The sequence below is a fragment of the Kribbella deserti genome (genome assembly GCF_042434725.1).
Taxonomy (GTDB): domain Bacteria; phylum Actinomycetota; class Actinomycetes; order Propionibacteriales; family Kribbellaceae; genus Kribbella; species Kribbella deserti.
The window spans coordinates 170,880-227,871 of sequence record NZ_JBHLTC010000002.1 but is presented as its reverse complement, the minus strand read 5'-3'; the positions used below and the strand labels follow the sequence as shown (position 1 = coordinate 227,871).

Genomic DNA, 56,992 nt, shown 5'->3' with positions numbered 1-56,992 from the left:
GACACCGCGGTACGTCGCGGTAGCGCCATCGACTTCCGGAACGGGAAGCGTGCCGGGCCAGGTCAAGGTGATCCGGCTACCGCTCTTGCCGTAACGCACCATCGGGCCGGTCCCGCCGCCGGAGAAGGCCAGGTCCTGGGCGATCGCCTTGGGTGTCACCAGGCCGTCGGCCGCGCGGGTGAGCGCCGGATCGAGCCCGACCCAGCGGTTGTTCCGCAGCACGCGGACCGGCCCCGGGGACAACTCCACCATCGAGGTGCCGTCCGGCTCCGCGTAGACCGTGCGGTCTGCCGCGCGAAGGCCGGTGACCTCGACCTTGCTCCCCTGCTTGCGCGCAGTGCGGATCGCCCCGGCCAGGTCGGCCACCTCGGCGACCGGCGGCGACGAACCGGCCACGGCGGTCGACGTACTGGCCGCGGCGGTCGACGTACTGGCCGCGGCAGCGGTCGGGATCGCGGTGATCAGTGGCGTGACGAGAGCCAGCGCCAGGATGGTTCCGAGACGACGCAAGGCGCTCCCGGACGACGAACGTGAAGACAGCACAGAAGAAACCCCCAGGTCGCGGAATCATGCGCGACCTGGGGTGACGCCTGTCCGAGGTGATCCCAGCTCGCTCGCGAACAGGATCGCGGCCGGTACCTTGACCGGTTCTGAACCGGCGGCGGCACCGTGACAGACGCCGTACAGAGGCCTGTCAGGGATTGATGGTCCACGGGCCGCCGTACACGGTGTAGGTCTCGCCGTCGATGGAGAACTCTTGCTGCGCGAAGACCTGGGTGTCCGGCTTGGCGGCAGCGTCCATCGCGTTGTCGCAGTCACCCAGGGTTATGGCGCCGGAGTACGTCGCCGATTGGCCCGGTGCCAGTCCGACGTAATGCGCCGAGCTGAACTGGCCGCCTGCGGCGAAGGCGAACTTAAGGTCCTTTGTCGCGGCGACGGTGTGTGGGCCCCTGCCCGTCGTACCGACCAGGGTTTTGTCGGACTGGTTGGTGACTTTCACCTGGACGACGATGCGCCAAGGGCCGTTGCTGGTCTCGACCCGGGCGCTCACCAGCGTCATGCTCAACGGGATGCGCTGGTCGGTTTCGGTGACGGTGACGGGCTTGCCGCATCCGCCTGACGTTCCGACGGTCGCCGACGGTGTGGTTTGCCGGGGCGTGTCCACCGCAACTGGCAGGTCGGCGCGGCGGTTGTGGAGGCCGGCGGTGGTGGCGACGATGACGGCTGCTGCGACCGCGCCCGTAGTGGCGACGATTGCTGCCGTACGACGATGGCGGTGACGGTGGATGCGCGCAATGGTCGCCGTGGTGTCGACGGGCGGCGGGGGGCCGGCGGCAGCATCGGTCAGATCGAGCAGAGCCTTGAGATCGGTCATGGCCGCGCTCCTTCCTGGGTCAGGTCGAGCCGAGTGGACAATCGCGCGAGTCCGTCGCTGAGATGGCGTTTAACCGTGCCCTCACTGCAGCCGAGAGCGTCGGCGATGCCGGCGACTGGGAGGTCTTCGTAGTACCGCAGGACGACGCACGCGCGCTGGCGTGGCGAGAGATCGGCCAGGGCCTTCCGGACGAGCTCGGCAGTGTCGGAGGCATCCGCCGTACTGGCGGTGATGTCGGCTGTTGCCAGTAGGTGGCGCTTGGACCGCCAGAGACGCTCGCGGCGATGCTCGTCGAGGTAGCGGTTGAGAATGGCTCGACGTACGTAGGCTTCTAGCTTCTCCAGGTCGCCGGTGACGCGCAGACGGCGGAAGACTTGGAGTAGGCCGTCCTGGACGAGGTCGGCCGCGCGAGCGTCGTCTCCACACAGCAGACGGGCATAGCGGACTAACGCTGGGCCCCTGCCGTCGACCAGTTCCGTAAACGCATGCCGCCAATCGGCCATTTTCTCACCTCACCTCTTACAACGAGCGTGTGCGGCCGAACGTTGGGGCGGTGGTAAAGGTTTCCTGGTGTGTTCGTGGGCGCTGATGGCACGCGCCCCGGCTCTTGCGAATCGTCAGGCCGGACTGGGCCGAGCCTTCAGCCCGCCCCCAGGCCATGCCGCGGGCGCCGTGGCTAGCGCGTGATCGGCAGGGTGAGGGTGAAAGTGGTGGCGGTGGGACTTGAGGTGGCGGTAGCGGTGCCGTGGTGGGCTTCGGCTAGGGAGCGGACTATGGCCAGGCCCAAGCCGGATCCGCCGGTGTGGCGATTTCGGGACTGTTCGGCTCGCCAGAAGCGGTCGAACACCTTGGGGAGATCTTCCGGCGAGATGCCGGACCCCGTGTCGGTCACGTCGATCGTGACGGTGTCGGACGATGACAGGTGGCCGGTAATCGTGACCGAACCGCCCGCAGGTGTGAAACGGATCGCGTTCGTGACGAGATTGCCGATGGCCTGACGGAGGCGTACCGGGTCGGCGTCGAACTCCAGGTCGGCCGGGGCCGCCGCGGTGAGCGAGACCGCGGAGCCATCTGCCAAGGCCCGATGTGCGGTAGTCACCTGTTCGAAAAGCGTGGCGAGATGGATGCGCTCCGGGTGGATCCGGAGAGTCCCGGCATCAGCCGTCGCCAAATCCCGCAGATCGTCGATGATGTGCTGCAGCAACGCGGCTTCCTCGCTGAGAGAGGTGATGACGCTCGCATCAGGCTCAGCAACGCCGTCTTCCACGGCCTCCAGCCAGCCGCGGATGTTGCTCAACGGCGTCCGCAGTTCATGTGCGATATCGCTGACCATGTTCCGCCGCAACTGTTCCGTCCGCGCCCGGCTGTCGGCCAGTTCGTTGAACGCCCGCGACAACTGGCCGATCTCGTCCGAACCACGCACGCGCACCCGTACGGTGTCGTCCCCATCCGTCATCTGCCGTGATGCTCGGGTGAGCGCCCGCAACGGCTGCACCAAGCGGATGCCGCCGGCAACGGTGATCAGGACGGTCACAGCGAGTACGGCGGCGGCAGCCCACGCGATCCGTTTCTGGTTGGCCGGCGAAAGGTCGAAGACTGCCGAGGCGCTGCTTTCCGTGGTGACGTACAGCAGAGCGGCCGGTGCGACGTACGTCGAAAGTTGAGTCCGGCGGGCAGCGGCGATGCACGCCTTGGCCGCTTCCCCGATCTGGTTGTCGATCACGGCAGGTGCCGGGCCGGTTCCGGCTACTTGCAGCGTCCACCCGAAGTCGAGATCGAGCTTGATCGGCGGGATCTTCCGTGCCTGCAGGCAACTGTTCGCGAATGCCTGCAGTGCCACCAGCGCGCGGGCCTCGGTCCTCGTCGGCGCTTCGAGTTCGTCGACCACCCGGGAGCAACGCGGCGGCAGCACGTCGCTGTTCCAGACGATGAATGGCCGGCCGTTCGGCTGCCGGTCGATCACGCCGACACCGGTCATACCGCGGACACATGTCAGCGCCTTACCCGCGAGGATGTCCAGCCTCGCGCGGTCCTGTGTCGTCAGTTTGAACGGGCCGACCGCGTTCGGGTCGATTCCGCTGTCACCACCGAGATCCGGGTCCACCGCCAGCGAGTTGACCGAGACGGCCTCGTCCGTCGCTGCCGGCATGCGCGGTCCGGCGATCAGCAGATGGTCGGTGGTGGTGAGGATGATCTGACGTGAGGTCTCCTTGCTGAGCCGGTCCACGGTCGGCCGGACATCACCCCAGTCACGGTGGGTCGAGGCGTAATCGAGCAGCGCGTCGTAGATCTTGTTGCCATCAGCAAGCGCTTGACCTTGCTGTTGCTGGATCGCCACCGTCGTACTGCGGGCAGCGAGCCAAGCCGTCGCGGCCGTCGAGCACAACGCGACCAGGATCGCTCCGGCCAGCAATCGGACCAGCAGACTACGGCGCGTGCCGGGCATCAGCCCTGGCCGTCGCTGAGCTTGTACCCGACCCCGTAAACAGTCAGCAGCCGCGTGGGTTTCCGCGGATCCGGCTCGATCTTCTTCCGCAGGTTCAGTACGTGGGTATCGATCGTGCGGGTGGTGATGTACTGGTCGATGCCATGGAGGTGCTCAAGTAGTTGCGCTCGGGTGAAGACCCGGTGCGGCCGCGCCGCCATCGTCGCGATCAACCTGAATTCCCCTGGCGTACAAGAGATTCGTGTGCCGTCGCTGAACAACTCATGCCGCTCGATATCGACCGAGACGCCACCGACTCGCAGCAACCGGTCGGGCGCCGCCGCGGCCTTGGGCGTCGATCGCCGCAGCAGCGTCCGAACTCGGGCGGCCAACTCCCGCGGGCTGAACGGCTTTGTCATGTAGTCGTCCGCGCCAAGGTCCAGCCCGAGCAGCATGTCGTCCTCTTCGGTCCGCGCGGTCAGCATCAGCACCGGGATATCCGACTCGCGCCGCAGGATCCGGCACACGTCCAGACCGTCCACGCCGGGCAGCATCACGTCCAGCACCAGCAAGTCGGGCCGCAGCCGCCGTACCTCTTCCAGCGCGGACCGCCCATCGTGAACCACCACGACCGAGTGGTTCTCCCGCTCGAGATACCGCCGGACGAGCTCGGCCTGCTTCTCGTCATCCTCGGCGAGCACCACCTGCGCACACATAGTTCCGATCATAAGCAGCTAATCCGTCGCCAAAGCCTCAGTCGGCGTCAGCAGCGAGGCGCGGACCGCTGGATAGACGCCCGCGAGCACGCCGACGGAGACCGACGCGCCGAGGCCGGCGAACAGTGCCACAGCCGGTACGACGACCGGCCAGCCCTGCGAATTCGCGTACCCGATCGTGCCCGCCACGCCGAGCGCCGTACCGACCAGTCCGCCGATCGTGCAGAGCACCACCGACTCGGTCAGGAACTGGCCCCGGATCTGGCCGCGGTTCGCGCCGAGGGCCCGGCGGAGCCCGATCTCCTTGCGACGTTCCAGCACCGAGATGACCATCGTATTGGCGACCCCGATGCCGCCCACGAGCAGCGCCACGCCGGCCAGGCCGAGGAACAAGGTCGAGAAGGCGTTCTCAGTGATCCGTTTGGCCGCGAGCACTTCCGACGGGCGGCTGACCTGGACGAGGCCGGGCTGTTCCGGGTTGAGCGTCCGGGCCAGTACGGCGCGAACGTCCTCGATCGCCGTCTCCGTGGCACGGACGTAGACCACGGTCGGCCTGCCGTCGAAGGCCAACTGGTTCTTCGCGGCCTGCCAGCCGACGATGACCGACTGCTCCACGTCCGTGGCGAGTGGGCTCGGCCCGAGGATGCCGATTACCGTGAACCATTTGTCGTTCAGCTTGATCCGCGGTTTGGGTGCGTTCGGCGGGAGTTCGGTGATGCCGAGCCAGCCGGCCGCCTTGTTGCCGAGGACAACGGTCGGGAAGGCCTGGTTCGCCTCGGTGAGGAAGGTGCCCGAGGCAACCTTGGCGCCGAGGAGGTCCAGCAGGTTCGGCGTACCGGCGAGGACCGCAATGCCGGTGTTGCCCTCGGACGGGTCGACGCGGTCGGAGCGCCGTACCGTCGAGTGCGTATTCGCGACCACGCTCACCTCCTGCACCGGGCCGATCCGCTTGGCCATCGCGGCAGCAGCGGGCGGCATGCCCGGCGGTTTGTCCGTGCCTTGTTCGGCGACGGCCGCGGCGCGAAGCATGTCCGGTCCGAGCGCGGTGAGGTCGTCGAGCACCGCCTGCTGGCTGGACGCGGGAATACCCGTCACGACGACCATCGTGGCGATGCCGATCGAGATGCCGAGGGCGGACAGCGCGGCCCGCATCGGTCGCGTCCGCAGGCGGGTCAACCCGAGGACCAACATATCGGAGAACGCCAGCCGCACCGGCGAGGTCAGCCTCATGCGAGTGCGTCCGCGACTACGCGACCATCGCGCATCTCGACCTGGCGCGGTAATCCGGCCGCGATCTCCCGGTCGTGCGTGATCACCGCGATCGTCGTACCGGCCGAGTGCAGGTTGTGCAGCAACTCGAGTACGGCATGACCGTTCTTCGTATCGAGCGCGCCCGTCGGCTCGTCCGCGAGGACCAGCGCCGGGCTGTTCACCAAGGCGCGCGCGATCGCGACGCGTTGCCGCTCGCCGCCGGACAACTCGTGCGGCCGATGCCCGCGGCGGTGGGACAGCCCGACCTTAACCAATGCCTCCAGCGCGAGCGTACGGCGTTGACGCCGCGGGACGCCGGCGTATAGCAGGCCGGTGGCAACGTTCTCCGTGGCGGTATGGCCGTCGGTGAGATGGAACTGCTGGAAGACAAAGCCGATCGAGCGTCCGCGCAGAGCCGACAGCTCGCGATCGGACAACGTGGCAACGTCTTGACCGCGGAGCGAGATCGTGCCGCGGGTGGGTCGATCGAGTGTTCCGAGCAGGTTGAGCAAGGTGGATTTGCCCGAGCCGGAAGGTCCGACGATGGCGAGTAGTTCACCGGTGTCGACCTTCAGCGACACGTTGTCCAAGGCAACAACACCACCTGGGTATTCCTTACTGGCCGAGCGAACTTCGACTACGGACGGGTTGACTGTCACGACGTGGTCACCACTTTCTGCCCGGCCTTGAGCCCTTTGCCGGTGATCTCGACCAGATCGTCCGCGAACATGCCGGTCTTGACGGCGACCAACTTGATCTGCGTCCCCTCCACCACCTGTACGGCGTACCCGCCTTCGCGCAGTGCGAGCAGCGCCCCGACAGGCACCGCCAGTACGCCGTTCCGTCCGGCGCCGGGCAACGTCACGGTCACCGGGCCGGAGTCGATCCCGGACGCCGCCGATTGGTTGTCGAGGGCAATGGTCGCGATGACCTGCGGCTTCTTCCCGGCATCGGAAACGCCGTCGCCGGGTGGGAGGGCCGCGTCAGTGCTCACGGACAGGACCTCGCCGGTGGTGCGCTTGCCGTTCGGCAGCTCGAGCTTGACCTTCAGCCCGGCCCTCACGCCGTACGTCGCGGCAGCGTCGATCGGCATCGTCACCACTTTCGCGGACGACGTGGCGCCGAGGATCTCGCCCTGCCCCGGATCACCGAGCGATACCTTCAACTGGCCGACACGTATTTGACCGGGCAGGACGACCACGGTCGCGGGATCCAGCGTGCCGGTGGCGGGCAGATCGAGCGACTGCTGCCACTCCTTGATCGCCTTGCCAGTGGCGCTGGTGAACTTGTCCGACTTGGCGGCGGACAGGAATCCGAGTTCGGCCAGGTTCCGCTTCAGCACCTTCACGTCCGGACCGCTGACGGGAGGCGTGTTGGCAGGCGTCGCGGGAGGTGTTGCGGGCGGCGTTCCGGGCGGCGTCTTGGACGGCGTCTTGGGCGGCGGCACCGCGCCAAGGGTGCGGAACAGCGGCGTACCGCCGTACAACAGGATCACCGGTTTGTTGTCCACCCGGAACAGCACCTCGCCGCGCCGGATCGTCGTACCGGGCTTCGGGAGCCAGGTGATCGTCCCCGGCAGCCTGCTCTTCACGGTCCGGGCCGATCCGAAGCCGAGTTCGCCGGGCACCTCGACGTCCTGCGACAGGTTGGTCTTCTTGATCATGACAGTTTCGCCCGGAGGCGGAGTGTCCGAGGCGGCGGCGACCTCGGGCTGCTCGGTGAGGCGGAAGCCGGCCACTCCCGCGGCTGCCAGGACAGCGGCTGCCGTCACGCCAAGGACAAGACGCTTCACTTGCCGGCCACCTCGCGCTGGCATTCGGGCATCAGGTCCAAGCCCTTGGTGATCGACGGCTGGTGGTTGTTCTTACCGCCGAGGGACGGCCCGACGATGCCCGAACCGGTGTCGGGTGCGACCTCGACGTACTTCACGCCCTTCGCCTTCAGGCAGGCCACCACCTTGCGCGCGAACTCGAGCGCGTCCGGGTTGTTGCTGTCGATCTCCCACGCGGGCAGCGGCAGCTTCGACTCGCAGGCCTTACCGGCGGCTTCCTTCTTCTTCCGGTCGATCGCCGGGTTGTCGCCGAGGATGCCGGGTTTCGTCTGCTTGCCGCGGAGCTGGGTCACGCCGTGGTCGTTGAGGCAGTTCAGGTACGGCTCGTACATCCGGGTGCGCTCGGCGTTGGTCATGTCGATGCGCTCGCGCGGCCGCTCGCTCTCGCCCTTCTTCGCCGGGGTCGTCTTGCCGCCGGTGGACTTGCCCGGTGTGGGGGTGTCGAGGGTCGCGATACCGGGCTGGTCGTCCGCGGCGGGCTTGTCGTTGCCGCCGCAGGCCGTTACGAAGACGGCGACTGCGAGCACGGGTACAGCGAGTTTGATCAGTCGGATGGTGGTCATACGCCCCAAGATGGCGGGCGATTGTCAGGAACCTGTCCGCTCCTGATGCCGAAGCTGTCCCGGCAACGGCGGGCCAGCTCGTGCCGAGCCGTCGGGCTAGGTCTTGCTGGGAGAGCGGTTGGCAGGTCGCCGGTCCCGCCGAGTCCCTGTTGGGTCGGCTTACCTATCGGCGGAGTTGACCTCACCAACAGTCAAGTCGATGAATTGCCGTCGCTCCGCTGGGGTGGCCCGACTACGATCTAGACCGTGGGCAGCCGGCTGCCCACGGTCTTCGAGTACAACCGCCGGAGCAGTCCGTGCCGGCGTCGCCACCGACCCGGGCGTCGATCGCACCGGCCACCACCCCATCGACTGCGCCGTCTAGCCGCCACCGGCTTCACGGCCTTGCTCGCAGCGGTGATGATCCCGGCCCTGGCACGGAGTCTGGACACCCGAGCGGGTTGACGATCCCAACCGACATCCCCATCGCCGCCCGAGCTGAGGAACTCACCGATGAATGCTGACAGAGCCATCACCGTCACCCCGATCCTCGTTGCCGACCTGCACGTAGAGGGAGAGGTGATGCCCGTATGCGTGCACGTGATCGACCATCCCGATGGCCGGGTTCTGGTCGACACCGGCATGACAAAGATGCACCCGGCGGTGGTGGCCGCCTTCGATCCCCACCTCTATCCCTTGAGCGAGTCCGACTTCGATGTCGCCGGCATCGACTTCGTCGTCAACACGCACCTTCACGCCGATCATTGCGGCGGCAATCACCTCTTCGCCGGACGGCCGATCTACGTTCAGCGCCGCGAGCTCGACGACGCCCACAGCGAGGAGGACTACACGATTCGCGAGTGGGTCGACGCGCCCGGCCTGCAGTACGTGCCGGTCGACGGAGAACTCGAGTTGCTTCCCGGCATCCGGCTCGTCCCAGCGCCGGGTCATACGCCCGGTTCGCAGATCGTTGTGGTCGAAACCGGGGGACGCCCAGTCGTCATTTGTGGCGACACCGCCGTGTGGTTCGGTGAGTTGGACGAACCGCGCACCGAAGGACAGCGGCAGATCCGTGCGCTCGATCCCGAAAAGGTCTGGCTCGCGCACGTGCACGAGCCGTGGCGACCAGGCGCCACCCGCACCGAGAGCCAAGGCCGAGACGATGCGCGAGATGGTGCTACAGCCGGCTGATCACCAGACCGAGTACGGCGAGCGCCGCCATTCCGCCGAGCCCACCCAAGGGTGCCCACAGCCACGACAGTGCGTGTCGCCGTCGGTGGTCCGACGCCAGCAGACCGAATAGCACCCCCGGCACTCCCCAGACCAGCCACGCCGCGGCGAAGTTGAACCAGCCAGTCGCCGACATGTTGCTGATTCCCTTGTTCAAAGGCTCGATCAGATCGAGCAGGATGGCGGCCTTGACCAGCGTTTCGGCCAGGGGATACGCCAGTTGGCCGATAGCCATTGCCCACAACGCCATCGACAGGATCCGTGCGGGGACCCTGCGTTCCCACCTGGACACGGCCACCAAGGCGACCACGATCGTCATCACACGCAGGCCAGTCGCTCCAAGAGCCACCACCGCATCGCCGTTGGCAGGCTTGCCCTGGACCAGCTGCTCGAACGCCGCTACCGAAACAACCACCAGGCAGAAGAGTCCTACGCCACCAGCAATGGCGTAGGCCGGCCAGCGCCGCACGGTCAGATTCCCAGTTGGTGCCATCGATGTCATCGTCTACTTCCTCTTCGTCCTACTTCCAGTCGACACCAAATGAGTCCTGACAGCATCGGTCTCGGGAGGGACCACTCCCCCAATCGAGTGAGGCCGCCATTCGACCCCGGCCGCCGCATGGACATGCATCGCATTGTGAGCGAGTGCGCATTCTCTTGCTGTCGGCAACGTTGCGCCTCGGCTGGCCAAGCGAAATGCCTGGCCGTGGGCGGTTCCGGCTCAGCGTGCCGACGTCGTCTGTCATGAAGCTGTCCTGGACGACGGCCGCGGCAGGGCGCCGACAGAGCTCGCAGTTACCCTCACCGCGTGACGCAGAATCCACCTCATACAAGACGGGCAAGGTGCTCACCATCGACAGTGGCGCAGGCACACGCTCCACGGGAACCGTGTCTTGACCATCTGCGGACGGTCCTCAGGCAGAAGGCGGACCGTGCCGATCGAGAGTGAGCATCGCGGGTCGGACTCGCCTTACGTGGCACGGGTCTGGCGCGGCCGCAGCTGCGGGGTGGAACGGATGACCTCGATCGCCACGTCGACCTGGGAACTGGTCTTCTGGGAGCAGCAAGGCGTCATGCACGCCGCCGTGCGCGGGCCGGAGACGACGGCGTCGAGTGTCGAGACGGTGGGCGACTCGGAGTCATTCGGGATCACCTTCGCTCATGGCACTTCGATGCCTCATCTTCCGATCGGCCCACTCGTCGACGGCGGCCATGGCAGTCCGCACGTGACCGAACGTACATTCCTCCTTCGCGACGAGGAGTGGCAGACTCCCGAATTCGACGATGCGGAGTTGCTCGTCCAGAAGCTCGTGCGCGCCGGCGTCCTAGTCCGTGACCCGATCGTGGACGAGGTGGTGTGGGGCGGGGCCGCACGGGTCGGATCGCGCACGGTCCAACGCCGCGTGGCCGCGGCGACCGGACTCACTCAGAGCGCGATCCGTCAGATCGAACGGGCGCGGGAGGCCGCGGTGCTGCTCGAAGCAGGGGCCTGCGCGCTGGACGTCGTGCACCGGCTCGGTTACTACGACCAGCCGCACCTAGCCCGTTCCCTGCAGCGCTTTATCGGGCGAACCGCCACGCAACTGCAGCAGCCAGATCCCGCTGCCGATCCACTGTCGCTTCTGTACAAGCCCGAGAGCCCGACCGGCTCATAGTGTCGTGCGCAAGCGGTGACCGTCGCCGCGCACACAACGAAAGGCCACTCCAATGGCAGAAGGCACCGTAATCTCTACCGATGGCACCAGCATCGCCTATACAGCGTGGGGCGCCGGCGACCCGATCGTCATCATCGACGGTGCGACCGCCTATCGCGCAACGAATCCGTTGAACCAGGAGACGGCGGAACTGCTCGCCGACGAGTTCCTGGTCATCAGCTACGACCGGCGCGGTCGCGGCGAGAGCAGTGACACGCCGCCCTACGTCGTCGAGCGCGAGTTCGAGGACCTTGAGGCGATTATCGAGCAGGTCGGCCAGGGGCGCCCGGCGACCGTGCTCGGCTGGTCCTCCGGCGCCAATCTTGCGCTCAACGCCGCCCAAGACGGCGTGCCGATTGCGCGTCTCGCGCTGTTCGAGCCGAACGCGGCCGTCAACGAGGCCCGCCCCCCGCTGCCCGGCGACTACGTCGAGCGCCTCGACGCGGCCATCGCCGACGGACGACCGGGCGATGCGGTCGCCCTGTTCATGACCGCCGCAGCCATGATGCCCGCAGAGGCAGTCGCCGAGATGCGCGAGCTCGACTTCTGGGCTGGACTCGAGGCCGTCGCCCCCACGATCGCCTACGACGCCCGTCAGGTCGGCGACACCCTCTCCGGCAAGCCACTGCGCTCCGAACTGTGGAAGCGCATCGACATCCCGGTCCTGGTGATGCACGGGATCGACACCTGGCCGGCCCTGGCAGCCGGCTCCCGCGCCATCGCCGCGCACCTGCCCACCTCCACCCTCGCGCCTGTGCCTGGTGCGGAGCACTCCACCACCGCGGACGTGCTGGCCGCCGCGCTGCGCACATTCATCAAGGAGAACTGACATGGGGAAAATCGTGCTCACCGAGTTCACCTCCATCGACGGCGTCGTTGAAGCACCCGGCGGAGAGGACTTCAAGTACGAGAACTGGACCTTCGAGTTCGACCGCGGCGACGGCGAGCGGTACAAAGAGGCCGAAGCGCTGCAAGCCTCGGCGCTGCTCCTCGGACGCAAGACCTACGAGGGCTTCGCCGCGAACTGGCCACAATACGAGGGCGAGCTTGCTGACAAGTACAACACCATGCCCAAGTACGTCGTTTCCCGCACTCTCACCGATCCCAAGTGGGCAGGTACGACCGTGCTGAGCGGCGACCTGGAACACGACGTGACCCGGCTCAAGGAAGAGGTCGACGGTGAGATCTCCGTTGCCGGGAGCATTCAGCTCGCCCAGAGTCTCCTCGCCCTCGATCTCATCGATGAGATCCACCTGATGGCTTCACCGCTCATCCTCGGCCACGGCCGCCGGCTCTGGGCCCAAACGCCGGACAAGACCGCATGGACCCTCAGCGAAGCGACGATCTACGGCGATAGCACGCTGCTCACCGTCTACCACCGCCGGACCGCGTCAACCTGAGGCGACCTCTGTCGCCACCGTCCTCGAACCGGCACGACCTGCGGCTCACCCGCCGACTCCAGCCCTGAGTCAGTTGTTCACCAACTGCCCAGGCTCTGAATTCGCTCTCGGCGGGTGAGCCGCAGTGTGCGTTACATGACCGGTTTGCAAGACCGCTGATCCGGTGTCACCTCCAGCTGTCCTGCCGTGGCTGGTCGGCCGGCGTGGACCACCAGTGGTGCCGTGGACTACTTCCAGCCGATGCGAAGGCGTGCAGCTCCGCGTCGAAGCGGAATCCATCCGGATCACCGGTCGGAGTGACCTGCGTGCCCGGCGTGACGGCCGTCAGATCGCTGACCACGGGCCCGCTCTGCGGTATGCGGATCCGGATCAGATGCCGATCGGTGGCCCGGCGCACGAAGATGACCGGATGACCGGCAGCGTCCGGGTAGCCCGCGGCTCCCCCGGTTGCGACCACTCCGGTAGCCGTGGTCAGGTCGGTGCTGGTGGGCCGGTCGCCGTCCAGGTCGAACATCCAGTGCACCACGCGGCCCTCGGGATTGACCACGACAACGTGTTGCCGGGCGGTGAGCAGGTTGCGGCCCTGGAGGTCTTGGCGGGTCCCTGACGTGGTCCAGCCAGCGAGCTTGGCCCCGGCCGCGACCGGGATGCCGAGATCTGCTCGCTGTACGACGCGGGGGTCGCCCGCCTGCCACCACCAGCGGTGCAGGTTGCCGTTGCCGCCGCGGGCGTACACCATCTGAACGCGGCCCCAGACCAAGGCGACGGGCGTACCGGTGATCGTTCCGGGCCAATGGTCACCGTGCACCTTGGCGTCACCCGGAGACCACCAAAGGTGGCCCAACCTGCCGTCGGCAGCCGCGCCGAAGACGTGGCGCTCGGAGCCGAAGCTGAAGCCCGCCGGATCGCCTGCGAACCGGATGGTGCCGAAGCCGTTGGCGGCCGCAGCGGCGGACCAGTCGCTGGTACGCCATCCCGTACCGGGCTTGTACGCCGTCTCCCGAACCGTGCCATTCGTGCCACGGGTGAACACGCTCAGCACGTCACCAGCACTGTTGAAGGCGACGGGCCTCCCGGCAACGGTCCCAGCCGGGAGCAGGTCCTCGGCGACTTGTCCCTGAGTCGCGCTCCAGAACGAGTGATGCAAAGCGCCTGTGGCCGTGGTGGTGAATAGCTGCTGGGAGTTCCCGTACCGCATGGCCGGACCAGCCGGCGCGGCGCCGAGTCCGACATCGCCGAACATCGGAGTCTCGATAACGCCCGGTGCTCGGCCGATCGCGGTAATGGTCGGCAGCGCACCGGCGTAGGTGTTCGAGACCGGAGTGGTGCCCCACCCTTTCTGGGCCACGGGCCGCATCCGGCTGGAGAGATCCCGCTCCAGCCGCCCCGCGTCGTACACCCCGCCCACTGTCCAGACGCAGAACTGGATCCCGGCCAACGCAGGGTCCGCCGATCCACCCGGCAGCCGCAGGCCGCCGCGGAACGTGCCGGGATCGAATTCGTTCCAGATCCGCTCGGCCGGGTTCTGCGCGCTGTTGATGTTGAAATACAGGTAGCTGTCGCTGGAGTTGATCAGCGTGTGGCCCTGCGCCGCGAGTTGGGCCGGGGTGAGTCCGTAGTTGTACCAGTGCATGAGTTCCAGGTTGCTGTCCAGCGTGACCTTGGTGGCGGGCGTGATGTCGTCCGACCACATCCGCGCCGTCTTGCCCTGATCTCGAACCACGGCGTTGGCCTGGTTCATGTAGGCGCGGAAGGCATCCTGCACCGCACCGGCTTCGTTGTACTTCGCCATCGCCTGCCGGTAGAGGTCCGGGTAATTCGTGGTGTTCACCCGATCCGTGCGGACGTCCCACCGCGGGTACTCGTCACCCCCGATGTTGAAGGTGTCCGAAGAGAACCGCCGGGCCTGCTCATCCAGCCGCGAGACCGCCCAGGACGTCGCCTCCGGGTTCATCACATCCAGGTTGATCGGGTCCCGAACCGTCTTGCCGTCGGACAACTGGGTCAGCCGGTACTGCTCGGGGATGTAGCCGGTCCGGAACTTCGGGGCGTTCGACCAGCCGATCAGTTTGACGTGGCGCTGCTTCGCGATTGCTTCCACCGCAGTGATGTCGGCGTCGGTCATGTTGAAGGTGTTGAGGGTCAGCTCGTTCAGCTTCAGGTAGCTCATATCGCGCAGGAAGTTGTCCAGCCACGACACCGGCATCCGCGCGATACTGAGCAGGAACCCGCGAACCCGGAACTGCGGCGAGTCGTCGATCACCCCAGCCGGAAGGACCGGTTGGCGCTTGATCAGCTGCAGCATGGTCCGGGTTCCCCAGTAGACCCCCACCGCGGTTCTCGAAGTGATCGTCGTGACCGGGCCGATCCGTACCTGGTAGGCCTCGTCTGCGGGAATTGTGGGATCCAGCCGGAGTACGACGTCGCCAGGAACGGCGGTGTTCGACGGTCCGACGATCACCTGCGGCGCACTGCCATTGAGGTACGACAGATCCTCGGCGAATGTGTCCGCGTCGGGGCGCAATCCGGCTGCCCCACTATCGACGACCAGCCGTGACGCAGAGGACCAGCTGAAGTCGCCGGACACCGCGGGCTGCCACGATCTGACGGCCGGCAGCACCGAGGGCAACGGACCGGCTGCCCGCGCGACCGTCCCGCCGAACACGAGTGTCGACCCCAGAACCCCCAGCACGATGATCGTGCGCAGTACCGCTGACACTTTCAGGGCACCTGCTGTGCGCATCAGGATCATGCCGTCGTCACCTGGTAGGCGCGGGATACCAGTTCGATCAGTAGGACTCTCGCCGCTGCGAGTGTGCGTTTCAGTTGACGCATTTCCTCATCTCCTTCATTGGACGGGTGTTTCGTGAGGAGCCATCGCGCACTGTTCGAAGCCGTAGCCAAGGAGGAACTGATTCCAGCGCCACCACTAGAGCGCCGATTGCCGGACAGGGGATGGTGGTGCGGCCGTCGCCGAACGCGCGGTTCAGCCAAGCGTCATCGCCTGTCGCGCCCCTGCCACCACGCTTCCGTGACGGTGTGCCGCTGATGAGTTCGTCGTACCGGCCGCCTGGTGCTGCTCGGCGACAACCGATGCCAGCGACAGGCGCGCGACAGCTCCTCGTTCTACTGTCATCCCGCTTCCTCGAATGCCGGGCGCAGAGGCCCTGAGGACCCGCGGCGCCGATCTTCCCCGCTGTGCGGAATGGCCTAGGCGAACGGCAACTGTTTCGACCCGGCCTGCTGACCGCGCTATCCGGAGCGTCCAGGCCGCAGCAGTTGTGTGACAGGTGAACGGCAGTACTTGCCCGCTAAGTTGTCCGGCGTTCACGCTGTCCGACTTCCTCAGGAGGATCACCACCATGAAACGCACTCTCGCTGCCGCAGTCGTCGGCTCTGCAAGTCTGTTGCTTGGGGCCCCTATCGCAGCTGCGACGTCGACTGTCTCGCATTCCCAGACGTCTACTGCGGTGGCTGCGGCACAATGGCGGCTCTACGCCTGCGGCTGGAACTATGACAGTTGCCGCGCCGACCGATCGCTCATGTCGCGCTACGGCATCCCTGTCAAGCCGATCGAGTATCGACGGGCGGATGCGACGTGCCCGGGGGGATGTCCTGTGTACGGTTACTACTTCTACTACTGGGGATAACCGGCGACGTACTTCCAAGGTGCGTTGGGATAAGGCTTCGGCCTAGCGCATGACACCCGCTCGTCCGCGCAGCATCGAGCGAACTGCCGGCTGCTGGCGCTGTAGTTCGCTAGTGCGAAGAAGGTCGGCGCCGGCATCAGTGACGGAGTGCAGCGCCAGCCCGCCCGTGCGGTGTGTTGCCAGCAGACCCGCGGCTCGCAACACCCGAGCGTGCTCGCTGGCCGACGCCATGGAGAGTCCGGTACGCGCGGCAAGTTGTGTGGTGCTCGCGGTCACCACCAGGGACCGCAGCACTGCCGCCCTGGACCGGCCGAGCAAGTCCTCGAGATTGTCGTCCGCGGGTGCGGTCAGATCTGCTTCGAAAGGCGCAGCCGGGTAGATCAGCATCGGCTTTCTGCCCGGTGGATCGAAGATCAGGAACTCGGCCGTGAGAGCCGATGGATAGAGTCGTAGGCCACGACCCTCGAGATGTACGTCGACGGGGTCGCTGACCATCGGGCCGAGCACACTGAGCACACCGGCTTCGGGCAGCCAGCGCGCATCCGGGTGCAGGTCAGCCAGCAGGCCGTCCAGTCCCTGGCTCGTCAGGGTCCGCACCCGAGCGGCGGTGTCCGCGGCCGCGCGACGACGTAACCAGGCCCCCGACGGCGTGATGACGTCGCGATGGAAGCTCCGCACCGCCTGTCCGAGCGCCTCACGAGCGACCCGTCTGCCGGCCAGCAGGTCGGTCAGCCAGGGCTCGGCATCCCCCGTTATCCACGGCTCGAGATCGGCCCGGAGCTGATCGTGGGGAGCGTCGATCACCTGCTCGATCGCCGCGTCGGCGCTGAGGTCGCCGCCGTCAGGGGTGAGGAAGTCGGGGAACGATCCGTTGGCCGAGATGAGCTTGAACAACGGCTGCATCGCCGGATGAAGGCGTGCGCGCGCCTCGTGGCTCCATCGCCGGGCAGCCAACGGCGCGGGGCAGCCACGCAAGACGCAGGCGCTCAGCGCGACCTCCCAGAGGGGGTCCGGTGCGGTGGCGAGGCTCACCCGGCCGAGATCGCCGGCAGCGAAGTGAATGCGGATCAACTGAGCCTCCTTGTGTCTTGTCGGCCGAATGGAGTTCGGACTTACCCAACTCCACCGGATGAGGTTTCGGAAATACCCGAACTCGCTCGCCGTCGGTCCGCGGGGGTCGCGAATCTGAGGTCATGCAAACACTTCGCCTACTCGGTGACAACTGGCAAGGGCAACGGCACCCACTGCCAGACGGCGGGGGCCGTCGGCGATGGCGTACGTCGGCCAGCGCCGCACAGTCGGATTCGCGGTGGGTGCCATGACGGTCGCCGCTCGCTTACCCGGCGCCTCGGCGAGCAGTCCACTTTCGGCAGATTGGCACTTGGCCGATGACCGAGGCCCGTCATGCTGACAGCATGCCCGAACTCGATGTATTGCGAGTCTTCTGCGACGAGCAGGGCCGGTACGGCAACCCGCTCGGAGTTGTGCTCGATGGCCCCGCTGTCCCCGCCACGCGTCGTCAGGAGCTGGCGGCCGAACTCGGCTTCTCCGAGACGGTGTTCGTCGATGACCCGGCCACGGGACACCTGCGCATCTTCACGCCGGCTTGCGAACTTCCGCTGGCGGGTCATCCCCTGGTCGGAACGGCCTGGTTACTCGCCCGGGCCGGGCAGGACCTGTCCGAGCTGAACCCGCCGGCCGGACCGGTCGCCACCTGGGTTCGCGGCGACCAGACCTGGATCCGTGGCCCGCTGTGGGCGGCTCCACCGTGGCGACTGCACGAGATGCCCGATGCGGCGGTCGTGGAAAGCATGCGGAAACCGCCGAAGGCCGGTCAGGACGCCGACCAGTACTGGGCCTGGGTGGACCGGTCCCGCGGCATCGTCAGGGCAAGGGTTTTCGCGGCCCGGTACGACGTACCGGAGGACGAGGCGTGTGGCTCGGCCTCCATGCTGCTCGCCGACCGACTGCAGACCTCTCTCACCGTCTTTCACGGCGAGGGATCAGTTGTCTACGCCAGCCCCGGCCCTGACGGCACCGGTGAGGTCGGCGGCCACGTGGTTCTCGACCATTCACGCGTGGTGCGTTGAGCTGAGCCGCCGCCGGGTGCCTGCTGGTCAACGGCGGAGCCTTGCCAGCAACGACAGGATTTGATCGCGCTGGGTCAGGCTGCCCGCGGTCCCGGTGCGCGGATCGTCGCACGCTCGGAGCGCGGCCCGTAAGGTCTCCCTGGCTTCGTCGACTTGTCCCTTGTCCAGCTGCACTTCGCCGAGATGAGTAAGACTGGTCTCCAAGCCGTGCTGGTTTTCGATCTGCTTGTTGAGCGCTACCGCCTCGGCCAGGTGATGTATTGCGCTGTCCAGGTTCCCCAGCTTGCGGTAGATCTCGCCAAGCGTGTCATGGGCGTAGGCAGCACCGCGGTCGTCACCGCACTGTTCGTGCAGCTTCAACGCCCGGTTCCCCATCTCGGCGGCGTCGTCATACCGCTCCATCGCCAGGTACGTCAACGCCAGGTTGTTCCGAAGCGTCGCCTCGTCCGCCGGCTCCATCCGGGTGTCAACGCTCAGGGCCAGCCGCGACTGCTCGACCGATTCCTCGTGACGCCCGAGCAGACGCAACGCGAGGATGAGGTTGCCGCGGACCAGGCGCTGGCCGTACTGGTTGCCAGCTGCAACGAAGAGGTCGAGCGCCTCCTGGAGCTCCCGCGCGGCGCCGGCGATGTCGCCGGCGAAGCCCAGCGTCGCGCCGAGCTGGTTGAGGGCCAGCGCGAGCAGGACGGGATTGCCTGCGGCGCGGGCGGAGTCGACCGCTATGCGCTGAACCAGCTTGGCATCCTCAACCGCGCTGACGCGTTCGAGGTCTTCCCAGAGGGTGAAGGCGAGCCGGGCAGCCAGTTCGTGCTCTCCCCGGCCCGCGGTGTCGAGCACCAGCGTGATCAGCGCGCGGCGCTCTTGATCGAACCAGGACCGGGCTTCCAAAGTACTGGCGAAGGACATCGGCTCGAGCGTCGCCTCCGTGTCCGGGACCGGGTCCAACAGTGTGCCGACGGGGACGGTGGCCCGAGCCGCCTCGGCCGAGCGGAGATACCAGACGGCGAGCCGGTCTGCCGCCGTTCGCCGCACCGCCGCATCGTCCTCGTCCGACCTGTCGACGGCGTAGGCCCGCAGCACACTGTGCATCCGGACACGGGTTGGTGAAACCTCCTCGACGAGATGCAGGTCGGCCAGCACCCGAAGGGAACGTCGCGCCACCGGCACCGTCACTCCCGCCAGCGCGGCGGCGGCCTGCAACGGCAGCACCTCGGTCGGCGCCTGACCGATCATCCGGAACATGAACGCTGTAGCGGGATCGAGCGCCTGGTAGGACCACGACATGACCGCGCGCAGATCAGTCGTCGCGCTGTCGCCGCCGCTGAGCGCGTCAATCCGGTCGGCCACGTTGCGCAAGGGCTCGAGCAGTTCGGCAGCGTCGACTTCGGGGTAGCGATTCAGCTGTTCGGCCGCGATCGCCAGGGCAAGCGGCAAACGGCTACACAGCTCGATCAGTTCGTCCACCAGGCTGTCCGCCACGATTCGGGCGCGCAACATCCTCCGCAGCAGCTGGCGCGCTTCGCCGGAAGGCATCGGCTCGACACCGATCTGATGGACGTCATCGCGAATCGCGAGACTGCTGAGCCGATGGCGACTGGTGATCAGGACGAAAGCAGACGAGCCTGGCAAGAGTGGGCGAACCTGGTCAGCGTTCCTGGCGTCGTCCAGCACGATCAGCAATCGACGCGACGCCAGCGTGGTCCGGAACAGGGCGCTGCGCGACTCCACCCCTGGCGGTATCCGCTCCGCCGGCACGCCAAGGCTGCGGAGCATCGCGTCGAGTGCCGCGCCGGGTTCCAGCGGTTCGGCCGGCCCGAATCCATGCAGGTCAAGAAAAATCTGCCCGGCCGGAAAGCGATCCTTCAGCCGATGTGCGCCATGAACCGCGAGCGAGGTCTTCCCGACGCCCGCCTCACCATGCAGGACGACGACCCCCGGCTGAGACGCGACCTCCCGCTGGGAATCGAGCACAGCGCGCAACTCCTCGAGCAACTCCGTCCGTCCCGTGAACCGCTGGACATCGGCCGGCAACTGGTGTGGAGTCGTCGGCTGGATCTCCTGAACCGGCGCTTCCTGACCGAGAAGCCGCAGGTGTAACGCTTGTAGCTCGGGCGCCGGGTCCACCCCCAGGTCCTCGACCAGCCGCACTCGAAGGTGCTCGTACTCTTCGAGCGCCTCGGCTCGGCGACCGGCCGCGCTCAACGCCATCATCAGGCGCATTCGAAGCGACTCACGCAAGGGATGCGACGCGGCGATCGTCCTCAGCTCTTCGCAAAGCTCCTGCTGCCGCCCTGCCGCCAGGTCCAAATCGACCCGGCGCTCCAACCCGCGCAGGTAACGCTCGACCAGACGTGGCTGTTCGGTTTCCTGCAGGACCTCGATGAACTCTCCGCTGAACGGCTCCTGCCACCAGGCAAGTGCCTGCCCGAGCAGTTCGCGTTCGCGGACAGGATCCGCTGCCCGATCCGCCTCGTCGAGTTCCTCCACCATCGCGACCGCGTCCACGTCGCTGCCGTCCACCTGCAGTGAGTAGGTGTTTCCACTCCGGATGATCATTGTCGGTCCGAGCAGCCGCCGGAGCCTGGCGATGGCCGAGTACAGCGTCGCGCGGTGGTTGGCGGGTGATCTGTCCGCCCAGATGCGCTCGATCAGGACATCGGCGGCGACGAAGCGGCCGGGCTGAAGCGCGAGCAGGCCGACCAGTGAGCGCGCCACCATCCCGTCGATACGCAACGGCTCGTCGCGCACACGGACCTCGAATCGGCCGAGCAAGCGGATGTCGATGGTGCTCACCGAATCACCGTAACAACGGGCAAGGTCGAGCCGGAGTCAAAGTCCGGCCCTCGGCGAGACGGCGGTCGGGTGGCACCACACCACCCGACCGTCGCGTACCGAACCGTTACCCGCTCAGGCGACCGGTTCTGGTTGCGGTGCTCCGGCCGTCGCGCGTTCATGCCTACGCAGAACGGTCGCCGCACCAGCTGAACAAAGAGCTCCCGGTCCGCTTCGTCGGCCCCATGCAGGTCCTCGCCCGGCCTGCGTCCCAGCCGCTGGCACAGCCGCCGCAGCATGGTGGTGAAGGCCGCGTGAGGCCGATGCCGGCCTCGCCCGAGATCAGGACGGTGGTCGGGTGCCCTGCCCGAGTTTGCTCATACGCGGATCGCAGCGCGGCGAGCTCGTCACCACGACCCACCAACCGCGGGCTGGCGATTGAGCGCGTCACCGTTGTTGCACCCGCCTAGCCGACCGCCCGGAATGCGTTGACCAGACCAGCACCGTAGAAGCCTGCGCCGGTCGAACCGCCCTCGCAAACCGCCCGGAACTGGCCGGTGCCGTCAGGATCGTGTACGCCACCGGCCGGACAGGGCAGCACGTCCGTGGCACGCCGGTAGGCCGCGATGACCAACTGCTGACCGGCGACCGTCGGATAGCGACTCTTGAGAAGAGCCAGTACGCCACTGACGTGCGGCGCGGCCATCGATGTCCCTTGCAGGTAGCCATAGCTGCCACCGATCCAGGTGGACAGGACCTGGCCGTTGGCATCCGGTGTGCCGGGAATCTGGAAGCGCCGGTCTCCGCCAGGGGCGGTCAGGTCGACCACGCCGGTGCCGTAGTTGGAGTTGTAGTAGCGGTCCTTGAAGGCACCGACCGACGAGACGCCGGTGACGCCACTGGCTTCTACCGGCAGCTGCTTGCACGAGCTGTCCGTCGTCCGCGTCACCGGCGTGCCATTGTTCGGGCTGAGGGTGTCCACGACGTCGTGAGCAAGGTCGGCGTTGTTGTTACCCAGTGAGGCGACCAACGCCACCGACTTCGACGTGGCATAGGAGATCGCGCGGTGAATGGCGGTGGAGACCGCCCTCTGGTCGGGATCGGAGTCGCACCAGAAGTACCACGGGTCGATCGAGAAGGACGCGTTCGCGATGTCGACCTGGTGCTCTGCCGCCCAGATATAGCCGCAGATTGCCGATTCCGGATAGATATAGCCATCCGGGTTGCCGACCTTGATCGCAGCGATCCGGACGCCGGGCGCGACCCCAGCGACACCGATGCCGTTCTTCGCCGCCGCCACGATTCCGGCGACGTGGGTGCCGTGCCCGAACGGGTCCTGCCAAGCCGCCTCGGTGGTGTCGGGTACGCCGTCGGTGCCACAGTCCACCGACGCGGACTTGTCCAGGTTGGGAGCCAGGTCCGGATGGCTGGAATCGATGCCGCTGTCCAGGATCCCTACCAGTACGGCGCGATTGCCCAGGCTGATCTCGTTGGCCCGGTCGGCGCCGATCAGGCGCATGTTCCACTGGTTGGCCGCGAGTGGTTCTCCGGCTGTGGTCGCCTTTGCGGCCGGAGTCACCCGTGCGACCGGAGTCGTTGCCTGGTTGAGCTTGCTGAACTGAGGCGGCTTCGAAACGCCATGCTGGGATACGCCGAGCTCAGCCAGGTTGCGGGTCGCACCGGCCGACTCGATCCCAGGCTGCCGACGGACGCTCGCGGCGAAGTCCGCCCGCTGGGAGCGGGCGATCACAACGCCGATCTGAGGCCACCGCTGGACTACTTGGCCCGCATTGGCGGCGACAGCGCGCTCGGCCGCGCCGAGAGCAGCACCCGGCGGTACCAGGACGGCGAAGTGCGCCCCACCGGCCGTGCCGGACAGAGCAGTTGCCGAGTCGACCGGAAAGGTCACGGCATGCGCGGCCGGCGGGACGGCAAGGGAGACCAAGGCGGCTGCCGCTGCCAAACCCAAGCGCCACTTCACATGAAGTAACGACATCTACAAACCCTTCGATCAGGAGTTGATGGTCCGTGCCGCCGGACGCGTTGCGTGAAAGCAGAACCGGCATGAAGGCATCGTCGGCGGCCGAGACCACCCCGTGAGCTTCTTCGTGTTGCACCTCGCGCGACGGGCACCCATGAACCCAAGCAGTCGGCACTGTCGCGCGCCTGTCATGCCCGCGGCTGCGTTCCTCCCGCGACTCCCCACCGAAGCGCCCGCTACGGCGGTCACCGCGCCCGTCGCCGCGACAGCGCGATGACATCGCCACGGCAGGCGCCACCGCCATGATGGAGTGACCGGAGGCAATAGAAGGCGTGCATGTCGTTGCCTTGCACTGCCTGTGGCGGTACCCGATCGCAGGTTCGAGCTGCACGTGGTGACCCCGGCAGCATTCTGAAGAGACGAGTTCATGCGTAAAGTCGTGTTGTATTCATTGCTGTCGTTCGACGGCGTCGCCGAGTCACCCGACAACTTCGTCCACGTGTTCGATGACGCGATGCGCGAAAACCTCGAGCAGGTGGTCGCCAGTCAGGACTGCGTACTGCTCGGCCGGCACACCTACGAAGACTGGGCCGGTTACTGGCCGAAATCGACCGAGGCCCCCTTCGCGCCGTTCATCAACGGCGTCGACAAGTACGTGCTCTGCTCGGAGCCGCCCGAGACCGAGTGGCGGCACTCCACCGCGGTAGACCTTCCGGTCACTGAACTGGTAGCCGAACTCAAATCGCGACCCGGCGGCGATATCGGTGTTCACGGCAGCATCAAACTGGCAGGGTCAATGGTCGCGGCCGGGCTGGTCGACGAAATGCGTCTGGTTGTGACCCCTGCGCTGGCCGGCAGCGGACGTCGGCTGTTCGCTGGTAGTGCCGATCGGCGCCTCGAACTGATCGAGGCAGAGCCCACCCCCTCGGGCGCGCTGCTACTCGGCTACCGGCTCGCCTCGTGACGCTGAGCCAAAGGCCGCTGACCGCAGCCAACATCTCAGCAGTCCGTTCCCGGCGATGAACGAGCGCGACCAGCGAACCGACGTGCTGACCGGCGCCGAGCGAATCGGAATAGCCTGCGCCGGGATGATGGCAGCCCTGCTTTTCGGGGCGTGCGTCGCCGGCTCGATCGCCTTCCTCGGGACCTTGGGCGCGATGGTCATCGGCGTGGCCGTCGGCGGGGTCGCCGCTGGTGCGGGGCTGCACTGGTTCTCGGGCGCGACCGGCCTCGGGCAGCTCTTCGGCATCACCACCGGAATCCTCCTGGCCGCTACCGGCCTCTTCGGCATATTCCCCTCCCTCGACCACACCAACGGCCTGGCCATCCTCGTGGGCGCCCTGCTGCTGGCCGCCGCGGCCATGGCCATGCTCACCGACGTCACACCCGGCAAGGCCCGTCGCGCGGTCGGCGTACTCATGGGCCTGATCGCCCTGGCTCTGCTGCAGCGGATCTTCAGCGTCGAGCACACCTGGTTCGACTCCTGAACCCGACGAAAACGGAGACACCGTTCCGGACCCGTCGGCCGGCATCGCCCACTCTGGCTGCGAAAGTCACGGTCGTCATGGGTGCCCTGGCCGTGGTGCTCTCTGGTGGGCGCTGCCGCTGCGCGATGGCCTCGACAGCATCGAGGCAGGGCGCGGCTAGAGCTTGGTGCGGGACGTGGGGGTTGGGGCGAAGGCCGGGCTGGGCCTGAGCACTTCGGCGAGCTCGGCGGTCTTCTCCAGTGGCAGGAGGTCGCCGCTGACGCCCGAGCCGATGATGACGCCGCCCTCATCGAGCGTGACCACCTGCAGGTCCAGGCCACTCGGCAAGGCCTGTGCCCTGCCCTCGGAGAGGTAGTTCAGATACCCGATGTCCGGCCCCGGCCTCCCCGCAGGTTGCAGCCCGGCCAGAGCATCCCTGAGGGACCTCGAGGTCACATTGCCCCAGTCGGGATCCCAAGCCGCGGCGACCCGGCGAAGGATCGGGTCCGCGAGCGCCTCGGCACCGGCCCACCGCACCACGAACGAGTTGTGCGCGTTCGGGGATTCGGAGTATCGCCCCACGCCCATGCTGATCCGGAACTTGCGGACCCGCTGCCCACTCCCGTCGTACGCCTGATTGATCCCGAGATGGGGAGCATCGGTGTTCGCCCGGAACGCGTCGGCGATCATCCGCCGAGCGTCGTCCGGCCCGGCCAGCGACCGCCCTGACGCCCCGGAAGCCTCGGAAGCCTCGGAAGCCGACCACCGAACACGCTCCCCGACCACCTCGTCCAGCCCTGCGAGAAACGCAAGCAACCTGTCGGCGACCCGATCCGGCGTCTCCTGCCGCGGTCCCCAGAATCCCCGCGCGATGAGCGGCTCGTCCACGGGATCAACCTAACGCGCCCAGGCCGACATCGGCTTCGTCCGCCCACAACCGGACGCCCCAGACCAGGACGCCGGCCCTGATGCACAAAGACCTCACCCCACGAACGCCTGGACGCCCGCGGACAGGCGAGAGTCGGGCCGAAGCTGCTCTCTAGGCTGGCGGCATGTTCGGTGACTTGTTGCGGCGGCATCGGCGGTCGGCGGGGTTGACCCAGGCCGAGCTGTCGGCGCTGTCAGGTGTCGCCACCGACGCCATCTCGTCGCTGGAGGGCGGCCGCCGCTATCCGCGGCCTGAGACGATCACCCGGCTCGCCGCGGCGCTCCGGCTTTCGCCCGAGCAGCGCGACGAGTTGGTGACGGCAGCGGATCGGCGGCAGCGGCGGTCCCACGGCGGAGCCACAGCGGCTCCGGTACGCGAGACATTCGAACTACCCGCAGCGACAGCGGGCTTCAGTGGGCGTACCCAGGAGCTGGATCGGCTGGCTGAGTCGGCGACGGCCGAGCGTGCCGTGGTCGTGATCGACGGGATGCCGGGCGTCGGAAAGACCGCTCTCGCCGTACAGGCCATGCATTTGCAGCGGCGGCACGCGGAGGTTGTGGTCTATCTGGACCTGCGCGGGTACTCGACCGAGCAGGAACCGTTGACGCCCTCGGCGGCATTGGCTGAGCTGTTGCGGATGATCGGCTTCGGGGACTCGGCGATTCCGGCCGGCCTGGCGGAGCGTACTGCGGCGTGGCGGTCCGCACTGGCCGGCCGGCGGTCCCTGGTGGTGCTCGACAACGCTTCCTCGGCCCGTCAGGTGCAGCCGCTGCTACCAGGTGCCGGGTCGTACCTGGTACTTGTCACGAGCCGGCAGCGGTTGCCGGAGCTGGCCGGAGTCGAGGCGCTGACGTTGTGCGTGCCGCCACCCGCGGACGCCGCGACCATGCTGATGTCGTCGGCGGAGTTGGCGGGGCCGGTCGACCACGCCGCTGTCCAGGAGATCGTCGACCTGTGCGGTCGCTTGCCGCTGGCTTTGCGGATCGTGGCTGCCAGGCTGCGGCACCGATCGGCGTGGCAGGTCGCCGACCTGGTCGGCCTGCTCCGGGACGAGACTCGACGGCTGACTGCGCTGACCGCCCAGGAACGTAGCGTCGCGGCGGTCTTCTCGCTGTCGTACCGGCAGTTGGCGCCTGCTCACCGCCGCCTCTTTCGGCTGCTCAGCGCGATACCGGGGCCTGACTTCGACGCCGGCGCGGTTGCGGCGATCACCGAGCTGCCCGTTCGCGACGCTTGGCGGATACTCGAGGATCTGCTGGATGGGAATCTGGTCCAGCAGGCGGTTGCGGATCGGTATCACCTGCACGACCTGGTCCGCGCCTTCGCGGTGGCCGTACGGGCCGACGATCCGGCGGCCGAGATCAGCGAAGCACAGGTCAGGCTGCTCGGCTATTACCGCGCACGAGTGGTGCAGATGATGGACGGCGTCGCGCCGGCACAGCGGTTCAAGTCGCCGGATGCGGCTCCTCGGGAAGAGACAGACCTCGACGCCGGACCGGTGGAGGATACGTCGTACGACCGGACGCAGGCGGCTTCGGCGTTGGCATGGCTGGACGCGGAGCGGGCGAATCTGCTGGCCGCCGTCCGGTTCGCCGTACAGTCCGGGCGGCACGAACTGGCGACCGACCTGGCGATTCTGCTCTGGCCGTATCTGGATCTGCGCGGCCACTACGACGACGCGTTGTCCATGCACGCGCTCGCGATCTCTGCCGCGCAGTCGCTGGGCGATGAGATCCAGCGCGGATACGCCCTCTTTGCGGAAGGTCTCGCGTTCTGGCGGATCGGCCAGTACGTCGATGCCCTGAGCAACCTTCAGGTCGCGCTGGAGTTGTCCCGCCGCCAGCACTGCGAGGATCTCGAAGGACAGGTGCGACACGGTCTTGGCATGGTTTGCTGGCAGATCGGCAGGTCCGGCGAAGCGGCCACGCACTATCGAGAAACCGTCGCCATCGGCCGCCGCCTCGCGAACGAGAACCTGGTCGGGCGTGGTCACTACGGCCTCGGCATGTGCCACTGGCGGGCCGACCGTCTGCACGAGGCGCTGGCCAGTCTGCGGAAAGCCGCCGTGCTACTGGCCGAACCCGCTGACCCTACTATCCAGGGGTACGCCGCCCACGGCCTCGGACTCGTGCTCTGGCGGCTGGACCGAGACGCCGAAGCCCGTGCGCAGCTTGAGCGGTGCCGGAGTCTGGCCAAGACGGCCGGCAACCGCGACCTGGAGGGATACGCCTTACATGCGCTGGCGGCTGTCGAACTCAGGGCCGGCGAGATCACATCGGCGCAGGCCCGGCTGGAAGAAGCCCTGGCAATCTCGGAGATCACCGGTGAGCGGACTTTGGAGGGCAACGCCGTCCACGGTCTCGGTCAGGCCGCCCTCCGGCGCGGAGATGTGGCGGCGGCACGACGCTATGGCGATCGGGCCCTCGCGGTGGCGCGGTCCAACCACAATCGCGATCTCGAATGTGAAGTGCTGAACACCCTCGGTGAAGCTGCCGGCGAACCAGACGAGGCCCGCGCCTACCATCGGCAGGCACGGGCTCTTGCGGTGGAGGTCGGCAACGGCGCGGAACTCGCCCGCGCGGACGCCGCGTTAGCGCTGCTCAGTTAGTACCGACTCGACGTCCCCCTTGGCATAACCCTGCGGCGACCGTACATTCGGGCGATGACTAGCGGTGGTTACGACCCAGAGCACTTCGGGAAGCTTTTCGCGCTGGAGGCGGCAAGTTTCTGGTTCCGGGGCCGTAGCGACCTGATCAACTGGGCCCTCGATCGCAACTTCCCGGCCGCGAAGTCGTTTCTCGAACTCGGCTGCGGGACGGGATACGTCATCAGCCGGATCCGGGAGGTGCACCCGGACTGGCGGCTGGTCGGCACCGAGCTGTTCGAGGAGGGTCTGGCCAAAGCCCGGATCCGGATGCCGTCCGGGGTCGAGCTCCGCCAGCAGGACGCCACCCAGAGCCCGTACGACAGCGAGTTCGACGTGGTCGGTGCGTTCGACGTGATCGAGCACGTCGAGAACGCCCCGGCCGTACTGGCTGGAATGTACAAGGCGGTGAAGCCCGGCGGCGGTCTGCTGATCACCGTGCCGCAGCACAAGTGGTTGTGGAGCGAGGCCGATGTCGCGGCGCACCACGTCAAGCGGTACACCAAGCGCGAGCTGACCGACGAGCTTCGGGCAGCCGGTTTCGAAGTCAGCCGGGTCGCGTCGTTCGTCTCCCTGCTGCTGCCGGCCATGATGGCGTCGCGGCTGCTGAAGAAGGACGCCGGTAACGTCGAGGAAGAGCTCGACATGGCCGCCCCGCTGAACAAGGCCTGCTACGGCGTGATGCGGCTCGAGTCGGCTTTGGTACGCGCCGGGCTGAACTTCCCCGTCGGCGGCTCGCTGCTCGCCATAGCCCGCCGCCCGGCCTAGCCCGGTCCCTACTCTCTCGGAGCGGTACGACGCAACAGCAGCGTCACCACCCTGGTTCTGACCCTTCAGGCGCATCCGGTTCGAGTCCCGCCAGCCCTGTGCCACGCCGCGCGTCGTACTGGAGGCCGAGATCGTCGATCACGTACGGCCGCTGCGGGAGCACCGGGCCGACGTGCTCGCCGTACCCCTGCCTGTCCGTGAGGAAGGCATCGTCGTCGGACCGGTCGTGCTGCGCGAGCGCCTGCTGATGGCGGCGCCCGAGGGTCACCCGATCGCGCACCGGGGATGCCGTGTGGATCTCTGGGGCCAGGTCGGTGATCGCTTTGCCGCTGGTGATGCTGACGGGAACGGAGATTTGATCGTGGGTGATGAGCCAGGCGCCGGCGAGTTTGCGGAAGCAGAAGGTGGCTCGGACCCAGATGCCGTTCGTGGTCGTTCCGTTCTTGAGGCTGCCGCTGAGACGGCCAAAGCCGTGGGCGAAGGCGAGATCGTCGCCGGCGGTGATCTTGAGGTCGCGAATCTCGTAGTTCACGTCCTGGAAGACCGTGAACACCCTGTCCCAGTTCTGCAGTTTGGCGGCGAGGCCGACATGTTGCAGCGGAGGATCGATGTCGAAGGAGACGACATCCGGGGCGTAGACCTGGGCCAGCACGTCGAGGTTCTTGGCGCGCAAGCCCGTGATGATGTGGTCGATCTGGCCGGTGATCGCGGCCTCGTGAGGTGGGGTCATGGTTGTGCTCGCCTTCCCTGGCTGGGGATCGCGGCTCGGAGGGCATCCGCGTTGTCGCGGGCCCACTGGGCGAAGGTGTGTGCCGGCCGGGTGGGGGCCGGCCGGCGTTCGGCTTGATCGCGTTCAGGATTGGAGTGCGGGTTCGGGGGTTGTGTTGGCTGGGGCCGGGGTTTGGGCGAGGTGCCGGCGGCGGGCGGGTTTCAGCATCATCGGGTGGGAGATGCTCCAGGCCGCGGTTTTGCAGACGAGTTCCTTGACCCGTGCGGCCGATTTTCCGGTGAGGACGGAGGGTTTGGGCTGGTCATCGGGGGTGACCCATTGCACCAGGGCGTCGGAGCGGCCGAGGCTGATGCATTGGCCGTTGTAGCCGATGGTGTTTTTCGGAACCGCGCGTCCGGTCAGGCGCGCGGCGATGGCGTCGGCGGCCAGCTGCGCGGCTGGAACGCCTGAGGCGCAAGACATCCGCAGCGGGGTGCCGTTGGCGCCGTGGGCGAAGGCGGCGTCACCGACGGCGTACACGTCGGGGTGTGAGACTGACCGCATGGTGTCGTCGACGACGATCTGTCCTGTCGGGGAAACCTCCAAGGTGGTGGCCTTGGCGATGGGGTGGACGGCGAAACCGGCTGTCCACACGGTTACCTGCGCCGGGATCTGGCGGCCGTCGGTCGTGATGACGCCGGCGGGCTGAACGCGTGCGATGTCGGTGTGTTCGTGCACGGTGATGCCGAGGCGGTCCACCGCCTGCCGCAGGTGCTTTTGGCCTTTGTCGCTCAGCCAGGCGCCGAAGACACCGCGGGCGGCCAGGGACACCTCGAGGTCTGGCCGGGCCTCCGCGATCTCGGTGACCGCTTCGATGCCGGTGAGGCCACCGCCGACGACGAGCACAGTCGCGCCTGCCTGGAGTTCGGCCAGCCGTGCGCGCAGTCGCAGCGCGGACTGCTTGCCGGCGATGTCGGTGGCGTACTCGGCGACTCCGGGCACACCGCAGGCGGCCGCAGCGCTGCCGAGGGCGTAGACGAGGGTGTCGTAGGCGATGTCTGCGGTGTTGGTGGTCACGATCTTGCGTTCGGCGTCGACCGCGGTGACCCGCGCCAGCCGGACCCGCACGCCGGTGCCCGCGAAAACGTCAGTCAGCTTGCGGGGCTTGAGGTTTTGACCGGTCGCCAGCTGGTGCATGCGCACGCGCTCGACGAACTCGGGATCGGCGTTGACGAGGGTGATCTCGGTGTCAGCGGGGTGCAGCCGCTTGGCGAGGCGTCCGGCCGCGTTGGCTCCGGCGTAACCGGCCCCGAGAACGACGATGCGGTGCGTCATGGTTCCACTCCTGTCTGGTTGGTGTCGCATCTTGAACCGGACAGCGATGCGAAACCTGACAGAAGTGGAATGTGACCTGGGTCACCAGCTTTCGACGAGTGGTTCACCGTGGTCGGAGGTGGCCCACGCGCGGGTGGCGCGTTCGAGCTTGGCGGGGTTGGCCTGGCTATGGATGGCCGTGATGCCCTCGGTGGTCACCTCGAAGGAGACGACGATGGCGACCCGGTCGCCGTCCGTCATCACCAGCGCGGGTACGCCGTTGGTGACGCCCGCGAACACCGAGGGACTGCCGCCGACCATCTCCCGCTTGGCCTCGTCGGGCGTGAACAGGGTGCGCAGGAACCTCGCCACTTTCAGCGCGCCGGTGACCGGCTTCGGCAGGGTCACGAACATGCCGCCGGTGTCACCCGCGCTGATCGCGTCGTCGGCGAGCATCTTCACCAGCGAGTCGGTGTTGCCGCTGAGCGCCGCGGCGAGGAACTCCTCGACGATCTTGCGCGCGCCGGCCGCGTCGACCTCCACGCGGGTCCGGCCGGTGGCCAGGTGCTGCTTGGCGCGCCGGTAGATCTGCTGGCAGTTCGCTTCGGTGAGGTCGAGAATCTCGGCGATCTCGCCGTGCGCGTAGCCGAACGCCTCGCGCAGGACGTACACGACCCGTTCGTTGGCCGAAAGCCGCTCCATCAGGGTGAGCATCGCGATCGAGACCGATTCGCGCTGCTCGATGGTCTCGGACGGCCCAAGCATCCGGTCACCGGCCAGGACCGGCTCCGGCAACCACTGGCCCACGTAGGTCTCGCGCTTGGCCCGCGCCGAGGTGAGCCGGTTGAGGCAGATGTTGGTGAGCACCTTCGTCAGCCACGCCTCCGGCGTCTCGACGCGCTCGTGGTCGGCGGCCTGCCAGCGCAGGTACGTGTCCTGTACCGCGTCCTCGGCGTCGGCCGCCGAACCCAGCAACCGGTACGCGATCGCCTCCAGCCGCGGCCGGGACTTCTCGAACAGTACGACCTCACGGGTATCGACCTGCATGGATCGAAGTCAATCACGGATGCAGGCGAAGGCCCTTGAAATTTTTGTCGAGGACTTACCGGGTTCTCGTGACCCAGGTCGACCACGCCCCCGTGCCGTCGAACGAGGCGTTCTGCACCGTCGAGCCGTTCACGATGACGTCTGCCGGTCGGGGGTCGTGCTGCCGTTGGCGAAGCGGACTCCCACTGTCGCGGTACCCGCCGCCGACACGTTCACAGTGAACTGTGCAGCGGCACCGGCTGCGTTGTCCGCGTTGCAGAACCCGCTGCCGGAACCGCGCATCTCGGCCGTCAGGTGACAGAGACCCGGCTCGCGGTCGCCGAGTGGCTTCGGGAGGATTGGCGCATGAACGAGGACAAGGACTTGACGGCTGAACAGGCGCGCCTCATCGAAGCCGCGGCCGAGGCGAACGCGGCCATTGAGGCCGAGCGCGTACTGCGGGAGACCGAAACCGTCACCGCGGATCCGGCAGTTCAAGAGGAATGGATCCGCCAGTCGAACCTGACCTACGGCGGCCTGGTGGGCGCCGGCCTGGTGATGGTGCAGCCGTTCCTGACCGAAACGTCGCTCGATACGTCGGCGACGGTCTGCGTCATCGCGTTCGCCGTCTCGATACCGTTGCTCGCCGCGCTCCTGGTCCTGAACCGGCAGGAGGCGTTTCGCCGTCGGACGACCAAGGCGCCGATGGTGACGGCGGCCCGGGCGATCGCCCAAGCCTCGGCGTTCGTGGGTATCACGGCGGCCTTCTGGCACATCTCGATGATTGCGGGGATCGTGTTCCTGGCCATGGGAATCCTCGCGGTCGCGGTGCACTCTTCGGGATACGTGAGCCTGGAGTACGACGCCAAGTTCCGTTCGCGGTTCCGCCGGCACAGGGCTCCCGAGGCATGATCGCTCTAGCGAGGCCGGCGCGACGGACGTCCATCACGCGCTTGAGCGGGTCAGCACCTGGTTCAAGCCGCGATGGCTACTGGGGTTGCGAGCGTGCGGACTTCCCGGACGACGAACATCGGGAGCGCGGACAGCGCCATACCGATTGTGCCGATCGCGACCGCCGCGGTGGGCCCGAAAGCGCTGCCCAGCACCCCGCCCAGCGCGGCACCGACTGGTAGCACGCCGAAGGTGAAGGTGCGATAGGCGCCGTTGCTCCGGGCCAGGGATGAGCGTGGGATCAGCAATTGGCGGATGGTCACCGACATCACGTTGGCGCCGCCGAGGCCGATTCCGGCTCCGAACTGCACCAGGCCGAGCAGAACGCCGTACTCCAAGCCACGACCGGGCAAAAACGCCAGCGCCAGCGGCACACCCGTCGACAGGGTGATCGATCCGAGCAAGGTGGGCCCATAACCGAATCGCTTCGCGGGGCGTAGCGCGATCATCGCGCCCACGAACGCGCCGACGCCACCCGCGCTCAAAGCAATGCCGTAACCACCTGGGGACAGGCCTCGCTCCTTGACCGCGAGGATCACCAGGTTGACCACCATGATCTGCGCGGCGGCGTTGTAGATCGCAACACCAAGCGTCAACGATCGCAGGAACGGGCTGACCTTGATCTGCCGCACACCTTCCCACAGACCGGGTCGCTCGTCGGTCGAGTGCGGCGCGGCTTCAGCGCGACGCGCGGCAGCGATGCCGACCGCGCTCGCCAGATAGGAGATCGCGTCGACCAGCAACGCGATTGCGGGTCCAAGCAATTGCACCAACAGGCCGGCCAAACCCGGACCACCCACCTGGGCAGCCGTCGAGGATCCCTGCAACGCTCGGTTCGCGGCCGGCAAGTCCTGCTCAGCAACAAAATCCGGCAGATAGGCGAACGACGCGATGTCGAACACCTCTTCTGCTTTGGCCTGCCGCGACGTGGCCCCGACCAAAATTCTGGTCGGGGCCACGAACAACTATCTGGCTCAGGCCTTGTTGCGGGAGGTCAAGGCCTCCGCGGTTCCAACCAGGGCGACGGACGCGATGACGGCCACCACGAAGCCGAGTACGTTCAGTTCGAAGATGTCGCCGGTGCCGAGCAGGTTGGCGATGACGCCACCGATGACGGAGCCGACCAGGCCCAGCAAGAGTGTGGCGATCCAGCCGAGGTTCTGCTTGCCCGGCTTGATCAGGCGCGCGAGCGCACCGATCACCAGTCCAGCAACGATGAAGCCGATCATCAGGCGGTTCTCCAATCAAAGGGCGATGCGTGCTTGCGGCCACTAGTCCTTGTGGCTCATCGGGCCCTTCACCTTGTGCCCAAAGATCTTCCAGCTAACCGCCCAAGCACGCCGTAGGCATTCCTGAAGATGAGCGGCGTACGTAAGGATCACGTTCGGCATACCCTCGATGGCGCCACCGGGTCGAGAACCTGGGCGGGGCGCACGCTGGCAGACTGACTCGGGTGAATACTCCCTTCGAGGCCGCGCTGGAGTTGGTCGTGCGGGATCTCCGGAACACCGGTGGGATCACGTTGCACCTGCTGCCGGAGCCAGTCGACAGCGATCCGTCGTACGAGTCGGTGTGGATGCTGTCGGGCCGTACGGCGCGTACCGGGCTGCTCGCGCCGATCGAGATGGCACCACCCGACCGGATCGTGCATATCGCCGATCAGGTGCAGGAGTTCGTCCTCGAGGAACTTGGCCGCCTCGGCCTCCCGGCCACCTGGCCCGAATGTCCGGAACACCCCGATTCCCATCCGCTCACCCCGACCCAGTCGCCCGGTCGCCCGAGTTGGGTGTGCCCGAAGTCCGGCCACACCATTGCCGCGATCGGCCAGTTGTGACTTGGCCAGCGGGTCCGCCCGCAGGCCCGCCAGTGGCAGGCGGCCGATCGACCGCCTACGAGAACGGGCTCAGCCTCTGGCGACGGTGTAGGTGGCTGAGCCGGCGTCGGCGTGGCGTGGATCAACCACTAGCGAGTAGGTGCCGGCGGTTGGGACGGTGTAGGTGAGGGTGCTGGCCTTGGCTAGCGACATCGAGGTGAGGCGGGTGCCGGCGGCGTTGCGCAGTTCGACGGTGCCGAGGTTGGAGGGGTAGGTCGAGGCGGTGATGGTGGCCTTGATGCGGAGGTTTGCCGTTGCGGTGAAGTTGATCCGCGCGCCTTGGCCTGGCGTGGTTGCCGCACTCGCTGCCGCGCCGCCGACCGTGGCGGTCTTGACTACGTCGGCACCGACCGCGTGAAGGCGGAGAGTGGCGCCGGTGGCGGCATTCAGGCGCGGAGAGATCCGTACGCTCCACGTCCCGGCAACCGGCGCCGCTGTCGTATCGAACAGCTGCCCGCCGTTGCTCGCGTAGCAGTTCGCCGTCTTCTCCCGGGTGCCGTCAGGCCGCAACAACTCGAACGTGACCGCGACATCGTGGCTGGCGTTGGCCAGCGTGCAACCAACGAAGTACCGCTGCCCGGCCGTGAGGGCGAACCGGACGACCGCCTTCTGCCCGATGGCAAGGCTCATCGAGGGACTGGCGCCGAGGCTGGAGTCCACCACGTGGTCGGCTGGTACGGATAGCACGCGCAGAGTCGGCTTACGGATGTACGAGCGTTTCGGGTCGATCTCGACCGACCAGCTGCCGGCGGACATCGCCCGGGTGTCGAAGAGGATGCCGCGATCGAATTCCCCGCAGAAGCCGACCGCCTTGCTTCCGTCCGGGCCGACCAGCAGGAAGGTCTGATCGTTGTCTTCCGCGGCGATTCGTACGCAGGTGATGACGATGCGCTGCCCCTCAGTGGCGGTGAAGGTCATTCGCTGGTTCTGCCCGGGCACAGAGTTACCCACGGCAACGGCCGCGCCGTCTACCACGGCCGGGATGACCGCGTCGGCGGGGATGGTGTTGACCGCGAAGTCGAGTACGCCGGTACGGAAGCTGGTCGGGTCGACGAGCACGCGGTACTCCCCTGTCTGGGGCAGCGTGTATCGGTCTACCTCGTAGTCGAGCCAGGACGCCCACAACATGTCGTCGTACATCAGGGTGCCGTCCGGCGCCCACATCGTCACCGCGCCACTGGTCACCGCGGCTGAATCCAAGTGGAAGTGCACGAACTGGCCGGCGGTTCCCGTGAACCGGACTTCGGCCAGCTGTCCGCGCTTGGCGATTGTCAGCTTTGCGGTCGGCCCATCGATCGTTGCCGAGCCCGTCGCGGGCACGGGCACCGAGTTCACCTGGGCCGTGTAGGTACCCACTCTCGTACCGCCCGGGTCTACGGTGATCGTGTAGGTCCCGGTCGTGGGCAGTACCACCACATCGACGAACCCGCTCGGCAGCAACCCGACGTACGACCCTGCCGTGCCGAGCTGCTCGCCGGCCGGCCCAGTGAGTACGGCGCCGTTCACGAGACTCGTCGGACCATCCGAGCCGAGCGCGGTGAACACCTTCTGCCCGGCCGTACCGCTGAAGGTGAACTTCGCCTTCGACCCGGCCACGGTCGTCGTATTGCTCACCACCGGCCCGTCGACCACTATCGGCTTGACCGGATCGGCCGCCGGCACCGCGACCGCCCCAGGCGCGAACCCGAAGCCGGCGAGAAGGACAGCGACAGCCAGCACGACCCTGCGCATGCGCGACATGAATTCCCCCAGGCGGAGCGGCCGAAAGGCCTTATGAGCAACGGATCCCACTGCCCCGGAACCCTAGAAGCGCACCCTCATCCACAGCAAGCAATCTGCACGTTGCTGCAACCCCATGCAGCACCCAGACCACCCACGGAGCCGCCTCGGCCGCCGGGTTCCAGGAGGGGCTACCGCTGCGCGGGCGGCTCGATACCTAGGTTTTGCAGGGCGTCGGCGTAGCGCTCGATGTTGCGCAGCTTGACCGACTCGTAGCCACGGACCAAGTCGGGCAGGCTCGCGACCTGCACTGCGCGCTCGTACGACGTGAGGTCCAGCTCGGCGGCCAACTTGGCGACGGTCGCGCGGTAGTGGTCCCGCAGTTCGCGCTCGACCCTGCGGAGATGCGCGTAGCCGAACAGGTCGGCGCGAGTCCCGCGCAGCGGCTTGAGCCGCGCGAGGACGCGTAGCGCGCCGTGGGACTTGGGCCCGAAGGACATCTTCTTCGTACGACCCATCGCCCGCAGCACCGGCGGGTGCAGCTTGAAGGACACCACGCCACCGGGGAAGGACTCCCCCGTGCTGTCGAGGAACTCCTGGTCGGTGAGCAGCCGGGCGACCTCGTACTCGTCCTTGTACGCCGTCAGCTTGAACAGGTTGCGGGCGACCGCCTCGGTGAAGCGCGTCTCGGTGGTGACCGCCTGCTCGGCGGCCGCGATGCGCGCGACGAAGTCGACGTACGAGTCGGCGAGCTTCACGTTCTGGTAGGCGACGAGGTCGGCGGCGCGCTGGGAGACGAGGCGGAGTACCTCGCCCTGGAGGCCGGAAGCCGCGACCGAGGCCGGTACGACGCGCTCCGCCGCCGGGGTGGGCACCGTTCCGGCGGCGCGGAACGCGGCGGGGTCGGTGACGGCCGCGCGGCCCCAGCGGAACGCGGCGATGTTCGCGGCGACCGCGGTGCCGTTGATCTCGATGGCTTCCTCGATGGCAGCGGCGGGGAGCCGGAGGGCACCGGTCTGGTAGGCGGCGCCGACCAGCAGGAAGTTCGCGGCAATGGTGTTGCCGAAGATCCGCTCACCCGCCTCAAGGGCGTCGAAGTCGAACATGTCCCGCCCTGCGGTGCGCACCCGCGCCAGCAGGCCTGCCTCCTCCGGATGCTGGACGGACGGGTCGTACACCATCGCGCCGGTCGCGGTACGGCTGGTCGAGACGACGATCCGCGTCGACGCAACGTTGCCATAGGCAAGGTTCCGGTCTTCGGCGAGCGTGAGCAGGTCGAATCCGAGCAGGCAGTCCGCAGAGCCCGGCGTGAGTCGGTTGGCTGGTTCGAGGTCGCCGTCGGCAAACCGCAGGTGGCCGGTGACCGGACCAGCCTTCTGACTCAAACCGGTCTGGTCGAGCGACTCGACGGCATAGCCGGCCCGGAACGCGGCGGTGGCGAGCACCTGGTTCACCGTGACGATGCCGGTGCCGCCGATGCCGGCCATGAATACGTTCTGGGTACCGGCGATCCGGTCCTCGGCGCTGCTCGGCGCAACCGAAGGCGGCGCCGGGAAGGACGCCCGCTTCTTCTTACTGGTGCCCTTACGAGTACGGCGAGGCGCGGTCTCAACCGTCACGAATGACGGGCAGTCGCCGTCGAGACAGCTGAAGTCGGTGTTGCAGGAGGTCTGCTCGATGCGGGTCTTACGGCCGTACTCGGTGTCGACCGGCTGGACCGACAAGCAGTTGCTCTTCACACCACAGTCGCCACAACCCTCGCAGACTGCCTCGTTGATGACGACGCGTTGGGTACGGGCAGGCAGAGTGCCGCGCTTGCGCTGGCGGCGGGCATCGGCGGCGCAGTGCTGGTCGTAGATCAGCACGGTGACGCCAGGGATCTCCCGCAACATGTGCTGCGCCTCGTCGAGGCGGTCGCGGTGCCAGAGCAGGGTGCCGTCGGCAAGGTCGCGGCGGCGGTGCCGTTCCGGTTCGTCGGCGCAGACGATGATCTTCTGCACGCCTTCGGTACGCAACTTGTGCGTCAACTGCGGCACGGTCAACGCGCCTTCGGCGTCCTGGGCGCCGGTCATCGCGACGACGTCGTTGTAGAGCACCTTGTAGGTGATGTTCACGCCGGCGGCGATGCAGGCCTGCACCGCCAGCTGGCCGGAGTGGAAGAAGGTGCCGTCGCCAACATTCTGGAAGATGTGGCCCGCGTCGGTGAACCAGGCCTGGCCGATCCACTGCGCCCCTTCGCCACCCATCTGGGTGACACCGGTGACGGCGCTGTCCTCGCGATCGGAGATGGTGACCATGGCGTGACAGCCGATACCGCCGCCGCCCATCGACCCCTCGGGCAGCGCGGTGGAACGGTTGTGGGGGCAACCACTGCAGAAGTACGCCGACCGGCTGGTCGACAGCAGCGGAAGCTGGATCCGTTTCGCGGCCGGCGGCGTGATCGCGACCAGGTCCGCAAGTACGTGCCGCATCGGGGACAGCAGACGGCCCGAGGTGAGTTCGCCATCAGCGGGGATCAGCGCACGGCCCACGGCGTCACGCTTGCCGAGGATCTGCGGAGCGTTCGGAGTGCCGTAAAGGATCTCGCGGATCTGGGTCTCGACGAACGACGTCTTGTCCTCGACCACCACGATCCGGTCCAGCCCAGCGGCGAACGAGTGAATGGTGCCGGTGGCAACGGGACTCATCAGCCCCAGTCGCAGTACCCGAATGCCCGCCTGGGCAAGCGCTTCGTCGGTGACGCCGAGGTCGGTCATTGCCTGCCGCATCGAGTCGTAACAGCTGCCCGAGGCAACAAACCCGACCTTCGCGTGGGGCGGGTCGATGTCAAGCACGTCGATGCCGTTGGCAACGGCGTACGTGCGAACCAGTTCGGTCCGGGGCCCGACAAGATCCGCTTCGGCGCGCACGATGGCGTCGGGGCGGAGGACCATCGGGCGCTGCTCGTAGCGGTAGGGCTTGCCCTCCCACTCGATCGCGGGCACGACCGGGGCCACGTCGCTCGCGGCGCTGCCGACCGCCCAGGCGCCGTCGGCAACGTCCGCGACGATCTTGATCGCGACGACGCAGCCCGACGTCCGCGACATCTCGATCGCGTGCAGGCCGAGCGTCACGATCTCGGCGGCGTTGCGCGGGAAGAGCACCGGAATGCCCAGCGTGGCCAGCGATCGCTCGCTCACCGCCGGCACGGTCGAGGACTTCGAGGCCGGATCGTCACCGACCAGGAGTACGGCGCCACCGTGCGGATTGACGCCGTACATGTTCGCGTGGCGCAACGCGTCCGTGGCGCGGTCCACGCCCGGGCCCTTGCCGTACCAGAAGCCGGTGACGCCGTCATGAGTGCCGTTACCGAGCGGCAGGTCGATCTGGCTGCCCCATACCGAGGTCGCGGCCAGTTCCTCGTTGAGGCCGGGCACGAACCGGATGTCGTTCTCGTCGAGCACTTCGCGCAGATCCGCCAGCAGCCGGTCGAGCCCGCCGAGCGGACTGCCCTGGTAGCCGGAAACGAAGGACGCGGTACGCATTCCCCGGCGCCGGTCGAGCGCGCGATGTTCGACCAGCAGCCGCGCGATCGCCTGTACGCCGGTCAGCAGCGTCGGCGGACCGGACGGACGGAACCGATCGGCGAGGTCGTACGGCGCCACGGTGCGGCGCTCCACGGTGATCTCGTCGGGGGCGATGGTCGTCATCGGCTCTCCAGGGGTGCGCGGCGGTTCCCCCGAGCCTGAGGTCTACGCGAGCGGCCGACAAGGTTGATCGTTGAGTTTGGCGACGATCCGCAATGTTCGTCACGGCCTGCGGGCGATCTGCGCAAGATAGTGCGCCTACGGAGTAAGGTTTGTTGCGTGACCGATCAAGCGATCCTGGATCAGACCGATCGAAAAATCCTCGATCTCCTCCGGGAAAACGCTCGCCGCCCACTCCGCGAGATCGCGACCGCGGTCGGTCTCACCGTCGCGCCGGTGCAGCGGCGGATCGCGCGACTGGAGAAGCTCGGCGTGATCGAGCGGTACACCGTGAAGATCAACCACGGCCGGATCGCGACCGGCATCGAGGCGATGACCGAACTCCACTTCGCCGACGACCTCGATCTCGCGCAGATCATGGAATTCGTCGCGCAGATCCCCGAGGTCCAGGAGGTGCTCACCCTCGCGGGTGACCCAGACGCCTTGGTTCGAATCCAGGTCGAGGGCGTCGAAGACCTGCGCCGCGTCGTCAGCTCCCTGCGGTCCGCCGAAGCCATCGCCAGCACCAAAACCCTCGTGGTCCTCGAACAATGGACCCGCCGCGGCTGATCACGCCGGCCGGTGGGCGCGTGATCAAGACGGGTCCCGGGCTCGGTATAGCCTCTGCTGGCCGACATGGACGACCTGATCACCAGCAGCTCCAAGTACGACGGTGTGGCCAGCCCGCTGCGACTCGGATCGGTCAGCACCGTGACCTTCGTCAGCTGGCTGTCCCGGCTCGAACGGGAGCTGGAAGGGCGCGAGATCCGGCCCCAGGTCGATCCGTGCGGCGGGTCGCTGACGGACCTGCTCGCCGCCGACGTACTGGACATCGCCATGCTGATGGTCTGCGACGAGGCCCACGCGCCGCCGTGCCCATCGGGCGTCAACGAACGCAAGATGGTCGACCCCGAACCGGCGCTCATCATCATGGCCGCCGACCACCGGCTGGCCGGTCAACCGCGGGTCAGCCTGACCGACCTGGCCGACGAGACCTGGATCGTGCCGCCCGCGGGCAGACGAGACGGCGCGATCGCCGCTCAGCGAGCCGCCTGCGAGGCCGTGGGCTTCACCCCGCACTTCCGGGCCGACGAGCTCGGCCACCACGAGGTCGAACAACTGATCGCCGCCGGCGGGGAATCGCGACCTGCGCACCCACGATCGACCCGCTGCCGGGCACTGTCGTCGTACCGCTGGCCGACCACAGCCTGGACTTCCGCCGGGTCCTGCGCTGGCGCCCCGAACGCATCGCGCCGCACGTCGTGGATGCGGTCCCCCGCGCCTTCCGTACGCCCAAGGTGAGCCGTCGTTCCGTGCGCCCACGGTGAGCCGTCGTTCCGTGCGCCCACGGTGAGCCGTCGTTCCGGGACGCCGCGTATTCCGACCGTCGGCGGTCGGAATGGGGGGTGGACGTGCGAAATCTGACGGGTCCACCCCCTAGTCCGACGGTCGACGGTCGGAATACGGGGACCGGACGCGGCCGGGCGACCCGAATGCGTCTACCACTCACCTGGGCCCGTCGAGCCGACGTGCCTACGAGCCGGCGTGCCTACGAGCCGACGTGGCCTACGAGCCGGCGTGCCGCACGCCGGCAGGAGCGCATTCCCGGACGGGCCGGCGCTGATTGTATGAGTGGATTGTACGGATTGTGCGTGTTCATGTTCCATGGCCGGTACTACCGTCCGAAGAGCCCGAAGTTTTGCTGGCTCTGGGGAATGAGGTACGGATAATGGCCATTTCACGATTACGCCGGGTTGCCGGTGGTGCGGTACTCGCGAGCGCCGTTGTCGCGGCGGGATTGTCGCCGGTCCAGACCGCGGTGGCCGATCCCGTGGCTTCGTCGTACATCTGGAAGTGGGGCTATTACGGCACCGGCGCGCAGTGCCAGATCACCGCGTCGATGGGACGGTATTCGGTCAACGGCAAAGTGAACCTGCGCGGCACCTTCCACGGCTGCGCGGCACCACGGAACGGCGCAGGCTACGGCGTTCTCACCGTGATGGCGACCTCACCAGTGCGAATGGGCGGATCGGTCGGCGCACCGGTCTGCGCCGGGGCGAACTATTGCACCAAGACGGTCGCAATTCCTTTCACCGGCACAAAAACGTACTGCGGTCACGTCTCCTTCCAAGATGACGGGCATTTCCGTCGCCACGGCCGCGACCCCTACCTCTACGCGTGCGCCGAAGTATCCAGGTAACCTCGAGCGGTCGTGGTTGCGCGACAATCGCACAACCACGATCAGCAATTCCACCAAACCACTCGATCTGGGAGGCGTTGTGCAGCTCCTGCTCACTTCCGGAGGCGTGACGAACGACAGCATTCGCGATGCACTGATCGACCTTCTGGGCAAGCCGATCTCCGCGTGCCGTGCGCTCTGCATTCCCACGGCGCAGTGGGGCCATCCGATGCTCGGGCCCGCCTCGGTGCGACGCTTCGTCGCCGGCGAGGCTCCGTGGCACACGATGACGAGCTTGGGCTGGGCGTCCTTGGGGGTCCTGGAGCTCACCGCCCTGCCCAGCATCGGCGAGGAGCGGTGGGTGCCGTGGGTCCGGGAGGCCGACGTCTTGCTGGTGGATGGCGGCGACGCGACGTACCTGTGCCACTGGATGCGGCAATCGGGGCTGTCGGAGGTCATGTCGTCGCTGCCCGACACGGTCTGGGCCGGCATGAGCGCCGGCAGCATGGTGATGACACCGCGGATCGGCGACGACTTCGTCTCCTGGCCGTCTGCCCCCAACGACCGCACGCTCGGAGTCGTCGACTTCTCGATCTTCCCGCACCTGGACCACGAACTCATGCCGCAGAACACCATCGCCGAGGCAGAGAAGTGGGCCGCCGGCATCGCCGGTCCGGCGTACGCCATCGACGACCAGACCGCCATCAAGGTGTACGACGGCACGGTTGAGGTCATCTCCGAAGGACACTGGCAGGCTTTTCCCGGATAGCCACTTTTCCCGGATAGCCACCGAACTGAGCGGGATTCAGCGCGTCCAGGTGGTTACCAGGGCAAGCATCTCTTGCACGGAGCCCTGCGGGTCGGTGATCGGGGCTTGCACGTGCCGTACGACGCCCGCGTGGTCGAGGAGGATCGTGACGCGCTTGAGCCATTCGCCGCCACTGGCACGGAACACCGGCAGCCTGAGCGCTGTTGCGGCGCGGCCATCTTGGTCCGAGGCGAGCAAATAGGGCAGCTTGGCGTGCTCCGCGAAGGCGGCCTGCTGGTCGGGCCGCTGGCTGCTCACACCGACCACCTGGGCGCCTGCGGCCACGAAGTCATCATGGGCCTTCGCGAAGGACAGGCACTCCAACGTGCAGCCACGCGCGCCGGGGATGTCGCCCCATCCTGGCGGATAGCCGTTCGCATGAGGTGGCCAAGCCGCCGGGAAGAAGAACACCACTGTCGGCCGGTCCCCTGGCAGCGCGATGGGTACGCCGTCGTGACCGACCAGTTCCAGGGACGGTAACCGGGTCCCGACAAGTCGCTCGAGGCGCTGGACCTCAGGGCTCGCCGGCGCGGCGCTGGCCGAACCGTCGCCCATCACATGCCGCGTGCCGAAGTCCTGCAGCGCGAGCAGCACCGGCAACAGCCCCTCGCCCATGGACGTCAGGACGTAGTCGTAGCGCGGCGGCCGATCCGAATACGCGCGCCGCTGCAGAATCCCCTGCTCCACAAGGCGTACCAGCTTCTCCGCCAGCGCGCGCCGGCTGATACCGAGCTCGCGTTGCAAGGCGTCGAACCGGGTCACCCCGGCGGCGGTTTCCCGGACCACCAGCAGCGTCTGCCAATCGCCGACCACGCTCAGCGCCTGCGCGATACCGCAGTCGGTCTCCGTCAGGTCCTCGTGGCGCACGGAGTCACCTCCTGGGGAATCGGCGTGGCGTCGACCGCCATTCTCGCATAGGGTTCCAATTCGGAACTCACTCAGACAGGGAGCACGATGAGGCGCGACGCCGGGGCGTTCTGGAACTACTGGGGCGCGAGCACGCTCAGCAGCACGGGTACGGCGGTGACCGCCGTCGCGCTACCGCTCACCGCGGTCACGGTGCTCGACGCGACGCCGTTCCAGCTCGGCCTGGTCGCGGCCGCGTCGTACCTCGCCTGGGCCCTGATCGGCCTGCCCGCCGGCGTCATCACCCAGCGCCTCCCCCTTCGCCGTACGCAGATCGCCTGTGACCTCGTCCGGGCCGCCGCGATCGCGTCGGTTCCGCTCGTGTGGTGGCTCGGATACCTGTCCATCGGCCAGCTCGTCGCGACCGCGCTGGTCATCAACTTCGCCGAGGTCCTGTTCTTCGCCGCCAGCTCGACGTTCATGGTCTCGGTGGTTCCGAAGGACGAGCTCAACGCCCGCAACAGCCTGATGTCGGGCACGCACGCGGTGACCCAGCTGGGCGGACCGTCGCTGGGCGGTTTGCTCGTGCAGCTGATGGGCGCGGTGCCGGCGTTGTTCGTCGACGCCGTGTCGTACGTCGCTTCCGCGGTGCTGCTTCGGCGCCTGCCCGAACGCAATCCGGTGGACTCGGACCAAGCGCGTACGACTATGCGGGCCATGATCGCCGACGGCTGGCGGTTCGTGTCCCGCCATCCGGTGATGGCTCCCGCGACCTGGTGGGCCTGCGTGGTCAACTTCGTCTGCGGCGCGCAGATGGCACTGTTCGCCATCTACCTGGTGCGGGATCTCGAAGCCCCGCCCGGCGTGGTTGGACTGCTGCTGGCGACCGAAGGCGTCGGCGCGCTGATCTTCGCGGCCCTCACTCCGTGGCTGGTCCGGCGGATCGGTTCGGCGCGCGTGCTGCTCGCCGAAGGCCTGCTTGGCGCCGTGGCGGCCATGATCATCCCGTGGGGACACGGCGTGACCGGCTGGATCTTCTTTGCCATCGGCAACTGTCTGTTCGCCGGATCGGTCGTACCGGGCAGCGTCGTCACTCGCACCTACCGTCAGGTGGCCAGCCCGCCGGAGTTGCTCTCGCGGGTGATGGCGACCGTACGGTTCGTGTCGTGGGGGTTGATCCCGGCCGGTGGGTTGGCTGCCGGCGCGCTGGCGGAACTGGTCGGCGTACGGACAACCCTGCTGCTCACCGCACCCTTGATGCTGCTCGGTCCCCTGCTGGTTTGGGCCAGCCCGATCCGCCGCCTACGCAACCTCGAGGACTACGGCACCGACTCAACAGCCGCCGGCCCTGAGCATGCCGGCGCCAAGCGTTCCTGATGGCGTCCTGGCCCGGTAGTTAGCGCCTGCGATCGTGGGGTACCGACGGGCATGCCTACAGCGATTGTGACCGGACCGGTAGCCATCTCCCCAACAGCAACTGGCGCCGGCCGTAATCCTCACGACGGCGCTTCGCGGTAGCCCCAACCACTACCCGGGGCCGTTGCGGAACGCTCTAGCGATGGGTGGTGGACTCGGCTGCCCGGAGGCGGTTGGTTGCGTCGACCTCCACGCTGGCGCGGTACGTCGTACCTGGTGCGGTACCGCTGCCGCCGTGTGCCAAGGCGCCCTTCAGCCGTACGAGCCGGGTACCCGTCAGTACGGCGCCGAGCGCCCGGCCGTTCGCGTAGAACAACCCGTAGGCCAGCGGAACGCCGAGCACCACGCTGCCCGTACTCCACCCGTACTCGGGCGAACCCACGCCCGGCTCTGGAAATGGCCAGCCGGACGGGCGAAGACCGACCACCTGACATCGACGGCGCCGGCAGCGTCCAGGTAGCGCGCTCGGCGGCGTGGCCTCACATCCGGGATCTGAGTACGTCGAACTCGCAGCCGGGCGAGTTCGGGTCGAAGCCGTGCTCGACCAGCCAGCGCGAAGCCCCGAGGCTTCGCAATGACCACCATGCACGGACCACGTCGAGGTCGATGTCACTGCCGTAACCGACGGCCACGTCAGCGAGGCGATCCTCGTGTCCGAGCGTCAGGATGGCCAGGTCGAACATCGCATCTCCCTGGCTCGCCTCGGACCAATCGATGATGCCGGTGACCTCGTCGCCGTCGACAAAAACGTGGCTGATCTGCAGATCCCCGTGCGTGAACACCGGTTTCCACGGCCGGAGCGCGGCCTCGGCGATCTCACGGTTTCGCTTGACCAGGTCGGCGGGAAGTACGCCGGTGGAGATGAGCCAATCGCATTCGCCGTCGAGGTGCGCTGCGATCTCGTCGCGGCTCTTTCGCCCGGGCCACGGTGGTAGCGGCGCGTCGTGCAATCTTCGGATGGCGGCACCCGCCGCGGCCCACGCCGCTGGTGACGCGGGCGACGGCTCACCCAGGCGGCCAAGTGCCGTCCCGGGCACGGCGGCGATCGCGAGCACCGGCGGCTTCCGCCACAGAATCTCCGGAGTCGGGACCGGCGCCAGCGCCATCGCCTCGACCTCAACGTCGATATTCGCCTGGTCGGAGTCGATCTTCAGGAACACGTCGCCAACGCGCAGAGTCACCCGCTCGTTATGGGCAACAACAACCTCGACCTCATCCACGCCGGTCATTATCGCGGCCACTCCCATCAACGTCACCGGAATTTGCCGCCCCCAGCGGTCGGCTGCCCCAGGCCTAGCCGCCGTCTCCTTCGGCGATGAGGACGATCACGTCGGTGTCCTTGGCGAGGTACGCGCGGCAGGCATATCCAGACGTGCCGGATACGACGCGATCCAGGTCCGCGCCGGTCTGCCAGGGACCACTCGGCAGTGCGCTGCGTAAAGCCGCGGTGATGGCGGGTACGGCGGTCGTCACGACGCCACTCTTGCGTAGGGTTCGCGCGGTTTCGGGCTGGAGGGTGACGATGGCGTCGATCCAGTAGGAGGAAGGTCCTGGGACGCGCTGATCGCCCAATACGCCGGCCTGCCACGACGCTCGCACCGGCGTTCCCAGCGCGGTGAAACGTCGCTTGATCGGAGCAAGGTCGGTTCGAACGTCGCCACTTGGTCGAGCGTGCGCGGTCGCGGCAGCCGTCGGCGTACCTTGACTCCGCGCTGCGTCCTCCCCCGTGCCGCACCCGGCTGAAACGACCACTAGACAGGCCGCTGCGAACGATGCTGCTCCCCTGCGCAGCTGGGCTTTCGATCTCATCGGTTTCCCTCGGTTGGTGGTCGGGGTCGATCCTCCCTGATGCAAGGGGCAGCTGCCGGGACCTTCATCGGGATGTGCCCCAACCGCGACCCGATAGCTGACTACCATCGGCGTTTCGCGGACGATCCGCGCCGACGGCTTGAAGGAGTGACACGTGTCGCGTGCACGAGTGGTCGTGTTGCTGGCGGCCGTCGCGGTTGTTGTCGTGGTTTGTGCCGTGACCTGGTGGGACCCGTTCAACCTTCGGTACCAGGGTTTCCTGGTCGCCGCATCGACAGGCCTGGCGGTAGTCTCCGTCGCCACCGTGGCAGCCCTCGTATGGCGCCGCCGCGCGATCCGGATCGCCGCCGTCGTACTCGGCGCTGTGGGGCTCGTCTTTGCCGGTGGTACGGCGTGGTTGGCCGCCGAGCTTTCGCCGCAGGGGCCCGCGAAGGACCGGGTGGCATCGCCGGACGGCCGCTACGAACTCGTACGTGTGAGAGGCGTCGTCGGGTCCGAGGTACGTCTGCGCCGTGATCGCGGTCTGCTATCGCAGGAAACCGTCGTCTGGTACGACGATGGCGGCAGCCGCAACGGTCAGGACAGCGGAACCGTCATTCCGACCTTCCGCTTCGTGGACGCCCATTCGGTCGAGGTAACAACTTCCGACACCTGCATCCACCGATCACCCTTCAACCGCAAAACCCTGCTCCTGCTGGACTCCGCACGCCCGTTCCGTTCAAGCACCTGCTGACCGATCGAGCCCGCCCGGCCGATCGGCGGCGCCCCGGCAGAACCCGCGAGTGGTCACGTCCAAACGCGACCACTCGCGGGGATGGAGGAGTCTCGGCCGGAGGCCGTCCGGCGTGGCTGCTCGCCTCAGGTGTCAGCCGTTGGGGTTGAAGGGGATGCCGGACGGCTTGGCACGGCTCAGTTCGGTTGGGAATCGGCTGTCGCGCAGCGGGAAGTTGGCGTCGCCCCACGAGGCGTTGTTCAGCTTGGTCCGCAGATCGCTGCGGAGATTCGTCCAGCTGAGCAGAGCCGGTTCATCCCAGCGCCCGCCGCCCCAGGCCTCCGGCTGTTCGCCGGATCCCGCGAACCGCATGATGTGCGTAAGGCCGCCGTCCTTGTGGTAAACCGCCCGGACCCGAATACCGCTCTTGTTCGGGACGTTGCTCCACGACCTGGTCTCATACTTGCCGTGCCGGGACACGGATACGAAGCGAGGGGTCGACTGGTGCTCCGGCACCCACACCACGACGCCTTCCCAGTCGTGGCGGTGCGACGTGGCGGTGCAACCGGCGCAGCTCATGTCCTTCTCGAAGTACAGCGCATAGGCGATCGCGCACCAGCCGTTGTTGCATTTGGACCGGGCATAGGTGTTGGCCTTGCCGAGGTGATTGCTTCGGCACTGTCCGGTGACAGGGCCACTGTCATCGAGGCCGCCGTTCAGCCGGCCGTTGCCGTCGATCGCCGCGACCGGAAGGCAACCATCACCGTCATAGTCGAAGAACGGCTGGTACGACCGCTGGAAGCTGGTGGCATTGGCCGGCAGCGGCGTCAGCACCGCGGCGGATGCACTGGTGGTCTGGCCGATGGCCAAAACGGTAGCGATGCCGACAGCCAATAGGACCTTGGCAACACGGGATGGAAGTCCAGCCTTCTCTGCGGGCAACATGCGCGCATACTCCGATCACTCGTTGGGTAATGAATTACGTACAGCCGAGCCGAGACTAACCAGCGGCCACCTGGCCAGGAACGGGCAATTGCATTTTGCACCGGACATTTCACCGCCCGTTCACCTGGAAAGAATTTCACCATTTCCAGCCCATTCGCGGCCGGTATTTCTCCGGATAAAGAGACATTCCGGCCCCCGCCCGGGCATTCACGCCGCAATCCCGAGCAATATCGGCCGCGCCGAGCCACTCGAATCCCAGGCAGGAAAATACGAGACTTTCCTTTCTCGCAATTTTTCGGTGGCCACCGGGTGGGCAGAAGCGCACCGGCACCTTGCCGTCAGGCGAAACCATCAGGCACCTTGCGCAACCGGTTGACAGCTCGGCTGGAACTATGCCGCCGCTGCCATCTTCGGTACCGACGCGTCCGGTGCGAGCGCGCCGGGATGCCTGCTGGACGGCGTGACATCAGGGTCGGTCGCACTGAGCGGCGGCGAGTTCGGACCGGAGGCGAGTCTCGCTGTGGTCGTGGCCGGCATGGCGCTGACCGTGGTGTGGAGGTACTGCCGCTGATCGCGGACGGCCTTTCCAACAGCGAGATCGCCGCCACCTTGGCGACCAGCCACGAGACCGTCAAGACGTACGTGTCGCGCATCGTCGCCAAGCTCGGCCTCCGCGACCGGTCCAGGCAGTCGCCCCGCCGACACGCGTCTATCTGCCCGCCCGCGTATCCCGCCCGCCCGCGTCGCCGCGCGTCTATCTGCCCGCCCGCGTCGCCGCACATCTAGGCCCGCCTGCGCCCTCGCTCGCCTAGCCGCCCCGCCTATCCGGCCGACCGCCTACCCGGCACAGACCGCCGGCTCGACACCTCGTCGCCTTGCTCCTAGTGTCCTGAGTCGGAAGTTCGTGCTTCAGCTCCGGTGTCCAGGTGCGTGCATCGCAAGGCGGAGAAGCGGTCGCGATGCTCTAGCATCGTGGCCGTTTCTCCAACGCCGCGAGGTGCGTGCCTGGGCGCCGGAGATGTGCACGAACTTCCGACTCAGGACACTAGCCGACCGGATGCGCGGGTCACCGCGCGTGGACGGGCGAGAACTTGGTGTGCGAGTACGCACGGCCCCGTCGTACCGGGCTACCTACTCCACCTCTCCGAGGATGTCGATGCCGTCGAGGGTGTACGTGCCCGTGACGACGGTGACCTTCAGGGTGTGGGCCGTCGGCGCCAAGTCGCGGAGCCAGTACGACGTCTGGCGGGTTCCGGCCGTGCCGACCGAGATCCGCTGAGCCGGTGCACCGTCGACCGATACGTCCAGCGTGGCTCGCGCGGTTGCGCCGAAGAGGTTGACCCCGGTTCCCCGGAACGGCACCGTGAACGACGCACCCGGGCTGAGCACGTGCAACGTCCGGTTGTAGTTCGCGAAGCCCACTTGCTGGAACTGCGCGGCGCCGGCGTACGCAACCTCGCGCTCCGTGTCGTCCAGTTTGTCCGAGCGCCAGGCGTGGCCCTCGATCGGTACGACCGAAAGGTTGTCCCAGCTGTTCTCGTAGAAGCCGGACGTCAGCGCGAGGCGACCCGTCATCACCGTGTTCGGCGCCGTGTCGGTCCAGGTCGGGAGCTCGACGCCATCGACCGCCGGGGTGAGCTGGTTCTCCTTCGCCTCCAGCGAGATGCGGTGCCACGCGGCCGGGTCGAATTCCGAAATGGTGCCCGAGGCAACAATTGTGTCGAGTTTGCGCAGTTGCCACTCGCCCGCCGGGGACAGCCGCAGGGAGTAGGCCGCGAGGTTCGCTCCCTGGCTGACCACCTGTCGCACCCCGAGCCCGGCGAAGTTCGGCAGGGCGGGATTACGGACTACCTGGTCGAAGCGCACATCGATCGAGGCGCGGTAGTTCGCCCAGGTGTGATCGCCCAGGATCGTCGCCGGTGTGGCCGTGGAGAGCCGGTTCTGCGATCCGTCGCCCCAGGCGTTCCAGGTGTAACCGCGGTTGTCCGCGTGAATGCGGTGCCGCAGAACGTTGCCGCCGCCGGACTCGACCACCTCGAACGCGCCGTTCTGGTCGGCCGTGTACCGCGGGGTTCCGCCACGCCGCTGCAAATACGACATGTCGACGCCATTGACGTTTTCGCTCGGGTAACCGGCGTACTCGAAATCATCGGAGTACGGCAGCGCGAGCGGCGAGTTCGCGGCCTTTGGTGCGTATTCGCCGCTGACGTATTCCGTGGCCGAACGGTGGATGCCACGGGCATGGGTCGACATCGTGAGAATCGAATACGGCTCGACCTTGAGGCGATAAACGAAGGACTTGCCGCCGTTGTCACCGGTTTCCACGCGCACCGGCGTGACGAATCCGATGTGCTTGAAGTGATTCACGTCGACCGGTTGGGTGGCGGCGTTGTCCGGTCCCTTGGTCTGCCAAAGGTGCAGCGGTGTTGTCGATTTGGTACCGAGGTCGCTCACCTTGACCTCGAAGTACCGCGCCTTGTTCGTGTTGTTGGCGTGGACCTGGGTGAAATCGGTACCCGGGCCGCTGGCGCCCTCGCCAGCTCGCTTGGCCGGCTCCCGCAGCGTCAAGTACGTGCGGGTACTCGAGTCGACCGTGGTGCCGCCGTCGGAGAAGGTTCCGTCTCCGTAGCTGGCCCCCTCGATGTACTCCCAGCCTTCGTCGATGAACTGCATGAAGTGCCGCACCAACGTGATCCCGACGCCGCCCTCGAAGTAGCCGGACCACGGGTCGGAGGCCCGGATCAGGTGCTTGGGCGAGTACGACGATCCCTCGTAGAGAGCGCTCACCGCGGGCTGGAAGAGGAACGACGTCATGTGCGCCGGGTTGTCACCGGAGCCGGACCAGCGATAGGCGTTGATGAACCGGTCCGCGATGTCGACCGCGCCGACCGCGCCACCGATCCCGCCGCGCTCGGGCTGGGCGTTGATGCGGTACTCCGGGTCGATCATCGGCGCGACGCCCTCGGAGTAGATGACCTCCTTGCCGAACTCCTTGTTGAGCCGGGTGAGGTTGGGTCCGCCGCCGATCGTGTAGTGCACGCCGATGGCGTCGACCTGGGCGAGCGCCTCGGGACTGGCCAGCAGAGCAGCGCCAACCGTCTCGCCGTTGCGGTAGGAGTCCATCGCGACGACCTTGATCTTGCTGTAGTCGTAGCGGGCGTCATCGGCTCGCGCGTCCACCTCGAGGCGTTTCGCGAAGTCGACCACCCAGGCGAGTTCGGAGTTGAGCTGGTTCATGTTCAGCTCGTTCTGCGACGGGCTGATGTAGTCGAACTTGACGCCGTACGTGTCGTACGCGGCGTCGATCGTCTCCTTGTACCAGCGGTACCGATCGGCCACGCGGTTACCCGTCCAGGACGGCTCACCCCAGCGCAGCGCCTCGACCTTGACGTGCGGGTTGATCCTCTTCGCGTCCGCGATCAGCCGGAAGCCCGCGCCGCGAAGCACGTTCGCCGGCTCGTCCGCGCTGCGCTTGGTGGCCGGTTCGGCGCCCGAGGAGGTGTCGGTGTCCGAGCCGAGTTCGACCTTGATGTGGTTGAGGCCCGCGCCGGTCCGCTTGTTGAACAGCAGATTGAGGATCCGCCAGTACGCCGCCGGGTTCTCCTCGCGGTAGTCGAGCAACAGCCGCGACGTGTTGTTGCAGGAGACCGAGCCGAATCCGCCGAAGACGTTGTACGCCTTGCCCGTCGGGTCGCGCTGCACGTCGTCACCGTCGACGACGATGTCGCTCCACGCGGTGGCGTCGGTCCCGAAGCTCAGCCCTGGCAGCTTTCCCACTCCGTCGGCGGTGACGTCCTGGGGCAGGTCGGTCACCGATGCCGCGAAGGAGGGCGCGCTGGCCCAGATGCACGTGACCATGAGCGCCACGGACGCCGTCCGCCGCCACCGGTTGCTGGAAAGCATGCTGCTGCCTCCGAGTACTGAGTCGCCAAACCCCTCAGCCGGTACCGGCGAGGCGCAGGGACCACACTCATGCGCCCCTGACACGGCAGCAATACTTCGATCGCAATCGATCAAACACCACCACAACCGCTCACGCTCACCACCGTTCATCCGCGCCACTCAAGCGTGCTCACCGCGCACGAGGGCAAGCGAGAGGCGTTCATCCAGGCGGCCAAGGCGCTGGCGTCGGCGGCACGTGGGCGGTTTGAGGCGTGGCCGTACGATGGCGCGATGAGCTTCGCAGCTGGTCGATCCATCGTTCGCCGCGATGTCCACCACAACGGGATGATCGCCGCGGTGCAGACCGCGCGGGTCCTGCGCGACGACGCGGAGGCGCTGCTCACCTGGACCGCGTCCGGATCGGACTGCATGCTGCGCGGCACGCGGGACGGCGCGTCGATCCGGAAGATGTCGCTGGCAGAGCGGGACCGTACGCCGTCCATGCTCTGGCCTCGGCGCTGGGAGGGCCGGCACGTACTGATCCGCACCGAGCCCGGGGCGGATCATTCGGTGTGGTGGTTCTTCGATCTGGAGCTGCGGTTCGAAGGCTGGTACGTGAACCTGGAATCCCCGGCGCGCCGCTGGTCGGCCGGGATCGACGTGCTCGATCACGCGCTCGACATCCTGGTCGCGCCCGATCGCAGCTGGTCTTGGAAGGACGAGGACGAACTGGCCGAGCGCGTCGACCATCCGGCGTACTGGACGGCAGCCGAGGCGGACCGCATCCGCGCCGCCGGCGAGCGCATCACCGGCGACATCGAGGCCGGCCGGTTCGCGTTCGACGGCCGGTACACGGACTTCCGTCCCGATCCGGCGTGGGAACCGGCCGGCCTGCCTCCGTACTGGGACACCGAAGTGGCGTCCCAGTACGGAGGCAGTGTCAGTCCGTGATCCTGGCGCCGACGGCCGGTCCTTGGCCGTCGGCGCTCGAAGGGTTACTGGACGTCGATGACGGTGAGCCAGCGGTAGGCCGACTTCACGCCCGTGTACGGCGACAGGTAGGCCACGCGCACGTCTACGTCGACGGCGGCGTTCCAGTTGGCGTAGTAGTACCCGCTCGTGCTGGTCTTGGCCTTGACCACCGTGGTGTACGGCGCGGCCGGGTTGGACCTCGGACGGGTCTGGACGTGGATCTCCTGACCGGCGTACGGCCCGGTCTGTCCGTTGGTGTACATCACCTTCAGGTGGCCGAAGGTGGACATCTTCGTGCCGGGTCTGACCACGCCACCCGCGGTCGGACCCGCCGTACCGGTGAGGGTGGTCGGACGGGGCGCCGCCTTGAGGTTGGCCGACCAAGTCCCGTTGACGACCTGGGGGTTGCCGGAAAGGATCCGGACGTTCACGGAGGAGATCCCGGCCGAAGGCTTGAACGTCACGGCGTAGCGCCCCGCGGCGTCCGTACGGCTCGTGCCGAGAACGGTGCCGCCGTTGAGGATGCTGACGGTCTTACCGCCGAGGGCGACGAGCGAACCACTGGCCGTGTACTGCAAGCCGGTGCCCGCAACAGTGACGGACTGGCCGGGCAGGTACGGCGCCGAGGTCTGGGCGGCCGTCACCTTGGTACCGCGCTGCACGGTGAACGCCAGCGGCGTCGGGAGCTGGTGGGTCGAAGTGCCGGAGTGCACGTGCGTGACCTGCCAGGTGCTCGCACCAATGGACAACGGGACCTGGAAGGTGCCGTAGGTACCAGTGAAGTCGGGGTGAATCTCGATATCGGGCAGGGCCACCTTCTGACGGTGCGTACCGTCGGACTTCTGCACGGTGAAGGCCGCGTTGTCGCAGGTCTCGCCCCGGATCGCGAGATTGACCGTGGCCGGTTTGTCGGTCAGGTGGATCGCCGTACGCGCGCTGATCGGTGCTTGCTGTAGGCATCTATTGGTCGCAGTGGCGGACGCGGGAGCGGCCATACCGATGCCGGCAGCCAGTACTGTCCCGGCGGCCAGCAACGTGGTGATGTGTCGAGTCGCTTTCATAGCCATAGAGACGCGGCAACAGCCGGGAAAGTTATGAGGAGATCAAGAAGGTTTCATCGAACAAGGTCGACCCTTCAGATTTTCGCGTCGGCGGGCCTGCCTGGTCCGGCCGGGTCGTTCGCGCGCAGGGCCTGGCCGACGGCACGGCGGGCCTTCCTCAGATGCGGTGTCAAGGCAACGGTCTTCGGCTGATCGGGCCATCGCGGAACAGTTGTTTCAGTTCGCCCGCGACGGTGCGTTGGCGTAGCACCGGTGTTTCGCCGGCGTCCGCAGCGCGCATCCCGGCGAACGTTTCGGCCAGCACGCTGATCGATGATCGCTGCGGGTACCAGTCGAGTTCGTCCCTCGCCCGGGCGCTCGACATCATCGGAGCGCTGACCGCGAGGTCGAACCACCCTGGCGAAACCGGTTGCAAACGCGCGTGCCACGCCGCCGCCATCGCGGCACGCACGACCACGGCGGGCGCCGGCAGCAACCTGGCCCCTAAAGCCGACGCGAGATCCGTCGATGTGACCGGCGAGGGTGCCGCCAAATTGAAAGGCCCGCCGATCCTTCGCTCCAAGACCCGCAGAATCGCGTCGGCCAGATCGTCGGCGTGCACCACAGGTACGGTCAGCCCGCGCGGCAGCGGCAACATCGGTACGGCGCCCAAGGCCTTGGACGGGATGACCGGCGGCAGCCCGTAGCGCAGCAGCGCGCTGCCCGCGGAGCGCTGGCCCACGATTCCTGGGCGCAGCCGGGTGATGACCGGGGCCTCGGCGGTCTCGAAGGAGTCGAGCAGTCGTTCCGCGGCGGACTTGTGCCGGCTGTACGACGAACTCGGAACACCCTCGGTAGGCCAGCTCTCGTCGACCGGAGCGCCATCCCACTTGGGCGAATAAGCGCCAACCGACGACATGTGCACCACGTGCGCCACACCCGCCGCCATCGCCGCGTCCACGACACGACGGGTCCCACCAACGCCTAGTTCCTCGAGGTACCGCAGATCGTGTGACGGCTGGAAGGCCCATGCCAGGTGTACGACGGCATCCGCGCCTTCCATCGCGTCAAGCAGGACCGGCACGCTGTCCGCCGTCGACAAATCGGCCGACACCCACCGGACGTCGCGCCCGCCAACGACCGACGCGGGCAGCCGACGCGCTACGGCGATCACTGAGTGATCGGTCTGCCCCAACCGCCGAAGCAGCGCGGACCCAACGTTGCCACTAGCACCCGTCACAACTACCCGCATCGCATCTCCCACCGTCTACTTACTCCATCCCCCGCAAACACGTACCGCCCGCGTAGCCCGCGCACGCCGTACGGCGCCCGGCCGCGCGCAACCAGCCCGTACGTCGTGACGCCAGGCGCCAACCGCCGTACCCCGCAGACCTCGCGCCTCCCCGCCGTACGGCGCTAACGGCCTCGCGTGGCGTGCCTGGTTGCTCGGGGGCCGGGTGGTTACGCGTCGGGACGGGCTACGTCGCCGCGCCAGGCGCCGGTTTCCTGGCCGCCGCGGGACTCGATGAACTCCTTGAAGCGGGCCATGTCCGCCTTCACCCGGCGCGAGATGACACCGGTCTTGTCGGCCACGTTCTCCGCGAAGCCCTCGGGATCGATGTCCATCTGCGCCGTTACCCGGGTCTCGTTGTCGCCGAGGCGGTGGAAGGTCACCACGCCCGCGTGCGTCGGCCCGTTCTCGGTGGTCCAGGCGACCCGCTCGTCGGGGTGCTGCTCGGTGATGGTGGCGTCGAACTCCCGTTTCACGCCACCGATCGAGGTGACCCAGTGGGTGTGGGTGGCATCGAGCTGGCGAATCTCGTCGACACCGTCCATGAACTGCGGGAACGACTCGAACTGGGTCCACTGGTTATAAGCGGTGGTCACGTCGACGTTCACATCGACCGACTCAGTCGTGTTACCCATCACTACTCCCTGCGATAGCCGGATTGCTTACCGACCGCCAGGTACCCATTCTTGAACTTCGGCAAAACCGATGCATTCCACGGTGTGAGCCCCCGCTCGTCGGCCGGACGACTGGCAGCCGCCGAGACGTGTGCCGGGTCCTCAGCCGGACCAGCTTCCACCCGTCCCAGCTGAGATACCGACGACGTCGCGATCTTCACGCCAAGCTCTTCGTTCAGCTCCCTGGCGAGCGCCTCGAGTTCAGACTCGCCTGTCTCGACCACCCCACCCGGCAGATCCCACACGCCGGGGTAAGCGAGCTTGTTCGGACTTCGGTGGGCGAGCAGTACCCGACGGCCAGTGACGAGCGCTCCGATAACGACCTTGTGCATTCGCCA

At 67.3% G+C, this 56,992-nt stretch carries 52 protein-coding genes and 1 pseudogene (1 of these 53 running past the window's edge); 19 read left to right on the top strand and 34 right to left on the bottom strand.

Features of this window, described 5'->3' with window-relative positions; genetic code table 11:
- From ACFFGN_RS03795 to ACFFGN_RS03755, 9 genes are all read right to left on the bottom strand, one after another.
- Positions 1-510: the beginning of a LamG domain-containing protein gene (locus tag ACFFGN_RS03795; RefSeq protein ID WP_380043859.1), read on the bottom strand. Its footprint begins 4,188 nt before the window's first position; the window shows 510 of its 4,698 coding nt (coding positions 1-510); its start codon is at positions 508-510; its stop codon lies beyond the left edge, outside the window.
- Between the two features lie 184 nt (positions 511-694).
- Entirely contained in the window at positions 695-1,375 is a 681-nt protein-coding gene (locus tag ACFFGN_RS03790; protein ID WP_380043858.1) for a hypothetical protein, read from the bottom strand.
- Positions 1,372-1,878: an RNA polymerase sigma factor gene (locus ACFFGN_RS03785; RefSeq protein ID WP_380043857.1), complete on the bottom strand. Its 507-nt coding sequence runs from the start codon at positions 1,876-1,878 to the stop codon at positions 1,372-1,374. The genes ACFFGN_RS03790 and ACFFGN_RS03785 overlap by 4 nt, the downstream gene beginning before the upstream one ends.
- A gap of 173 nt (positions 1,879-2,051) precedes the next feature.
- Positions 2,052-3,821, bottom strand: coding sequence for a sensor histidine kinase (locus ACFFGN_RS03780; protein WP_380043856.1), 1,770 nt, complete (start codon positions 3,819-3,821; stop codon positions 2,052-2,054).
- Entirely contained in the window at positions 3,821-4,516 is a 696-nt protein-coding gene (locus ACFFGN_RS03775) for a response regulator (RefSeq protein WP_380043855.1), read from the bottom strand. The genes ACFFGN_RS03780 and ACFFGN_RS03775 overlap by 1 nt, the downstream gene beginning before the upstream one ends.
- Before the next feature lie 18 nt (positions 4,517-4,534).
- Positions 4,535-5,746, bottom strand: a complete 1,212-nt coding sequence (locus ACFFGN_RS03770) for an ABC transporter permease (RefSeq protein ID WP_380043854.1) — start codon at positions 5,744-5,746, stop codon at positions 4,535-4,537.
- Complete coding sequence (locus ACFFGN_RS03765; protein ID WP_380043853.1) at positions 5,743-6,426, bottom strand: ABC transporter ATP-binding protein; 684 nt, start codon at positions 6,424-6,426, stop codon at positions 5,743-5,745. Before ACFFGN_RS03765 ends, ACFFGN_RS03770 begins: the two co-directional genes overlap by 4 nt.
- Complete coding sequence (locus tag ACFFGN_RS03760) at positions 6,423-7,559, bottom strand: peptidoglycan-binding protein (protein ID WP_380043852.1); 1,137 nt, start codon at positions 7,557-7,559, stop codon at positions 6,423-6,425. The genes ACFFGN_RS03765 and ACFFGN_RS03760 overlap by 4 nt, the downstream gene beginning before the upstream one ends.
- Positions 7,556-8,161: a hypothetical protein gene (locus ACFFGN_RS03755; RefSeq protein WP_380043851.1), complete on the bottom strand. Its 606-nt coding sequence runs from the start codon at positions 8,159-8,161 to the stop codon at positions 7,556-7,558. Before ACFFGN_RS03755 ends, ACFFGN_RS03760 begins: the two co-directional genes overlap by 4 nt.
- Before the next feature lie 492 nt (positions 8,162-8,653).
- Here ACFFGN_RS03755 and ACFFGN_RS03750 point away from each other — a divergent pair, with 492 nt between their 5' ends.
- Complete coding sequence (locus ACFFGN_RS03750; RefSeq protein WP_380043850.1) at positions 8,654-9,331, top strand: N-acyl homoserine lactonase family protein; 678 nt, start codon at positions 8,654-8,656, stop codon at positions 9,329-9,331.
- On the opposite strand, the gene ACFFGN_RS03745 is transcribed toward ACFFGN_RS03750, so the two are convergent.
- Entirely contained in the window at positions 9,318-9,863 is a 546-nt protein-coding gene (locus tag ACFFGN_RS03745; protein ID WP_380043849.1) for a hypothetical protein, read from the bottom strand. The two genes, ACFFGN_RS03750 and ACFFGN_RS03745, sit on opposite strands and share 14 nt — an antisense overlap.
- Before the next feature lie 523 nt (positions 9,864-10,386).
- Between ACFFGN_RS03745 and ACFFGN_RS03740 the strand changes: the two genes are divergently transcribed.
- From ACFFGN_RS03740 to ACFFGN_RS03730, 3 genes are read left to right on the top strand one after another with little or no spacing between them, the layout of a single operon-like run.
- Positions 10,387-11,025 (top strand): helix-turn-helix domain-containing protein, encoded by a 639-nt coding sequence (locus tag ACFFGN_RS03740; protein ID WP_380043848.1) that lies wholly within the window; start codon positions 10,387-10,389, stop codon positions 11,023-11,025.
- 52 nt (positions 11,026-11,077) lie between these two features.
- Positions 11,078-11,893, top strand: coding sequence for an alpha/beta fold hydrolase (locus ACFFGN_RS03735; protein ID WP_380043847.1), 816 nt, complete (start codon positions 11,078-11,080; stop codon positions 11,891-11,893).
- A gap of 1 nt (position 11,894) precedes the next feature.
- Positions 11,895-12,464: a dihydrofolate reductase family protein gene (locus ACFFGN_RS03730; RefSeq protein WP_380043846.1), complete on the top strand. Its 570-nt coding sequence runs from the start codon at positions 11,895-11,897 to the stop codon at positions 12,462-12,464.
- 166 nt (positions 12,465-12,630) lie between these two features.
- Here the strand turns inward: ACFFGN_RS03730 and ACFFGN_RS03725 are convergent, their stop codons facing one another.
- Complete coding sequence (locus ACFFGN_RS03725) at positions 12,631-15,183, bottom strand: family 20 glycosylhydrolase (RefSeq protein ID WP_380043845.1); 2,553 nt, start codon at positions 15,181-15,183, stop codon at positions 12,631-12,633.
- Between the two features lie 973 nt (positions 15,184-16,156).
- Positions 16,157-17,185 (bottom strand): ArsR/SmtB family transcription factor, encoded by a 1,029-nt coding sequence (locus ACFFGN_RS03720; protein ID WP_380043844.1) that lies wholly within the window; start codon positions 17,183-17,185, stop codon positions 16,157-16,159.
- Between the two features lie 344 nt (positions 17,186-17,529).
- Between ACFFGN_RS03720 and ACFFGN_RS03715 the strand changes: the two genes are divergently transcribed.
- Positions 17,530-18,204 carry a PhzF family protein gene (locus ACFFGN_RS03715; protein WP_380043843.1) on the top strand — a complete coding sequence of 225 codons (675 nt, stop codon included), beginning with the start codon at positions 17,530-17,532 and terminating at the stop codon, positions 18,202-18,204.
- A 27-nt stretch (positions 18,205-18,231) separates the two neighbouring features.
- On the opposite strand, the gene ACFFGN_RS03710 is transcribed toward ACFFGN_RS03715, so the two are convergent.
- From ACFFGN_RS03710 to ACFFGN_RS03700, 3 genes are all read right to left on the bottom strand, one after another.
- Complete coding sequence (locus ACFFGN_RS03710; protein ID WP_380043842.1) at positions 18,232-20,952, bottom strand: AfsR/SARP family transcriptional regulator; 2,721 nt, start codon at positions 20,950-20,952, stop codon at positions 18,232-18,234.
- A gap of 208 nt (positions 20,953-21,160) precedes the next feature.
- Positions 21,161-21,397 carry a hypothetical protein gene (locus ACFFGN_RS03705; protein WP_380043885.1) on the bottom strand — a complete coding sequence of 79 codons (237 nt, stop codon included), beginning with the start codon at positions 21,395-21,397 and terminating at the stop codon, positions 21,161-21,163.
- A gap of 45 nt (positions 21,398-21,442) precedes the next feature.
- Complete coding sequence (locus ACFFGN_RS03700) at positions 21,443-22,972, bottom strand: S8 family peptidase (protein ID WP_380043841.1); 1,530 nt, start codon at positions 22,970-22,972, stop codon at positions 21,443-21,445.
- 412 nt (positions 22,973-23,384) lie between these two features.
- Between ACFFGN_RS03700 and ACFFGN_RS03695 the strand changes: the two genes are divergently transcribed.
- Together ACFFGN_RS03695 and ACFFGN_RS03690 are read left to right on the top strand one after the other, a co-directional pair.
- The gene (locus ACFFGN_RS03695) at positions 23,385-23,921 is read left to right on the top strand and encodes a dihydrofolate reductase family protein (protein WP_380043840.1); all 537 of its coding nucleotides are present in this window, start codon (positions 23,385-23,387) and stop codon (positions 23,919-23,921) included.
- Positions 23,922-23,976: 55 nt separating this feature from the next.
- On the top strand, positions 23,977-24,444 hold the full coding sequence (locus ACFFGN_RS03690; RefSeq protein ID WP_380043839.1) for a hypothetical protein: 468 nt from the start codon (positions 23,977-23,979) through the stop codon (positions 24,442-24,444).
- A 156-nt stretch (positions 24,445-24,600) separates the two neighbouring features.
- On the opposite strand, the gene ACFFGN_RS03685 is transcribed toward ACFFGN_RS03690, so the two are convergent.
- Entirely contained in the window at positions 24,601-25,311 is a 711-nt protein-coding gene (locus ACFFGN_RS03685; RefSeq protein ID WP_380043838.1) for an Imm52 family immunity protein, read from the bottom strand.
- Positions 25,312-25,475: 164 nt separating this feature from the next.
- Here ACFFGN_RS03685 and ACFFGN_RS03680 point away from each other — a divergent pair, with 164 nt between their 5' ends.
- On the top strand, positions 25,476-27,959 hold the full coding sequence (locus ACFFGN_RS03680) for an ATP-binding protein (RefSeq protein WP_380043837.1): 2,484 nt from the start codon (positions 25,476-25,478) through the stop codon (positions 27,957-27,959).
- A gap of 54 nt (positions 27,960-28,013) precedes the next feature.
- Positions 28,014-28,763 (top strand): class I SAM-dependent methyltransferase, encoded by a 750-nt coding sequence (locus ACFFGN_RS03675; protein WP_380043836.1) that lies wholly within the window; start codon positions 28,014-28,016, stop codon positions 28,761-28,763.
- Positions 28,764-28,806: 43 nt separating this feature from the next.
- Here the strand turns inward: ACFFGN_RS03675 and ACFFGN_RS03670 are convergent, their stop codons facing one another.
- From ACFFGN_RS03670 to sigJ, 3 genes are all read right to left on the bottom strand, one after another.
- On the bottom strand, positions 28,807-29,493 hold the full coding sequence (locus ACFFGN_RS03670) for a YybH family protein (RefSeq protein WP_380043835.1): 687 nt from the start codon (positions 29,491-29,493) through the stop codon (positions 28,807-28,809).
- A 123-nt stretch (positions 29,494-29,616) separates the two neighbouring features.
- Positions 29,617-30,807, bottom strand: coding sequence for an NAD(P)/FAD-dependent oxidoreductase (locus ACFFGN_RS03665; RefSeq protein WP_380043834.1), 1,191 nt, complete (start codon positions 30,805-30,807; stop codon positions 29,617-29,619).
- A gap of 81 nt (positions 30,808-30,888) precedes the next feature.
- Positions 30,889-31,833: an RNA polymerase sigma factor SigJ gene (sigJ, locus tag ACFFGN_RS03660; protein WP_380043833.1), complete on the bottom strand. Its 945-nt coding sequence runs from the start codon at positions 31,831-31,833 to the stop codon at positions 30,889-30,891.
- A 345-nt stretch (positions 31,834-32,178) separates the two neighbouring features.
- Here sigJ and ACFFGN_RS03655 point away from each other — a divergent pair, with 345 nt between their 5' ends.
- Positions 32,179-32,724 carry a hypothetical protein gene (locus ACFFGN_RS03655; RefSeq protein ID WP_380043832.1) on the top strand — a complete coding sequence of 182 codons (546 nt, stop codon included), beginning with the start codon at positions 32,179-32,181 and terminating at the stop codon, positions 32,722-32,724.
- 62 nt (positions 32,725-32,786) lie between these two features.
- Here the strand turns inward: ACFFGN_RS03655 and ACFFGN_RS03650 are convergent, their stop codons facing one another.
- Positions 32,787-33,722, bottom strand: coding sequence for an MFS transporter (locus tag ACFFGN_RS03650; protein WP_380043831.1), 936 nt, complete (start codon positions 33,720-33,722; stop codon positions 32,787-32,789).
- A gap of 15 nt (positions 33,723-33,737) precedes the next feature.
- Positions 33,738-33,992, bottom strand: coding sequence for a GlsB/YeaQ/YmgE family stress response membrane protein (locus ACFFGN_RS03645; RefSeq protein WP_380043830.1), 255 nt, complete (start codon positions 33,990-33,992; stop codon positions 33,738-33,740).
- A gap of 224 nt (positions 33,993-34,216) precedes the next feature.
- Here ACFFGN_RS03645 and ACFFGN_RS03640 point away from each other — a divergent pair, with 224 nt between their 5' ends.
- Positions 34,217-34,597: a DUF8819 family protein gene (locus ACFFGN_RS03640; protein WP_380043829.1), complete on the top strand. Its 381-nt coding sequence runs from the start codon at positions 34,217-34,219 to the stop codon at positions 34,595-34,597.
- A gap of 69 nt (positions 34,598-34,666) precedes the next feature.
- Here ACFFGN_RS03640 and ACFFGN_RS03635 read toward each other — a convergent pair whose 3' ends face one another.
- Both ACFFGN_RS03635 and ACFFGN_RS03630 read right to left on the bottom strand, forming a co-directional pair.
- On the bottom strand, positions 34,667-36,367 hold the full coding sequence (locus tag ACFFGN_RS03635) for a hypothetical protein (protein ID WP_380043828.1): 1,701 nt from the start codon (positions 36,365-36,367) through the stop codon (positions 34,667-34,669).
- Between the two features lie 179 nt (positions 36,368-36,546).
- On the bottom strand, positions 36,547-40,044 hold the full coding sequence (locus ACFFGN_RS03630; protein ID WP_380043827.1) for an indolepyruvate ferredoxin oxidoreductase family protein: 3,498 nt from the start codon (positions 40,042-40,044) through the stop codon (positions 36,547-36,549).
- A gap of 156 nt (positions 40,045-40,200) precedes the next feature.
- Between ACFFGN_RS03630 and ACFFGN_RS03625 the strand changes: the two genes are divergently transcribed.
- From ACFFGN_RS03625 to ACFFGN_RS03610, 4 genes are all read left to right on the top strand, one after another.
- Complete coding sequence (locus tag ACFFGN_RS03625; RefSeq protein WP_380043826.1) at positions 40,201-40,650, top strand: Lrp/AsnC family transcriptional regulator; 450 nt, start codon at positions 40,201-40,203, stop codon at positions 40,648-40,650.
- Positions 40,651-40,716: 66 nt separating this feature from the next.
- Positions 40,717-41,382 carry a LysR substrate-binding domain-containing protein gene (locus ACFFGN_RS03620; protein ID WP_380043825.1) on the top strand — a complete coding sequence of 222 codons (666 nt, stop codon included), beginning with the start codon at positions 40,717-40,719 and terminating at the stop codon, positions 41,380-41,382.
- Positions 41,383-41,728: 346 nt separating this feature from the next.
- Positions 41,729-42,280, top strand: coding sequence for a hypothetical protein (locus ACFFGN_RS03615; RefSeq protein ID WP_380043824.1), 552 nt, complete (start codon positions 41,729-41,731; stop codon positions 42,278-42,280).
- A gap of 79 nt (positions 42,281-42,359) precedes the next feature.
- Entirely contained in the window at positions 42,360-43,028 is a 669-nt protein-coding gene (locus ACFFGN_RS03610) for a Type 1 glutamine amidotransferase-like domain-containing protein (RefSeq protein WP_380043823.1), read from the top strand.
- Positions 43,029-43,064: 36 nt separating this feature from the next.
- On the opposite strand, the gene ACFFGN_RS03605 is transcribed toward ACFFGN_RS03610, so the two are convergent.
- Positions 43,065-43,934 carry a winged helix-turn-helix transcriptional regulator gene (locus tag ACFFGN_RS03605; protein WP_380043822.1) on the bottom strand — a complete coding sequence of 290 codons (870 nt, stop codon included), beginning with the start codon at positions 43,932-43,934 and terminating at the stop codon, positions 43,065-43,067.
- An 87-nt stretch (positions 43,935-44,021) separates the two neighbouring features.
- Between ACFFGN_RS03605 and ACFFGN_RS03600 the strand changes: the two genes are divergently transcribed.
- A complete protein-coding gene (locus ACFFGN_RS03600; RefSeq protein WP_380043821.1) occupies positions 44,022-45,290 on the top strand; it encodes an MFS transporter in 1,269 nt (422 codons plus the stop codon).
- A 175-nt stretch (positions 45,291-45,465) separates the two neighbouring features.
- On the opposite strand, the gene ACFFGN_RS03595 is transcribed toward ACFFGN_RS03600, so the two are convergent.
- The 3 genes from ACFFGN_RS03595 to ACFFGN_RS03585 form a co-directional block, all read right to left on the bottom strand.
- On the bottom strand, positions 45,466-45,711 hold the full coding sequence (locus ACFFGN_RS03595; RefSeq protein ID WP_380043820.1) for a hypothetical protein: 246 nt from the start codon (positions 45,709-45,711) through the stop codon (positions 45,466-45,468).
- A 97-nt stretch (positions 45,712-45,808) separates the two neighbouring features.
- A complete protein-coding gene (locus tag ACFFGN_RS03590; protein WP_380043819.1) occupies positions 45,809-46,558 on the bottom strand; it encodes a phosphotransferase family protein in 750 nt (249 codons plus the stop codon).
- Positions 46,559-46,622: 64 nt separating this feature from the next.
- Positions 46,623-46,928, bottom strand: a complete 306-nt coding sequence (locus ACFFGN_RS03585) for a hypothetical protein (RefSeq protein ID WP_380043818.1) — start codon at positions 46,926-46,928, stop codon at positions 46,623-46,625.
- Positions 46,929-47,292: 364 nt separating this feature from the next.
- On the opposite strand from ACFFGN_RS03585, the gene ACFFGN_RS03580 reads away from it, so the two are divergent.
- Entirely contained in the window at positions 47,293-47,871 is a 579-nt protein-coding gene (locus tag ACFFGN_RS03580) for a hypothetical protein (RefSeq protein ID WP_380043817.1), read from the top strand.
- Positions 47,872-48,003: 132 nt separating this feature from the next.
- On the opposite strand, the gene ACFFGN_RS03575 is transcribed toward ACFFGN_RS03580, so the two are convergent.
- Both ACFFGN_RS03575 and ACFFGN_RS03570 read right to left on the bottom strand, forming a co-directional pair.
- Entirely contained in the window at positions 48,004-48,795 is a 792-nt protein-coding gene (locus tag ACFFGN_RS03575) for an NPP1 family protein (RefSeq protein WP_380043816.1), read from the bottom strand.
- Between the two features lie 136 nt (positions 48,796-48,931).
- Positions 48,932-49,147: a hypothetical protein gene (locus tag ACFFGN_RS03570; RefSeq protein WP_380043815.1), complete on the bottom strand. Its 216-nt coding sequence runs from the start codon at positions 49,145-49,147 to the stop codon at positions 48,932-48,934.
- Between the two features lie 194 nt (positions 49,148-49,341).
- On the opposite strand from ACFFGN_RS03570, the pseudogene ACFFGN_RS03565 reads away from it, so the two are divergent.
- Positions 49,342-49,581 (top strand): annotated as a pseudogene (locus ACFFGN_RS03565) (helix-turn-helix domain-containing protein); the annotation flags it as partial.
- A gap of 345 nt (positions 49,582-49,926) precedes the next feature.
- On the opposite strand, the gene ACFFGN_RS03560 reads toward ACFFGN_RS03565, so the two are convergent.
- Positions 49,927-52,608 carry a hypothetical protein gene (locus ACFFGN_RS03560; protein WP_380043814.1) on the bottom strand — a complete coding sequence of 894 codons (2,682 nt, stop codon included), beginning with the start codon at positions 52,606-52,608 and terminating at the stop codon, positions 49,927-49,929.
- Between the two features lie 360 nt (positions 52,609-52,968).
- Between ACFFGN_RS03560 and ACFFGN_RS03555 the strand changes: the two genes are divergently transcribed.
- A complete protein-coding gene (locus ACFFGN_RS03555; protein WP_380043813.1) occupies positions 52,969-53,628 on the top strand; it encodes a ribonuclease FAU-1 family protein in 660 nt (219 codons plus the stop codon).
- A 44-nt stretch (positions 53,629-53,672) separates the two neighbouring features.
- Here ACFFGN_RS03555 and ACFFGN_RS03550 read toward each other — a convergent pair whose 3' ends face one another.
- From ACFFGN_RS03550 to ACFFGN_RS03535, 4 genes are all read right to left on the bottom strand, one after another.
- Complete coding sequence (locus ACFFGN_RS03550; protein WP_380043812.1) at positions 53,673-54,710, bottom strand: hypothetical protein; 1,038 nt, start codon at positions 54,708-54,710, stop codon at positions 53,673-53,675.
- A 169-nt stretch (positions 54,711-54,879) separates the two neighbouring features.
- Entirely contained in the window at positions 54,880-55,941 is a 1,062-nt protein-coding gene (locus ACFFGN_RS03545) for an NAD-dependent epimerase/dehydratase family protein (protein ID WP_380043811.1), read from the bottom strand.
- A 209-nt stretch (positions 55,942-56,150) separates the two neighbouring features.
- Positions 56,151-56,615, bottom strand: coding sequence for an SRPBCC family protein (locus ACFFGN_RS03540; protein ID WP_380043810.1), 465 nt, complete (start codon positions 56,613-56,615; stop codon positions 56,151-56,153).
- 2 nt (positions 56,616-56,617) lie between these two features.
- The gene (locus tag ACFFGN_RS03535) at positions 56,618-56,986 is read right to left on the bottom strand and encodes an NUDIX domain-containing protein (RefSeq protein ID WP_380043809.1); all 369 of its coding nucleotides are present in this window, start codon (positions 56,984-56,986) and stop codon (positions 56,618-56,620) included.
- Between the last annotated feature and the right edge of the window lie 6 nt (positions 56,987-56,992).

Excerpts from the sequence above, each read along its gene's own strand:
- ACFFGN_RS03790 (WP_380043858.1), bottom strand. The coding sequence starts at position 1,375 with ATGACCGATCTCAAGGCTCTGCTCGATCTGACCGATGCTGCCGCCGGC.
- ACFFGN_RS03785 (WP_380043857.1), bottom strand. The coding sequence starts at position 1,878 with ATGGCCGATTGGCGGCATGCGTTTACGGAACTGGTCGACGGCAGGGGC.
- ACFFGN_RS03780 (WP_380043856.1), bottom strand. The coding sequence starts at position 3,821 with ATGCCCGGCACGCGCCGTAGTCTGCTGGTCCGATTGCTGGCCGGAGCG.
- ACFFGN_RS03775 (WP_380043855.1), bottom strand. The coding sequence starts at position 4,516 with ATGTGTGCGCAGGTGGTGCTCGCCGAGGATGACGAGAAGCAGGCCGAG.
- ACFFGN_RS03770 (WP_380043854.1), bottom strand. The coding sequence starts at position 5,746 with ATGAGGCTGACCTCGCCGGTGCGGCTGGCGTTCTCCGATATGTTGGTC.
- ACFFGN_RS03755 (WP_380043851.1), bottom strand. The coding sequence starts at position 8,161 with ATGACCACCATCCGACTGATCAAACTCGCTGTACCCGTGCTCGCAGTC.
- ACFFGN_RS03750 (WP_380043850.1), top strand. The coding sequence starts at position 8,654 with ATGAATGCTGACAGAGCCATCACCGTCACCCCGATCCTCGTTGCCGAC.
- ACFFGN_RS03745 (WP_380043849.1), bottom strand. The coding sequence starts at position 9,863 with ATGGCACCAACTGGGAATCTGACCGTGCGGCGCTGGCCGGCCTACGCC.
- ACFFGN_RS03740 (WP_380043848.1), top strand. The coding sequence starts at position 10,387 with ATGACCTCGATCGCCACGTCGACCTGGGAACTGGTCTTCTGGGAGCAG.
- ACFFGN_RS03735 (WP_380043847.1), top strand. The coding sequence starts at position 11,078 with ATGGCAGAAGGCACCGTAATCTCTACCGATGGCACCAGCATCGCCTAT.
- ACFFGN_RS03730 (WP_380043846.1), top strand. The coding sequence starts at position 11,895 with ATGGGGAAAATCGTGCTCACCGAGTTCACCTCCATCGACGGCGTCGTT.
- ACFFGN_RS03715 (WP_380043843.1), top strand. The coding sequence starts at position 17,530 with ATGCCCGAACTCGATGTATTGCGAGTCTTCTGCGACGAGCAGGGCCGG.
- ACFFGN_RS03700 (WP_380043841.1), bottom strand. The coding sequence starts at position 22,972 with ATGTCGTTACTTCATGTGAAGTGGCGCTTGGGTTTGGCAGCGGCAGCC.
- ACFFGN_RS03695 (WP_380043840.1), top strand. The coding sequence starts at position 23,385 with ATGCGTAAAGTCGTGTTGTATTCATTGCTGTCGTTCGACGGCGTCGCC.
- ACFFGN_RS03690 (WP_380043839.1), top strand. The coding sequence starts at position 23,977 with ATGAACGAGCGCGACCAGCGAACCGACGTGCTGACCGGCGCCGAGCGA.
- ACFFGN_RS03680 (WP_380043837.1), top strand. The coding sequence starts at position 25,476 with ATGTTCGGTGACTTGTTGCGGCGGCATCGGCGGTCGGCGGGGTTGACC.
- ACFFGN_RS03675 (WP_380043836.1), top strand. The coding sequence starts at position 28,014 with ATGACTAGCGGTGGTTACGACCCAGAGCACTTCGGGAAGCTTTTCGCG.
- ACFFGN_RS03670 (WP_380043835.1), bottom strand. The coding sequence starts at position 29,493 with ATGACCCCACCTCACGAGGCCGCGATCACCGGCCAGATCGACCACATC.
- ACFFGN_RS03665 (WP_380043834.1), bottom strand. The coding sequence starts at position 30,807 with ATGACGCACCGCATCGTCGTTCTCGGGGCCGGTTACGCCGGAGCCAAC.
- sigJ (WP_380043833.1), bottom strand. The coding sequence starts at position 31,833 with ATGCAGGTCGATACCCGTGAGGTCGTACTGTTCGAGAAGTCCCGGCCG.
- ACFFGN_RS03655 (WP_380043832.1), top strand. The coding sequence starts at position 32,179 with ATGAACGAGGACAAGGACTTGACGGCTGAACAGGCGCGCCTCATCGAA.
- ACFFGN_RS03645 (WP_380043830.1), bottom strand. The coding sequence starts at position 33,992 with ATGATCGGCTTCATCGTTGCTGGACTGGTGATCGGTGCGCTCGCGCGC.
- ACFFGN_RS03635 (WP_380043828.1), bottom strand. The coding sequence starts at position 36,367 with ATGCGCAGGGTCGTGCTGGCTGTCGCTGTCCTTCTCGCCGGCTTCGGG.
- ACFFGN_RS03630 (WP_380043827.1), bottom strand. The coding sequence starts at position 40,044 with ATGACGACCATCGCCCCCGACGAGATCACCGTGGAGCGCCGCACCGTG.
- ACFFGN_RS03620 (WP_380043825.1), top strand. The coding sequence starts at position 40,717 with ATGGACGACCTGATCACCAGCAGCTCCAAGTACGACGGTGTGGCCAGC.
- ACFFGN_RS03600 (WP_380043821.1), top strand. The coding sequence starts at position 44,022 with ATGAGGCGCGACGCCGGGGCGTTCTGGAACTACTGGGGCGCGAGCACG.
- ACFFGN_RS03590 (WP_380043819.1), bottom strand. The coding sequence starts at position 46,558 with ATGACCGGCGTGGATGAGGTCGAGGTTGTTGTTGCCCATAACGAGCGG.
- ACFFGN_RS03575 (WP_380043816.1), bottom strand. The coding sequence starts at position 48,795 with ATGTTGCCCGCAGAGAAGGCTGGACTTCCATCCCGTGTTGCCAAGGTC.
- ACFFGN_RS03570 (WP_380043815.1), bottom strand. The coding sequence starts at position 49,147 with ATGGTTTCGCCTGACGGCAAGGTGCCGGTGCGCTTCTGCCCACCCGGT.
- ACFFGN_RS03555 (WP_380043813.1), top strand. The coding sequence starts at position 52,969 with ATGAGCTTCGCAGCTGGTCGATCCATCGTTCGCCGCGATGTCCACCAC.
- ACFFGN_RS03550 (WP_380043812.1), bottom strand. The coding sequence starts at position 54,710 with ATGAAAGCGACTCGACACATCACCACGTTGCTGGCCGCCGGGACAGTA.
- ACFFGN_RS03545 (WP_380043811.1), bottom strand. The coding sequence starts at position 55,941 with ATGCGGGTAGTTGTGACGGGTGCTAGTGGCAACGTTGGGTCCGCGCTG.
- ACFFGN_RS03540 (WP_380043810.1), bottom strand. The coding sequence starts at position 56,615 with ATGGGTAACACGACTGAGTCGGTCGATGTGAACGTCGACGTGACCACC.
- ACFFGN_RS03535 (WP_380043809.1), bottom strand. The coding sequence starts at position 56,986 with ATGCACAAGGTCGTTATCGGAGCGCTCGTCACTGGCCGTCGGGTACTG.